Origin of the sequence: Paraburkholderia fungorum, from assembly GCF_046026025.1 — a bacterium.
GTDB lineage: Bacteria > Pseudomonadota > Gammaproteobacteria > Burkholderiales > Burkholderiaceae > Paraburkholderia > Paraburkholderia fungorum_E.
In genome coordinates, this window is sequence record NZ_JAQQFL010000016.1 from 56641 (window position 1) to 114311 (window position 57671).

At 61.9% G+C, this 57671-nt stretch carries 43 protein-coding genes and 1 pseudogene (1 of these 44 running past the window's edge); 26 read left to right on the top strand and 18 right to left on the bottom strand.

Annotation, left to right across the window (positions count from 1 at the left end; all coding sequences use genetic code 11):
- Both tssH and tssA read left to right on the top strand, forming a co-directional pair.
- Positions 1-1071, top strand: the end of a protein-coding gene (tssH, locus tag PQR67_RS18795; RefSeq protein ID WP_408462313.1) for a type VI secretion system ATPase TssH. It extends 1605 nt beyond the left edge of the window; the window shows 1071 of its 2676 coding nt (coding positions 1606-2676); its start codon lies off the left edge, out of view; its stop codon occupies positions 1069-1071.
- Between the two features lie 66 nt (positions 1072-1137).
- The gene (gene tssA / locus PQR67_RS18800; protein WP_408462316.1) at positions 1138-2250 is read left to right on the top strand and encodes a type VI secretion system protein TssA; all 1113 of its coding nucleotides are present in this window, start codon (positions 1138-1140) and stop codon (positions 2248-2250) included.
- 90 nt (positions 2251-2340) lie between these two features.
- On the opposite strand, the gene PQR67_RS18805 is transcribed toward tssA, so the two are convergent.
- The 4 genes from PQR67_RS18805 to PQR67_RS18820 all read right to left on the bottom strand — a co-directional run bounded on the left by PQR67_RS18805 (position 2341) and on the right by PQR67_RS18820 (position 9321).
- On the bottom strand, positions 2341-3282 hold the full coding sequence (locus PQR67_RS18805; RefSeq protein ID WP_408462319.1) for an OmpA family protein: 942 nt from the start codon (positions 3280-3282) through the stop codon (positions 2341-2343).
- 19 nt (positions 3283-3301) lie between these two features.
- Positions 3302-4294 (bottom strand): type VI secretion system-associated protein TagF, encoded by a 993-nt coding sequence (gene tagF / locus PQR67_RS18810; protein WP_408462322.1) that lies wholly within the window; start codon positions 4292-4294, stop codon positions 3302-3304.
- Positions 4291-8208, bottom strand: a complete 3918-nt coding sequence (gene tssM, locus PQR67_RS18815; protein WP_408462325.1) for a type VI secretion system membrane subunit TssM — start codon at positions 8206-8208, stop codon at positions 4291-4293. The genes tagF and tssM overlap by 4 nt, the downstream gene beginning before the upstream one ends.
- Before the next feature lie 267 nt (positions 8209-8475).
- Complete coding sequence (locus PQR67_RS18820; RefSeq protein WP_408462328.1) at positions 8476-9321, bottom strand: M15 family metallopeptidase; 846 nt, start codon at positions 9319-9321, stop codon at positions 8476-8478.
- Between the two features lie 125 nt (positions 9322-9446).
- Here PQR67_RS18820 and PQR67_RS18825 point away from each other — a divergent pair, with 125 nt between their 5' ends.
- The 9 genes from PQR67_RS18825 to narI all read left to right on the top strand — a co-directional run bounded on the left by PQR67_RS18825 (position 9447) and on the right by narI (position 22867).
- Positions 9447-10382, top strand: coding sequence for a hypothetical protein (locus PQR67_RS18825; RefSeq protein WP_408462331.1), 936 nt, complete (start codon positions 9447-9449; stop codon positions 10380-10382).
- Positions 10383-10494: 112 nt separating this feature from the next.
- Complete coding sequence (locus PQR67_RS18830) at positions 10495-12444, top strand: type IV pili methyl-accepting chemotaxis transducer N-terminal domain-containing protein (RefSeq protein WP_408462334.1); 1950 nt, start codon at positions 10495-10497, stop codon at positions 12442-12444.
- A 3-nt stretch (positions 12445-12447) separates the two neighbouring features.
- The gene (locus PQR67_RS18835; protein WP_408462337.1) at positions 12448-13173 is read left to right on the top strand and encodes a response regulator; all 726 of its coding nucleotides are present in this window, start codon (positions 12448-12450) and stop codon (positions 13171-13173) included.
- A gap of 142 nt (positions 13174-13315) precedes the next feature.
- On the top strand, positions 13316-14644 hold the full coding sequence (locus PQR67_RS18840) for an MFS transporter (RefSeq protein ID WP_408462340.1): 1329 nt from the start codon (positions 13316-13318) through the stop codon (positions 14642-14644).
- Complete coding sequence (locus tag PQR67_RS18845) at positions 14641-16074, top strand: NarK family nitrate/nitrite MFS transporter (RefSeq protein WP_408462343.1); 1434 nt, start codon at positions 14641-14643, stop codon at positions 16072-16074. Before PQR67_RS18840 ends, PQR67_RS18845 begins: the two co-directional genes overlap by 4 nt.
- Positions 16075-16111: 37 nt before the next feature.
- Positions 16112-19894 carry a nitrate reductase subunit alpha gene (locus PQR67_RS18850; protein ID WP_408462346.1) on the top strand — a complete coding sequence of 1261 codons (3783 nt, stop codon included), beginning with the start codon at positions 16112-16114 and terminating at the stop codon, positions 19892-19894.
- Positions 19891-21414, top strand: a complete 1524-nt coding sequence (gene narH, locus PQR67_RS18855) for a nitrate reductase subunit beta (RefSeq protein ID WP_408462349.1) — start codon at positions 19891-19893, stop codon at positions 21412-21414. The genes PQR67_RS18850 and narH overlap by 4 nt, the downstream gene beginning before the upstream one ends.
- Before the next feature lie 11 nt (positions 21415-21425).
- The gene (gene narJ, locus PQR67_RS18860) at positions 21426-22145 is read left to right on the top strand and encodes a nitrate reductase molybdenum cofactor assembly chaperone (RefSeq protein ID WP_408462352.1); all 720 of its coding nucleotides are present in this window, start codon (positions 21426-21428) and stop codon (positions 22143-22145) included.
- Entirely contained in the window at positions 22142-22867 is a 726-nt protein-coding gene (gene narI / locus PQR67_RS18865; RefSeq protein WP_408462355.1) for a respiratory nitrate reductase subunit gamma, read from the top strand. Before narJ ends, narI begins: the two co-directional genes overlap by 4 nt.
- A 32-nt stretch (positions 22868-22899) precedes the next feature.
- Here the strand turns inward: narI and PQR67_RS18870 are convergent, their stop codons facing one another.
- Together PQR67_RS18870 and PQR67_RS18875 are read right to left on the bottom strand one after the other, a co-directional pair.
- Entirely contained in the window at positions 22900-23856 is a 957-nt protein-coding gene (locus PQR67_RS18870; RefSeq protein WP_408462358.1) for a LysR family transcriptional regulator, read from the bottom strand.
- 1025 nt (positions 23857-24881) lie between these two features.
- Positions 24882-25934, bottom strand: coding sequence for an NAD(P)-dependent alcohol dehydrogenase (locus PQR67_RS18875; protein WP_408462361.1), 1053 nt, complete (start codon positions 25932-25934; stop codon positions 24882-24884).
- Positions 25935-26254: 320 nt separating this feature from the next.
- On the opposite strand from PQR67_RS18875, the gene PQR67_RS18880 reads away from it, so the two are divergent.
- On the top strand, positions 26255-27283 hold the full coding sequence (locus PQR67_RS18880; protein ID WP_408462364.1) for an AraC family transcriptional regulator: 1029 nt from the start codon (positions 26255-26257) through the stop codon (positions 27281-27283).
- A gap of 20 nt (positions 27284-27303) precedes the next feature.
- On the opposite strand, the gene PQR67_RS18885 is transcribed toward PQR67_RS18880, so the two are convergent.
- The 3 genes from PQR67_RS18885 to PQR67_RS18895 form a co-directional block, all read right to left on the bottom strand.
- On the bottom strand, positions 27304-28077 hold the full coding sequence (locus tag PQR67_RS18885) for a molybdopterin-dependent oxidoreductase (RefSeq protein ID WP_408462367.1): 774 nt from the start codon (positions 28075-28077) through the stop codon (positions 27304-27306).
- Entirely contained in the window at positions 28074-28706 is a 633-nt protein-coding gene (locus tag PQR67_RS18890) for a cytochrome b/b6 domain-containing protein (RefSeq protein WP_408462370.1), read from the bottom strand. Before PQR67_RS18890 ends, PQR67_RS18885 begins: the two co-directional genes overlap by 4 nt.
- Before the next feature lie 146 nt (positions 28707-28852).
- Positions 28853-29485: a hypothetical protein gene (locus PQR67_RS18895; RefSeq protein ID WP_408462372.1), complete on the bottom strand. Its 633-nt coding sequence runs from the start codon at positions 29483-29485 to the stop codon at positions 28853-28855.
- Positions 29486-29668: 183 nt separating this feature from the next.
- On the opposite strand from PQR67_RS18895, the gene PQR67_RS18900 reads away from it, so the two are divergent.
- Together PQR67_RS18900 and PQR67_RS18905 are read left to right on the top strand one after the other, a co-directional pair.
- Complete coding sequence (locus PQR67_RS18900) at positions 29669-30340, top strand: heavy metal response regulator transcription factor (protein WP_408462374.1); 672 nt, start codon at positions 29669-29671, stop codon at positions 30338-30340.
- Positions 30337-31737 carry a heavy metal sensor histidine kinase gene (locus PQR67_RS18905; RefSeq protein ID WP_408462377.1) on the top strand — a complete coding sequence of 467 codons (1401 nt, stop codon included), beginning with the start codon at positions 30337-30339 and terminating at the stop codon, positions 31735-31737. The genes PQR67_RS18900 and PQR67_RS18905 overlap by 4 nt, the downstream gene beginning before the upstream one ends.
- A gap of 34 nt (positions 31738-31771) precedes the next feature.
- Here the strand turns inward: PQR67_RS18905 and PQR67_RS18910 are convergent.
- Together PQR67_RS18910 and PQR67_RS18915 are read right to left on the bottom strand one after the other, a co-directional pair.
- Positions 31772-31864 (bottom strand): annotated as a pseudogene (locus tag PQR67_RS18910) (VOC family protein); the annotation flags it as partial.
- Between the two features lie 9 nt (positions 31865-31873).
- Positions 31874-32215 carry a zinc ribbon domain-containing protein YjdM gene (locus PQR67_RS18915; RefSeq protein ID WP_408462379.1) on the bottom strand — a complete coding sequence of 114 codons (342 nt, stop codon included), beginning with the start codon at positions 32213-32215 and terminating at the stop codon, positions 31874-31876.
- A 208-nt stretch (positions 32216-32423) separates the two neighbouring features.
- Here PQR67_RS18915 and PQR67_RS18920 point away from each other — a divergent pair, with 208 nt between their 5' ends.
- Positions 32424-32723, top strand: a complete 300-nt coding sequence (locus PQR67_RS18920) for a VOC family protein (protein ID WP_408462381.1) — start codon at positions 32424-32426, stop codon at positions 32721-32723.
- Positions 32724-32874: 151 nt separating this feature from the next.
- Here PQR67_RS18920 and PQR67_RS18925 read toward each other — a convergent pair whose 3' ends face one another.
- On the bottom strand, positions 32875-34407 hold the full coding sequence (locus tag PQR67_RS18925; RefSeq protein WP_408462383.1) for a sensor domain-containing diguanylate cyclase: 1533 nt from the start codon (positions 34405-34407) through the stop codon (positions 32875-32877).
- Between the two features lie 298 nt (positions 34408-34705).
- Here PQR67_RS18925 and PQR67_RS18930 point away from each other — a divergent pair, with 298 nt between their 5' ends.
- The 4 genes from PQR67_RS18930 to PQR67_RS18945 all read left to right on the top strand — a co-directional run bounded on the left by PQR67_RS18930 (position 34706) and on the right by PQR67_RS18945 (position 40571).
- The gene (locus PQR67_RS18930) at positions 34706-35638 is read left to right on the top strand and encodes a 2-hydroxyacid dehydrogenase (protein ID WP_408462386.1); all 933 of its coding nucleotides are present in this window, start codon (positions 34706-34708) and stop codon (positions 35636-35638) included.
- Between the two features lie 195 nt (positions 35639-35833).
- Complete coding sequence (locus PQR67_RS18935; RefSeq protein WP_408462388.1) at positions 35834-38755, top strand: molybdopterin-dependent oxidoreductase; 2922 nt, start codon at positions 35834-35836, stop codon at positions 38753-38755.
- 107 nt (positions 38756-38862) lie between these two features.
- Entirely contained in the window at positions 38863-39609 is a 747-nt protein-coding gene (locus PQR67_RS18940; RefSeq protein ID WP_408462391.1) for a 4Fe-4S dicluster domain-containing protein, read from the top strand.
- Between the two features lie 11 nt (positions 39610-39620).
- Complete coding sequence (locus PQR67_RS18945) at positions 39621-40571, top strand: dimethyl sulfoxide reductase anchor subunit family protein (RefSeq protein ID WP_408462394.1); 951 nt, start codon at positions 39621-39623, stop codon at positions 40569-40571.
- Positions 40572-40655: 84 nt separating this feature from the next.
- On the opposite strand, the gene PQR67_RS18950 is transcribed toward PQR67_RS18945, so the two are convergent.
- A complete protein-coding gene (locus PQR67_RS18950) occupies positions 40656-43220 on the bottom strand; it encodes an adenosylcobalamin-dependent ribonucleoside-diphosphate reductase (protein WP_408462397.1) in 2565 nt (854 codons plus the stop codon).
- 381 nt (positions 43221-43601) lie between these two features.
- Entirely contained in the window at positions 43602-43886 is a 285-nt protein-coding gene (locus PQR67_RS18955) for a DUF3331 domain-containing protein (RefSeq protein ID WP_028197253.1), read from the bottom strand.
- A gap of 345 nt (positions 43887-44231) precedes the next feature.
- On the opposite strand from PQR67_RS18955, the gene PQR67_RS18960 reads away from it, so the two are divergent.
- Positions 44232-45302 (top strand): AI-2E family transporter, encoded by a 1071-nt coding sequence (locus tag PQR67_RS18960; protein ID WP_408462400.1) that lies wholly within the window; start codon positions 44232-44234, stop codon positions 45300-45302.
- Positions 45303-45361: 59 nt separating this feature from the next.
- On the opposite strand, the gene PQR67_RS18965 is transcribed toward PQR67_RS18960, so the two are convergent.
- Entirely contained in the window at positions 45362-46222 is an 861-nt protein-coding gene (locus PQR67_RS18965; protein ID WP_408462403.1) for an alpha/beta hydrolase, read from the bottom strand.
- A gap of 205 nt (positions 46223-46427) precedes the next feature.
- Positions 46428-47537 (bottom strand): OpgC domain-containing protein, encoded by a 1110-nt coding sequence (locus tag PQR67_RS18970; protein ID WP_408462406.1) that lies wholly within the window; start codon positions 47535-47537, stop codon positions 46428-46430.
- Between the two features lie 527 nt (positions 47538-48064).
- Between PQR67_RS18970 and PQR67_RS18975 the strand changes: the two genes are divergently transcribed.
- The gene (locus tag PQR67_RS18975) at positions 48065-49237 is read left to right on the top strand and encodes a porin (RefSeq protein ID WP_408462409.1); all 1173 of its coding nucleotides are present in this window, start codon (positions 48065-48067) and stop codon (positions 49235-49237) included.
- Between the two features lie 46 nt (positions 49238-49283).
- On the opposite strand, the gene PQR67_RS18980 is transcribed toward PQR67_RS18975, so the two are convergent.
- The gene (locus tag PQR67_RS18980) at positions 49284-49583 is read right to left on the bottom strand and encodes a hypothetical protein (RefSeq protein ID WP_408462412.1); all 300 of its coding nucleotides are present in this window, start codon (positions 49581-49583) and stop codon (positions 49284-49286) included.
- A 374-nt stretch (positions 49584-49957) separates the two neighbouring features.
- Entirely contained in the window at positions 49958-50545 is a 588-nt protein-coding gene (locus PQR67_RS18985) for an NUDIX domain-containing protein (RefSeq protein WP_408462415.1), read from the bottom strand.
- A gap of 151 nt (positions 50546-50696) precedes the next feature.
- On the opposite strand from PQR67_RS18985, the gene PQR67_RS18990 reads away from it, so the two are divergent.
- From PQR67_RS18990 to PQR67_RS19010, 5 genes are all read left to right on the top strand, one after another.
- The gene (locus tag PQR67_RS18990) at positions 50697-51461 is read left to right on the top strand and encodes a DeoR/GlpR family DNA-binding transcription regulator (protein WP_408462417.1); all 765 of its coding nucleotides are present in this window, start codon (positions 50697-50699) and stop codon (positions 51459-51461) included.
- A 436-nt stretch (positions 51462-51897) separates the two neighbouring features.
- Positions 51898-54726, top strand: a complete 2829-nt coding sequence (locus PQR67_RS18995; protein WP_408462420.1) for a xanthine dehydrogenase family protein molybdopterin-binding subunit — start codon at positions 51898-51900, stop codon at positions 54724-54726.
- On the top strand, positions 54723-55430 hold the full coding sequence (locus PQR67_RS19000) for a (2Fe-2S)-binding protein (RefSeq protein ID WP_408462423.1): 708 nt from the start codon (positions 54723-54725) through the stop codon (positions 55428-55430). Before PQR67_RS18995 ends, PQR67_RS19000 begins: the two co-directional genes overlap by 4 nt.
- Entirely contained in the window at positions 55427-56689 is a 1263-nt protein-coding gene (locus tag PQR67_RS19005; RefSeq protein WP_408462426.1) for a c-type cytochrome, read from the top strand. Before PQR67_RS19000 ends, PQR67_RS19005 begins: the two co-directional genes overlap by 4 nt.
- Positions 56690-56980: 291 nt before the next feature.
- Positions 56981-57397, top strand: a complete 417-nt coding sequence (locus tag PQR67_RS19010; protein WP_408462428.1) for a hypothetical protein — start codon at positions 56981-56983, stop codon at positions 57395-57397.
- Positions 57398-57671 lie beyond the last annotated feature (274 nt).

The window sequence follows — 57671 nt, forward strand, 5'->3', positions numbered from 1 at the left end:
ACGCGTGTGGCGGAGTTGCACGCGCTACAGGGTGGCCAGCCGATGGTCCCATTGCAGGTCGATGGCCACGTGGTCGCCGAAATCGTCGCGTCATGGACCGGCATTCCACTCGGGCGCATGATCAAGGACGAAATCCAGACCGTGCTGAATCTGCAGCCGCTACTGGCGGCTCGCGTGATCGGCCAGGACCACGCACTCGATGCGATCGCGCAACGCGTACGCACCGCGAGTGCGAGTCTCGAAGATCCGAACAAACCGCGTGGCGTGTTCATGTTCGTCGGACCGTCGGGTGTCGGCAAGACCGAAACCGCGCTGGCGCTTGCCGACGTACTGTATGGCGGCGAACGCAAGATGGTCACGATCAACATGAGCGAGTACCAGGAAGCGCACAGCGTATCGGGCCTGAAGGGCTCGCCGCCGGGCTACGTCGGTTACGGCGAGGGCGGTGTGCTGACGGAAGCCGTGCGTCGCAATCCGTATTCGGTGGTGCTGCTCGACGAAGTAGAAAAGGCCCATCCCGACGTGCTGGAAATGTTCTTTCAGGTGTTCGACAAGGGCACGATGGACGACGCCGAAGGGCGCGAGATCGATTTCCGCAACACGCTGATCATTCTGACCTCGAACGTCGGCTCGCAGGCGGTCATGCAGGCATGCCTGAACAAGAGCGCCGAAGAACTGCCGGATGCGGACGAACTTGCTGAGACGCTGCGACCCCAACTGTACAAGGCGTTCAAACCGGCATTCCTTGGCCGCATGAAAGTGGTGCCGTACTACCCGATCACCGACGACGTGCTCGCGGAAATCATCGACTTGAAGCTGGAGCGGATTCGCCGTCGCATCGAATCGAATCACAAGGCGGTGTTCGAGTGGGACGAATCGCTTGTTGAGGCTGTGCTGGCGCGCTGCACCGAAGTGGATTCCGGTGCGCGCAATGTCGATCACATTCTGAACGGCACGCTATTGCCCGAAGTGGCGCAGCAGGTGCTCGAGCGTATTGCCAACGGCGCCGCGATCGAACGCATCGCGGTACGCGCGAGTGAAGCGGGCGAATTCGAATACACAGTTGTGTGAGCGGGCATGCCCCGCCTGCTTGCCAATCTGTTTTAATGCCGTACCGGAACCTTATTGCTTTCTGTCATGCCGACTAATCTGAACACGCTGCTGGCTCCGCTCAGCGAAACCTCCCCTTGCGGCGAAGACCTGCTGTTTTCAGCGGATTTCGACGCGATCCAGCATGCACGCCGTTTTGAAGACCCGTCGCTGGATCAGGGCGAATGGGTCACGGATATCAAGGAAGCGGACTGGCCGTTCGTAGTCGAACGCTCGGGCAGCCTGCTGCAAACGCAGACAAAGGACTTGCGCCTCGCGGTCTGGCTTACCGAAGCGCTTGCGATCGAAGAGGGCGTGACCGGTCTCACGCAAGGCTATGCGCTGCTCACGGGTCTGTGCGAAAAGTACTGGGATCACGTGCATCCGCTGCCGGAAGGCGACGATACCGAGTACCGCCTCGGCAACGTCGCCTGGCTGGTCGGCCGCACGGGCGATCTGCTGCGGGCGACGCCGCTCACGTCCTCGCAAGGCAACTCGTATAGCACGATCGATTGGGACGTGGCCACGCATGTCGCGCAGGCGGTCAAGCGCGATCCGGATCACGCCGACGATATCGCGCGCGGCAAGCCTTCCATCGAGCAGATCGAGGCGTCGAAACGCGCCACGCCGGTGGCGTTCTATGCAACGCTGCTGGCGGATCTGAAAGCATTCGAAGCCGCGATGCTCGCACTCGAACAGGAGCTGGACCGGCGTGCGGCCGATTCGGCGCCCAGTTTCCGTCAGGCGAAAGATGCCTATGAGAGCGTCTACCGGTTGGCGGAACGCTTCGCACGCGAACTGGGTGTCAGCGCTGACGCAGCACCGCCGAAAGCGCCGAAGCCGGAAGAGCACGAGCGCGCCGAGCCTACTTTCAAGACTTCACCGCAACGCGAGGAACCCGTGTTGACGACCAGCCCGACCATCCAGACCAGTTCGATCGCGGGCATCCAGAGCCGCGCGCAAGCCGTCGCGCAGTTGCGTGCCGTGGCGAAATTCTTTCGCAGCACTGAGCCGCACAATCCGGCTGCCTACCTCGCCGACAAGGCGGCGGAATGCGCGGATATGCCGTTGCATCAGTGGCTCTCCTCGGTGGTGAAAGACGATGGGTCGCTCGCGCATATTCGCGAGTTGCTGGGCGTGAAGCCCGAGGAAAACAGCTAGAACTTCGCTCGTACAAGTAGAAAAGCCTGGCATCGAAAATCGCTGCCAGGCTCTTTTTAACGACACGCTCGCGCTCAGGCAAACAACAACTCAAGACCCCGCGCGAAACTCAATGCGCCGGTTACGCGCGCGCCCGTCATTCGTATCGTTGGTCGCAATCGGCTGATCCGGACCGACCCCGGTGGTCGTCATCTGTTCGGGCGCGATGCCCTTAGCGACCAGATAACCTTTCACCGCGTCCGCGCGCGCCTGACTCAGTGCGATATTCGAGGTGCGATTGCCCGAGTTGTCGGTGTGTCCGATGATCGCCACCGTCTTTGTCTGCATCTTCGAGAGGACCGCCGCCATCTGATCGAGAATCGCGCGGCCTTGTGGCGTGAGCGTCGCGCTGCCTGTCTCGAACTCGATCGTGCGATTCGCCAAAGTCTGATCGAGCAAGCCTTGTTCCGATGCGCTCACACGCAGGCCGTTCCTGATCGTGTAGGTCGGATTCAGTGCATTCGCCATATCGCTGGCGAGCTGCTGGCGTTGCGATTCGTTGCGGACTTCGCCTTTCACGTCGATCTGCGTGCCGTCGATCTTCAGTTGGCCTTTGCTGATCTGTTTCAACTGCGGGCCGATCAGCTTTTGCACATTGGCTGACCAGTTCGGCGGAGTTGCCACGTCGGCGACTTCGATCTGATCGACCACGTTGGCCGCGCCGTAGGTGTCGCGCAGTCGCGCGAGCACCGCGGCCTTGGTGGCTTCATCGGGCACTTTGCCGCCTGCCACGACCTGGCCTGGCATGGCATTGGCGGGCGGCGGCGACGCGCTGATCGCGCCGGTGCCGGCACCGGTGGTGCCGCTGGCGAGTCCGGCCGTATTGACCGCCGGACCGGCGTTGCCCGGTTGTGCCGGCGCAGGCGCGGGCAAAATCGTTGTGTGAATCGCAATACCGCTGTTGTCGACCGGCGTGACGCGTGCCGGGCCGTCGTTGTCGGCATGGGCGAACGCGCTGATGAGAAGGCCCGCCAGAAGCGAGGCTATACGCATGGGTTGGCTCGACATCGCGTCACGCTCCCGTGAAGGCTTCGCGGAACGTGTCGATGCTGACACGCAACGACAGTTGCGGTTGGTCGAGATAGCTGACGAGCTTGCTGATGCCATGGTCGTTTTGTGCGTGTTCGTCGATCCACTCGGGATCGTCGATATCGATGTTATGTGCCGCGTACGCCTGCGGATCGACCACGCTATGCAGCGTTTTGGCCGAGGCGCCGTTGAAGCCGATGATGAGCCGTTCGCGCTCGGCAATCGTGCCGATAAAAATCGCCAGTTCAAAATCCGCCTGCGAGACGAACGGTGCGATCAGTTCGAGCCAGAACGCAGCGACGAGCGAGCGATAGAACGGATCGTTCGGCAGCGGCAGTGTCAGCCCGCGTTCGAGATGCGATGAACCGCTTTGCATGACCGGACGCAGCAGCGAACCCAGCGCCAGCATGGCGCCGCGCAGACGCACCGGATGGCCGCTCGCCAGCAGCATCTGTTCGAGACCGGAGAGTGTCTGATGCTCGACGAAGTCGTTGAAGGTGCCGTCGTGTGGATTGCCCGGACCACCGCTGATTTCGATCGGCACCTGCGTTTCGCCGAGCGCCTGCAGCGCACCGGCCGGCTCGCTCACGCCGAGCAGCGGCTTCATCTGCGAGGCGATGCGCGACCACAGCCGTGCAAAGGCCAGCGGACTGTGCGCCAGAAACGTCAGCGGTTTTTCAACTTCCAGCGCGGTGGCGGCAAGAAACGGAAAGCGCCGCGACGATTGATCCTGGCTTGCCACCATATGCCCGGCAATCGCCAGCTTGCTGCGCGAGCCGAGGAACGCGAAGTGCATCGGCTTGGCGTTTTCGTAGACGATTTTCCAGCGCGGATCGTCGGTGAGCAACTCCATGGCCTCGGCGATCCAGCGGTCGAGCGTGGCCAGCAGTTGCGGGTTATGCGCGCTTTTGACGAAGTCGCCGCGCGACGGAATCTTGCCGAAGTAGGCGATTTGCGCCTGCACGGTTTGCGTCATTGCGCACCCCCTGTGTTCGAAACCGCGGCGGCGGCCGTAGCCGGCCGTGTCGCGGGCGTTGCCGGCGCGACGCCAGGCGCTCCGGTGGTTCCTGTTGTTCCCATTGTTCCGGCCGGTGCTGGCCCGCCCGCGGCCGTCGCATTGATCGAATTCGCCGCCGCGCTCACGTCCGCCACCGAGGAAGGCAGCCGCAAACCGCGCAGGCTTTGCTGTTGCGGCGCGTCGCTGCTGGCGCTGCCCGACGCCTGCGACGTGCTGATGATGCGCATGCTGACCGCCACCGTGACATTGCCTTGCGTCCACGACAGATCGAAGGTGCCGTCCGGACGGCGCTTACGCTGCGCCGAGTTGATCAGCTTCTCCAGACCGTAGCGGCCCGGCTCGTTGACCAGTTGCAGCGTGCGGCCGTCGAAGGTCGTGGCATTCAGCGTCGCGCCAGGCGAGCCCGACGGATTCGGCCACACGAAGTTGGTCCACTGCGGCGGCGTATTGCGGTAACGCATCTGCTGGCCGTCGATTGCGAGCGTGTATTCGGTGGTTCCGCTGCTCGGCTGCGGCAGGATCTGGAACACGGTCTGCGGTTCGGCCGAGCTTTGACCCGACGAGGCCGCCGCACCGCCGGCAAGCGGCGCCACCCAGCGCGCGAAGCCGCTGGTGAAGTCGGGCGTCAGCGCGAGGCCCATATCGCCCCATGTGCGCGAGCTCAGCGTATCGCCGCGGCGCACCGCAAGTGGCCCGAGCGTGGTGCCGACGAACTTGGCGATCGCGCCGTCCGGCCCGAACACCTGGGCGATTTCACCGGCGCCGGCTTCGACCTTCGCATCGCCGGCAAACGGATACTTGTTCGCCAGCGATCCCTGGAAGGTCTGATAGACCTGGGCGTTCCACACCTTGTTGACTTCGACGCTGGCCGGCTGGATCACCACGGCATACGCCGCCATCAGTGGACGCACCAGCAGCGGACGCAGTGCCTTACGTTGCGAATCGGTGAGGCCCGTCAGCATCTGCTCGTCGACGTACTTCAACGAATCGGCCAACTCGGAGCCGCTGCCGTCGAGCGTCTGCTGCATCAACTGACGCGCGCCCGGTCCCGGATCGCCCTGGTTCTTGATCACGTTAAAGCGCGTACGGACCTTCGAGAGCGTGTCCATATAGCCCTTCAGCATCGAGCCGTTGTCGCCGGAGACGACGATGCGGCCCAGCGCCGAGAATTCCTGGCCGATCGGCCCCATCGGCACTTCGACCGGGTTGCCGTTGATGTCGATGTTGGCGTTCAACTGGCCGGTCGGCGCACGCGAGAACCAGTTCTTGAACCAGCTGGTCATGCCGGTTTGCGCGCGCTTCAGGTTCGCGTTGAAGAGCGACGGGTTGTCCCACGACGTCTGGTCGTAGGCGGTTTCGAGGACCTTGCGGATCGGCGAATCCTGCGGGTCGCCAAGACGGTTCATCGCATCCACGGCTTGACTGAAGCTGCCGAAGTTCTGCACGGCAATGCCTTGCATGAACTTCTGCCAGTGCATGGCGTACTCCGTTTTGTACATCGCCACGAGCGCTTTCTGGATCTGCTCGGGGCTGCCCTCCAGCGTCAGGTCGTCATGCGCGGACGTGTTGAGCACCCAGTCCTTGGCCTGCAATTCCTTCGTGGCGGCGTCGCGGATCGCGGGCTGCACGTACTGGAACCACGCTTCACGCGTGAAGGTGCCGGGGATCGCGTAGCTGCCCGCCACCAGCGCCGTGTTGTTTTCGCCGACAATGCGCGCGATTGTCATCGGCGCGAAACGGGTCGATGCACGGGCCTTGATTTCCTCGTAGACGCGCTGACGGGCCGGCATGCCGCGCACTACGCGGCGCAGGTTTTCACGGGTCTGATCGACGAGACCGAGGTTCTGGTCGATCATCGGCCAGTCGTTGTCGGATACGCGCGACAGATAGAAGGTGATCATGCGCTCGGCGCTGCGGATCATCTCGTCGCGGGGCATGTTGCCGCGATTCGTTTCGAGCCAGCCGCGCCAGAAGCGGGCGACCTGATCGGTCAGGTGGGCGGTTTCCACGTGACGCTTGTCGCTGAGCATCAGGTAGGTCTTGAGCGCGTTATACGCGTCTTCGACGTTGGTCGGCGACGCGTCGCTATACAGGCCGCCCTGGCTGTTCGCCGCCATCGCCGTATGCGCGGACACCGGAATCGCGGCCGCATCCGGCGTACGGTTCAGTGGCGCGAGCTGATCGGGGTGCGCGTTGACGTCCTTCAGGAACGAGGCGAGATTCTGCGAGACCGGGTCGAGCAGGATCTGGCGCACGCCGTTGTAGTACTCGGTCAGCAAGTGCTGCTCGAGGCGGTCGCCCTGATACAGCCCGAGCGACACCGCCAGCGGCTTGTCGCGGCGGAATTGCTCGAGCTGGTCGATGCGGTCTTCCAGAATATCCATGGCCTGCAAACGCGATTGCAGGTCGTTACGGTTCTGCTGCAGGCGCACCACGTTGTCGAGGTCGGCCTTGACGTTGTCGGCGAGCTGCTGATTGCCGATCGTCGACCACGTCCAGCCACCGAGCGCCAGCGCGAGCACCGCGACGAAGCCGAAGAACGTCGCATAGCGCATGCGCGTCTTGGCGGGGCTGGCAAACTGCCTGACGGTCTGCCGGTCGGCGAAGATCACCTTGGAGAACAGATCGCGCAGGAAGAAGCCGTTCTTCGAGAACGCGCTGTGCGGCTTGGGCAGGCTGTCCGCGGAGAGGCCGAAGCGGTTCGCGATGCGCGTGGCGGCGGCGCTGTTGGTTTCGCCTTCCTGCAACGCGCTCGTGAAGTAGAAGCCGCGGAAAATCGGCTTGTGCTGGAACGGGTTGGTTTCGAACAGCGTGGCGAGGAACGCGCGCAATGCGGGCTTGATCGTCGAGAATTCGAGCGGGAAGCTCAACTGACCCGGCGAAAGCTTGTTGCCGCGGTTGATCGACATCTGCGCCACGCTGATTTCTTTCAGGCCGTCGTAGAGCTCTTCGAAGTGTTCGTCGAAGAGGCCCACCACGTCGCGCTTTTCGTCCGGCTCGTAGGGCAGGGTGGCGCCCCACACGCGGTCGTATTCGTGACGGTCGCTGCCGCTGAAGAATTCGGTGAAGCCGGTGATCAGGTCGGCCTTGGTGAACATCACATACACCGGCGCGAACACTTCGAGCTTCTCGGTCAACTCCTGCACGCGCTGGCGCAGATTCTTCGCGAGATTGATCGCGAACTCCGGCTTGCTGCTGGTCAGTTCAGCGATGCTCGCCGTGACGATGATGCCGTTGATCGGCGCCTTCGGCCGGAAACGCTTGAGCAGGCCGAGAAAGCCGAGCCATTCGGTGCGGTCTTCTTCGTGCACGGAATAGCGGCCGGCGGTATCGAGCAGAATGCCTTCGGTCGTGAAGAACCAGTCGCAATTCCGCGTGCCGCCGATGCCGTGAATCACTGCGTTGTTCTTGTCGGCGAAAGGAAATTGCAGGCCGGAATTCAGCACGGCGCTACTTTTGCCCGCAGCCGGGTTGCCGATCACGATGTACCAGGGCATTTCATACAGCGCGGAGCCGCCAGACATCTGGCCGATCTTCGAGGTCTTGATCGTTTTGACTGCGTCCACGAGGCGCGTGCGCAACACGTCGAGTTCGGCCTGGCGAGCGGGCGTCGGCGCAGGGCCGGTTTCGGTCTGCTTCTCGGCCTGTTGCTCGAGCATTTCGCCGAGCTTGTTATTCGCGCGCCGCGCGCGCAGGCGACGCACCACCCAGACCAGCAGCCACAGCGCGATCACCGCGGCGAGCACGATGGCAGGCCACATCAGGTCGATCTGCAAGGTGTCGGCGCCGATGAATAAAACAGCAGCGAGCGCTAGCAAGCCGATGATCGAGAGCGTGCGTGTATGGGTCAACACGTTAAGAATGCGTCGCATAAGCCGTTCAGGTCTTGGTGATGTGTGTTGTGGCGCGTGTGTGGCAAACAACATGACGCGAGCGCGGACAAAGTCTGTCCACGTCGCGTTTGAAACAAAACGAAAGCATATTCAGACGAAGATGAATGCGGCCGGATTGTTAAATCCGCCATGGAGTGTTCCGCCGATGACACCTGGACGAATGCCGTTATGCATGCGGCATTGCCGATTTTTACCGGAAAAATTGATTGAATACCCCATTGCAACCTCTTTATTACCTGCTTCGCTTTAATGACCGCGCCCCAGGACGAAGCCGGGTTTGTGATATTCAACGTGCCCGAGATCCATCATTTTCCAGCGGCCACCCCACGTCAAGCCGACCTGTTCGGCCGTCTGTCCGTATAACTGATAGCCTCGCATGGCCCAAGGATCTTTTTCTGAAATGACGAGCTTGCCGTCACGCAAAAACGCGTTGTCCGCGGCAAGGCCGTATTGGTGATAGCTCTGAAATGCTGCGGCATTCGTGACGTTGCCCCCCATTTGCGCCAGGCGGTTTTGCCGCTCCGGGCTGCGATAACCTTCCAGCAATGCCATTTCGTACCCGTACTGCTCGTGCATGATTTTGTAAACGAGCAATAAACGCGTTCTGAAATCGGCGTCGAGCAAATTCCAGTCGCGGCTCGCGTCTTTCAGCGCAGGCCGAATCTGCTCCACTTCCTGCGTTGCAAATACCTCAGGCGGCAGCGGCGGCGGGGGCACAAGCTGTTCGCCATTCAATAACGCGGCAATTTTCTCATCCGGTACTCGTGCAGTGTCATCGAATTGGAATAATTGCCGGCCGCGTAAAGCCAATGCCACCAATGGCGGCGTCGCAAGAATACCCGTGGTGGTAAAAATCAGCAAGCGCCGCTTTGCCAGTAATTTTTGCATATCGACTGCAGTCGATTGCGAAATTTTTGCCGAACGCGCTAATTGAGTTCGAGCCCGCGATGCACCTTGCGATGCTCCGCGCATCATGCGGCCATGAATGGCGAGCGCAGCGCCTAATAAAGAGGCGCGTACCGCCGGCAATAGCAGCATTGCGGCGATCACAACGGCGATGGCGAAATAGGCGAGAAGTACTACGGCAATCAAAGTCGACCCCGGAAATTGGAAACAATTGTATTTTGTAATGCTTGCTCTTAGAATCAGGCCTGCTCGGAGAGGAGCCGGAACGGTATTATCACGGCGAAATAATCCAGGATTCAATGAGACAGTGAATGAGTGCGCCGGAAAATTCGAATTCCAAAGCCCCACCTAGCCTGTTATCCGATAAGGCTAAGGGCGCCGATGGCAATGGTTCGCGAATTCTTGCGAACCTGGAAGGCCGCGTCGCGCCGCCTACCGATAAACCACGCCGATCGAAAACGCCGCTCGTGCTGGTCGCGTTGCTGGTGATCGCGGCTGGTGGCTGGGGCGCGTGGCACATGCAGCAGCGTGTGAAGTCGGAGTCGTTGGCGTCGGTCACGCCCGCTAATGCTGAGAAAGCTGCCGTGCCGGCGTCCGCCGCCAGCGGTGCGCCGCAGGTCACGGCGAAAGCGGAAGCGGCGTCTTCGCAAGCGGCTACGATTGTCGCCGACGACAGCGACAGCAAGACGCCGGCGGCATCCGCGAGTGCGCCCGCAAGTGGTGATGAGAGCCGCTTGTCGCGTGCGCTCGCCGATGGTGCGGAGCCGAGCAATGCGTCTGCACCGCTTGCATCCGCAACCGCGGCGTCAGCGGTCGCGGTGCCGGTGGCGAAGCATGGCAAGAGCGCTACGGCCGTCGCCAGCAATGCGAAACACGACACGGCGGCCCACAGCAAGAAGGAAAGCACGAGCGCAAGCAATCATCACGCGAGCGCGCCCACCGCCGTCGCTCAAGCGAAGAAACCGCGTACTGCCGGCAATGCGTCGAAAGATGATTCGGATGCCGATCTATTGGCTGCACTCGTGGCGCGCACCAAGCCGGCCGATGCAAAAGCGTCCGACGATAAAACGGCTACCAAGGTCAGTGCATCGGCTACGCCTGGGAACGCCAAGCTGGCCGAGCGCGTGAAAGAATGCGGACAACGCGGCTTCTTCGAAGACCAGTTGTGCCGCTGGCGCGTGTGCGACGGACATTGGGGTAAAGACCCCGCTTGTCCGGGGGCCGCACCGCAGGCACGTCAGCCGTAAATCCACGCAATGTGCGTCCTGGTGACGCACTATCCCGTTAAACGCGACGCCGGGTTGATTTGAGTCAATTCGGCGTCGTGTCCTGTCTTGCGGTGGCGCATAGAATCTTTGAATGCGCTCCGTCTCCTCCTGGCCTCTCGCCACCAAACTCGCTGCTCTTGTCGCTACGTTGCTTACGCTGGCGTTGGCGTCGATTGGCCTGACACTCTGGATTACCTGGCAACTCGACGGCGGTGCAGCCGCGATCAACGAGGCTGGGCGCATGCGGATGCAAACCTACCGCGTCGCGCTGATGCTGCGCGACGCCCCGTCCCAGATCGGCACGCTCGCGAGCCAGTTCGATGAAAGTCTCACGTTGCTGGAGAAGGGTGATCCAGTACGTCCGCTGTTCGTTCCGTGGAATGGCGAGGCGCGCCAGCGCTTTGCTCAGGTGCAAGCGCAATGGCAGGCGTTGCGCCCGGTCTGGACCGGGGCAAATCCGCCTACCGCTGACGAGTTCGAACAGCAAGCCAGGCAATTTGTATTGCTGATCGATTCGTTCGACAGTTCAATCGAAGCACAGCTCGCGCGCTGGACGTCGATCCTCAATGCCGTGCAACTCGCACTGCTCGTGCTGGCGATCGGCAGTGCGCTGGCGTTGCTGTACGTCGGCCATTTGAGCGTGCTTGCTCCCGTTCTCAGGTTGACCGGCGGTCTCGCGCGAATCGAGCGCGGAGACTTCGACACGCGCGTCGAAGTTGCGACGCAGGATGAATTCGGTGAGCTGTCCACGGGCTTCAACCGGATGGCGCAGAACCTGCAACAGTTCTACGCCGGTCTGGAACAGAAAGTCAGCGATAAGACCGCCAGCCTCGAGACGGAGCGCGCGCGTCTTGCCGCGCTCTATGAAGTGAGTGCATTTCTTGCGAACGCCAACACGCTGGATGCGCTTGCGCAGGGTTTTGCGCAACGCATTCGTCGTATTGCCGCGGCGGACTCGGCGGCGATCCGCTGGTCGGGCGAGGCCAATGAACGCTACTTGCTGCTCGCGGGCGACCGTCTGCCGCGCTTCATGGCGGAAGACGAACAATGCCTCACGTCGCGCAGTTGCCTGTGCGGTCATCCGCAGAGCGTGCCTGGCGCACGGGTGATCCCGATCCTTGCCTCCGGTCCCGGCGCGGCGACGCTTGGTCACTGCGCGCGCGCAGGCTACGCGACGCTCGTGTCGGTGCCGGTGATTCTGCATCAGCGCACGCTCGGCGAGATCGACCTGTTTTTTAGCGAGGCGATTCAGTTGTCCACTCAGGATCGTGATCTGCTCGATACACTCGCGAGCCACCTGGCAGGCGCTATGGAGAATTTGCGCGTGAGTGCGCTGGAGCGGGAAACCGCGGTGTCCGATGAACGCGCCTTGCTTGCGAGCGAACTGCACGATTCGATTGCGCAGTCGCTGGCGTTTCTGAAAATACAGGTGCAGCTATTGCGTGATGCGCTGCCGGCTCCTGCTGATTCGGCTGTGGCGCGTATTGTCGAGGAGCTGGAGGCAGGCGTGCGCGAAAGCACCGGCGACGTGCGGGAATTGCTGATGCATTTCCGCACGCGCGGCAACACCGAGGATATTGAACCTGCGCTGCGCACCACGCTGCGCAAGTTCGAGCACCAGACCGGGCTGGCCACGAACATCCTCATCGAAGGCCATGGACTTCCGCTCGACGCGGATGTGCAGGTGCAGGTATTGCATGTATTGCAGGAGGCGTTGTCGAACGTTCGCAAACATGCGCGCGCGCGTGAGGTCTGGCTGGAAGTGCGGCAGAGTCCGGTGTGGAGTTTTGAAGTTCGCGACGACGGCGAGGGTTTCGATGCACAGCAACACGCGCCCGGCGAGACACACGTCGGAATGCGCATCATGCGCGAACGCGCGGCGCGTATCGGTGCGACGGTCGTGGTCGACTCCGTAGCCGGTGCGGGAACGTGTGTCACGTTGACGTTGGCGTCGACGCCCTCCCAGCGCGGTGCACCGGAAGCGGTTCAGGAACAACGGGCTGAGGCTGCCGCGGCATCGGCATCAGTTCAGAAGAGGTAGCACATGAAGATTCCAATTCGTTTGTTGGTGGTCGATGACCATACGTTGTTCCGGCGCGGGCTGATCGCGCTGCTGCGTGAAGACGCACGATTCCAGGTGGTTGGTGAAGCGGGCGATGCCGGCGAGGCGCAACGGCGTGCCGGTGAACTGCAGCCCGATCTGATCCTGCTGGACAACCATCTGCCCGGCGTAAGCGGGATCGACGCGCTCAAGGATTTGCATGAGGCCGCGCCACAGGCTCGGGTGTTGATGCTGACCGTGAGCGAGGACGAACGCGATCTGGGTACAGCGCTGCGCTGTGGCGCCCAGGGGTACCTGCTGAAGACCGTCGATGCGGACACGCTCGCCGAGTCGATCATGCGAACCATGCGCGACGAGGCGGTGGTGAGTCCCGAGATGACGGGCAAACTGGTGTCGGCCTACCGGGCTGCGGCCGCGAAAAACCTGTCGACGGGCATGAGAGTCGTGCCCGAGGTCATGGCGGTGCCGCCGGTCGTTGTCGATGCATCTCAGGCGCAGCTTGCGCCGGATGTCGCGCTATCGGCCCGGGAGCAGGAAATCCTTGCGCATATCGCTCGCGGCGCGAGCAACAAGGAGATCGCCCGTGCGCTGGCGATTGCGGAGACCACGGTCAAGATCCATGTGCAGCATATTTTGCGCAAGCTTAAGTTGGGGTCGAGGGTACAGGCCGCTGTTTATGCGACGGTGAATTCGATCACCATCAGTTAGCGATCGATTGGCAATACTCCGGAAGAACTACGTCTTGCAAGTCTTCCTACTTCTTCTGCACCCAACCGGACCTCCGTCAGAAGGATACCGACCCCGCGCCTGAAACGGCAAAGTCAGAGTCATGGAAAAAGGAGTAATTCCCATGACAAAGACTGCGGTCGGCAACAGCGCCGCAACCCCACCCAAGGCCTGGTCTGTCCTGATCGCGAGCACGTTCGCGTTCACCGTGTGCTTCATGGTGTGGATGATGTTCGGCGTGATCGGCATCCCGATCCGTCAATCCCTCCATCTGAACGAAACTGAGTTTGGCATGCTGGCCGCGTTGCCGGTCCTGACCGGCTCACTCGTGCGCGTGCCGCTCGGTATCTGGACCGATCGCTTTGGTGGCCGCGTTGTCATGGCCTCCCTGATGCTCGCCACGGTGCCGGCCATCTGGCTCATGAGCTACGCCACCACCTATTGGCAATTCCTCGTGATCGGCCTGTTCGTCGGTCTGGCTGGAGGATCGTTCTCGGTTGGCACGCCGTATGTCGCTCGCTGGTTTCCGCAGGAACGCCGCGGCTTTGCGATGGGCATCTTCGGCGCCGGCAATTCCGGCGCGGCTGTCAACAAGTTCGTCGCACCCGCCATCCTCGTCGCTTTTGGCTGGGGCATGGTTGCGAAGACTTATGCCGTTGCCATGCTTGCCGCGGTCGTGTTGTTCTGGCTTTTCTCCGCCAGCGATCCTTCGCATCGCGTGCCGAATAACCAGCGTTTCGTCGATCAGATCCGGGCACTCAAGGATCCGCGCGTCCTCAAGTATTGCCAGTACTACAGCATCGTGTTCGGCGGTTATGTCGGGCTTTCTTTGTGGATGGTGCAGTACTACGTCGGCGAATATGGGCTCGACATTCGCGTCGCGGCTCTGCTTGCCGCCTGCTTTTCGCTTCCTGGCGGCGTTCTGCGCGCCGTGGGCGGCTGGCTCTCGGACCGCTATGGCGCGCATCGCGTGACGTGGTGGGTGATGTGGGTGAGCTGGATCTGCCTGTTCCTGCTCAGCTATCCGCAAACCGTTTTTACGATCGCCACGGTCGACGGTCCCAAGGTCTTCCACGTCGGCCTCAACGTGGTGTGGTTCACCGTGCTGATGTTCGTGCTCGGCATCGCTTTCGCGTTCGGCAAGGCCAGTACCTTCAAGTACATCGGCGATGAATTCCCGAACAACATCGGAGCGATTTCCGGAATTGTCGGGCTCGCCGGCGGCCTGGGCGGTTTTGCGCTGCCGATTCTGTTCGGACTGCTGGTCGATCTTACGGGTATCCGTTCGAGCGCCTTCATGCTGCTTTACGGCGTCGTGTGGGTGTCGCTGATCTGGATGTATCTCACCGAAGTCCGCCGCACCGACGTGATGACGGCAGGTGCCATCGCCACCGGCGTCGCGCGCAATCAGCCTTCAACCCAGGCTTCTTCTCAAGCAGGAACCCCATCATGAATATCTCGACAACGCGCGCGCGAGCCGGCCGCACGCTGACTCTATGGACGCCGGAAGACAAGGCTTTCTGGAAGCTGGAGGGCGAATCCGTCGCCAAACTCAATCTATGGATCTCGGTGCCCGCGCTATTCCTGGCATTCGCGATCTGGCAGGTGTGGAGCGTCGTGGCGGTTACGTTGCCGTCACTCGGTTTTCGCTATTCGACCAATCAGCTGTTCTGGCTGGCGGCGGCGCCGGCACTCTCTGGCGCGACGCTGCGTATTTTCTACTCGTTCATGGTGCCGATCTTCGGCGGGCGTCGCTGGACGGCGCTCTCCACCGCGTCCTTGCTGATTCCCGCGATCGGCATCGGCTTTGCGGTGCAGGACAACACCACGAGCTATCCGACCATGCTGTTGCTCGCGCTGTTGTGTGGTTTCGGCGGTGGCAATTTCAGTTCCAGCATGGCCAACATCAGCTTCTTCTTTCCGAAGGAGCGTAAGGGTTCGGCGCTCGGCGTGAATGGCGGGTTCGGCAACCTCGGTGTATCAGCCGTGCAATTCTTGTCGCCACTGGTCATTACGGCCGGCGTCTTCGGCATTTTCGGCGGCGAGTCTCAACTGATGACGAAGGCCGGTAACGTGTCCCAGGTGTGGATGCAGAACGCCGCGTTTATCTGGGTGCCATGGATCGCCATCTCCGCACTCGCCGCATGGTTCGGCATGAACGATCTGGCCACCGCCAAGGCGTCTTTCGCCGCGCAAGCGAGCATCTTCCGTAGTCGCCACAACTGGCTGATGTGCACGCTGTATCTCGGCACGTTCGGCTCGTTTATCGGGTACTCCGCTGGTTTTCCGCTGCTCATCAAGAGCCAGTTTCCGGGCCTCAACCCTTTGACGTATGCATGGGTCGGGCCCTTCGTCGGCGCGGTGATCCGTCCGGTAGGCGGATGGCTTGCCGACAAACTCGGCGGTGCGCGTGTCACGTTCTGGAATTTTGTCGTGATGGTGCTCGCGGTTGTGGGTGTTCTGTACTTCCTGCCGAAGACCGGTAGCGCCGCGTTCCCGTGGGGTCCACAAGCAGGCGCGTTCGGCGGCTTCTTCGCGATGTTCATGCTGTTGTTCCTGACCACCGGTGTCGGCAACGGCTCCACGTTCCGCATGATTCCGGTGATCTTCCTGAACCTGCGACTACGCGGCGTGCGGCCCAACGACCAGGAAGCGCTTGCCCATGCAAATCGCGAAGGCAACACAGAGGGCGCGGCCGCGATTGGCTTTGCCGGGGCGATCGGCGCATACGGCGGTTTCTTCATTCCGAAAAGCTACGGCAGCTCGATTCTCGCCAGCGGCGGCCCTGAACTGGCGTTGTATGGGTTTATCGCCTTTTACGTGCTGTGCGTCGGACTGACCTGGTGGTTTTACGCGCGGCGCAATGCCGGGATGCCGTGTTGAGCGCGGCGCTGGAAAGCATTAGACAAGGATTGAAATCATGAGCCATTTTCTCGACAGACTGAAATACTTCGCGCAACCGCGCGAGCGTTTCGCCAAAGGCCACGGCGTGACCACGGGGGAAGACCGCACGTGGGAAGACGCATACCGTGCGCGCTGGCAGCACGACAAGATCGTACGTTCGACACATGGCGTGAATTGCACGGGCTCATGCTCGTGGAAGATCCACGTGAAGGGCGGCATTGTCACGTGGGAAACGCAGCAGACCGACTATCCGCGCACGCGCGCCGACTTGCCGAACCATGAGCCGCGTGGTTGCGCGCGCGGCGCGAGTTATAGCTGGTATCTGTATAGCGCCAACCGCGTCAAGTATCCACTGGTGCGCGCGCGCCTGCTCAAGCATTGGCGTGCTGCGCGCGCGGTGGCGACGAGTCCGGTCGACGCGTGGGCCAGCATCGTCGAGAACGACGCGCAGCGCCGCGACTATCAAAGCCAGCGCGGCTTGGGCGGTTTTGTGCGGGCGGACTGGAACGAAGTCAACGAGATCGTCGCGGCGGCCAATGTCTATACGATCAGGAAGCATGGCCCCGACCGTGTCGTCGGCTTCTCGCCGATTCCGGCGATGTCGATGGTTAGCTATGCGGCGGGGAGCCGCTATCTGAGCCTGATCGGCGGCGTCTGCATGAGTTTCTACGACTGGTACTGCGATTTGCCGCCGTCGAGCCCGCAAGTGTGGGGCGAGCAAACGGACGTGCCGGAATCGGCGGACTGGTACAACTCGAGCTACATCATTGCGTGGGGCTCGAATGTGCCGCAAACGCGCACACCCGACGCACATTTCTTTACCGAGGTGCGTTATCGCGGCACCAAAACAGTTGCGGTGACGCCGGACTATTCGGAAGTCGCCAAGCTCGCCGATCTGTGGATGCATCCGCGTCAGGGTACCGACGCGGCGCTGGCGATGGCGATGGGTCACGTGATCCTGCGCGAGTTCTACTTCAACAAACGCAGTGTGTATTTCGACGACTACGCACGCCGGTACACCGATCTGCCGCTGCTCGTGCAACTGAAGCAGCACACGCTGCCGGATGGCCGCGAGGTGCTGGTTCCGGACCGCTATGTCCGTGCCGACGACTTCAACGGCAAACTCGGGCAGGACAACAATCCCGACTGGAAAACGGTGGCCTTCGACGAGCACGGCAAGGTCGTTTTGCCGCAAGGCTCGATCGGCTTCCGTTGGGGGCCGGACGGCCGCGCCGATGCCGGCCGCTGGAATCTCGAGGCGAAAGAAGCACGCCACGGCGACGCCGTGAAGCTCAAACTTTCAGTGCTGGAAGACAGCGCGCAGCAGCATGAAGTCGTGACGGTCGGTTTTCCGTATTTCGGCGGCATCGACACCCCGCATTTCACCGCCAGCAAGCAGGGCGATGTAATGGCGCGCTCAGTGCCCGCGGTACGCATTCCGTTGGGCAAGGCAGGTGAGGAGCGCGAGGTGCTGGTGGCCACCGTATTCGATCTGCTGGCTGCGAACTATGGCGTGGATCGCGGCTTCGGCGGCGCCGTGGACTATAACGACGACGTGCCGTACACCCCCGCATGGCAGGAAAAGATCACGGGCGTCTCGCGCGACCAGGTCATCTCCGTTGCGCGTGAATTCGCGGAGAACGCGGATAAGACGCACGGTAAGTCGATGGTGATCATCGGCGCGGCAATGAACCATTGGTATCACGCCGATATGAACTACCGCGGCGTGATCAATATGCTCATGCTGTGTGGCTGCATCGGCCAAAGCGGCGGCGGCTGGGCGCACTACGTGGGGCAGGAAAAACTGCGGCCGCAAACCGGCTGGACGGCGCTTGCATTCGCGCTCGACTGGATCCGGCCGCCGCGGCAGATGAACTCCACCAGTTTCTTCTACGCACACACGGACCAATGGCGTTACGAAAAGCTGGGCGTGGAGGAAATTCTGTCGCCGCTCGCGAATAAACAGCAATACAGCGGTTCGCTGATCGACTACAACGTGCGTGCGGAGCGCATGGGGTGGCTGCCTTCAGCACCGCAACTGCAAACCAATCCCTTGCAGGTTGCCGCCGACGCACAAGCCGCCGGACTCGACGCGAAGGACTACGTGGCGCGCACGCTGAAAGACGGCTCCCTGAAAATGAGTTGCGAGGACCCCGATCATCCGGACAACTGGCCGCGCAACATGTTCGTGTGGCGTTCAAACCTGCTGGGATCATCGGGCAAGGGCCACGAGTACTTCCTTAAGCATCTGCTCGGCACCAGCCACGGTGTGCAAGGCCGCGACCTCGGCGACGACGATGCCAGGCCGGAAGAGGTCGTCTGGCATGACAAGGCGCCCGAGGGCAAACTCGATCTGCTGGTGACGCTCGACTTCCGCATGAGCACGACGTGTCTGTATTCCGACATCGTATTGCCGACCGCGACCTGGTACGAGAAGAACGACCTGAACACGAGCGATATGCACCCGTTTATCCATCCGCTGTCGAGCGCGGTCGATCCGGCATGGCAAGCGCGCAGCGATTGGGATATCTACAAGGGCTTCGCCCAGAAGTTCAGCGAGGTCTGCGTCGGTCATCTGGGCGTCGAGAAAGAAGTGGTGCTGACGCCGCTGATGCACGACACCGCCGCCGAACTGGCTCAACCCTACGACGTGCGCGACTGGAAGCGCGGCGAATGCGAACTGATTCCGGGCAAGACCGCACCGCAAGTCAACGTGGTCGAGCGTGACTATCCGAATGTGTATCGGCGCTTCACGGCGTTGGGACCGCTGATGGACAAGGTCGGCAATGGCGGCAAGGGTATTGCGTGGAACACCCGGACCGAAGTCGGGCAACTGGCCGAATTGAACGGCACGGTGCGCGACGCCGGCGCGACGCAGGGCATGGTGAAGATCGACAGCGACATTGACGCATGCGAAGTGCTGTTGATGCTAGCGCCTGAAACCAATGGCCACGTCGCGGTGAAAGCGTGGGAGGCCTTGTCGAAAATCACCGGCCGCGAGCATGCCCATCTGGCCATGCATCGCGAGGACGAGAAAATCCGCTATCGCGACGTCCAGGCACAGCCGCGCAAGATCATTTCATCGCCTACCTGGAGTGGTCTGGAAAGCGAAAAGGTGTCGTACAACGCCGGCTATACCAACGTGCACGAGCTGATTCCATGGCGCACGCTGACGGGACGTCAGCAGTTCTATCAGGACCATCCGTGGATGCGCGACTTCGGGGAAGGCTTCGTCAGCTATCGGCCACCGGTCGATCTGAAGGCGGCTTCGCCCATGTTCGGCCGCAAGCCGAATGGCCATAAGGAAATCGCGCTGAACTTCATTACGCCGCACCAGAAGTGGGGCATTCACAGCACGTACACCGATAATCTGATCATGCTCACGCTCAATCGTGGCGGTCCGGTGATCTGGCTGAGCGAAGACGACGCGAAAGAAGCGGGTATCGAAGACAACGACTGGGTGGAGCTCTTCAACATCAACGGTGCGATTGCCGCGCGGGCGGTGGTCAGTCAGCGGGTCAATCCGGGCATGGTCATGATGTATCACGCGCAGGAAAAGATCGTGAACGTGCCGGGTTCCGAAATCACCGGCACGCGCGGCGGCATTCATAACTCGGTGACGCGCATCGTGCTCAAACCCACGCATATGATCGGCGGCTATGCGCAGCTTAGCTACGGTTTTAACTACTACGGAACCATCGGCACCAACCGCGACGAGTTCGTCCTCGTGCGCAAGATGGCGAAGGTGGATTGGCTCGACGACGAACCGGTCCGGGCAGCAAATGGAGGTCGGCAATGAAAATTCGCGCACAGATCGGCATGGTGCTCAATCTGGACAAGTGCATTGGCTGTCACACCTGTTCGGTGACGTGCAAGAACGTCTGGACCAATCGCGAAGGCGTCGAGTACGCATGGTTCAACAACGTCGAGACCAAGCCCGGCATTGGCTATCCGAAGCAGTGGGAGAACCAGGACACATGGAACGGCGGCTGGAAGCGTAACGCGGACGGCTCGATCGAGCCACGCCAGGGCAGTAAGCTGAAGGTGCTCTCACGCATCTTCGCGAATCCGAATCTGCCGCAGATCGACGACTACTACGAACCGTTCACGTTCGACTACGAACATCTGCAAGCCGCGCCGGAAAGCAAGGCGCCGCCGGTTGCACGGCCGCGCAGCCTGCTGACCGGCAAGCGGATGGAGAAGATCGAGTGGGGCCCGAACTGGGAGGAGATTCTTGGCGGCGAGTTCGAAAAACGCAGCAAGGACAAGAATTTCGACGACGTGCAGAAGGACATCTACGGTCAGTTCGAAAACACCTTCATGATGTACTTGCCGCGGCTTTGCGAGCACTGCCTGAATCCGGCCTGTGTCGCGAGTTGTCCGTCGGGCTCGATCTACAAGCGCGAGGAAGACGGCATCGTGCTAATCGATCAGGACAAGTGCCGTGGCTGGCGCATGTGCGTGTCCGGCTGTCCGTACAAGAAGATTTACTACAACTGGCAGTCCGGCAAGGCGGAAAAGTGCATCTTCTGCTATCCGCGTATCGAAAGCGGTCAGCCGACCGTGTGTTCGGAAACCTGTGTGGGCCGGATTCGCTACCTCGGCGTGTTGCTGTACGACGCGGATCGTATCGAGGAGGCGGCGTCTGTCGAACGCGAAACCGATCTGTATCAGGCACAGCTCGACGTATTCCTCGACCCGAACGATCCGAAGGTAATCGAGCAGGCGCGTGCCGACGGTGTGCCGCAAGCATGGCTCGATGCGGCGAAGCAGAGTCCCGTCTACAAGATGGCGATGGAATGGCGCGTCGCGTTGCCCTTGCATCCGGAGTACCGCACGCTGCCGATGGTGTGGTACGTGCCGCCGCTTTCGCCGATCACCGCGGCGGCGAGCGAAGGGCACATGAGCCTGAACGGCGAGATTCCGGACGTCACGCAGTTGCGTATCCCCGTTAAGTATCTGGCGAATCTGCTGACCGCCGGTGACGAGGCGCCTGTGATCAATGCGCTCGAGCGGATGCTGGCGATGCGCACGTATCAGCGTGAGAAACATGTGGACGGCCGTGAAAACGCGGCGGTACTCGCGCAAGTCGGCTTGAGTCAGCAGGAAGTGGAGGACATGTACCGCGTGATGGCACTCGCAAACTACGAGGACCGTTTCGTGGTTCCGGGCACGCACCGCGAATATGCGGAGAACCTGTACGACCTGAAGGGTGGTTGCGGCTTCTCGTTTGGCAACGGTTGCTCGGATGGTGCGAGCGAGACGAGTCTGTTCGGCGGGAAGAAACGGCGCACGATTCCGATTAAAGCAAAGGTGTGAGAGGTGGAGTGATGAATAACGAGCCCATTTATGAACCCCACAGCATGGCGGCACGCGTGCTCGCCGCATTGCTGAGCTACCCGGATGCCCAGTTGCGTGCGTTACTGCCGGAGTTGGCCGTTTCCTTGCTACGCGACACGGTGCTGTCAGCCGAGCGTCGCGAGGCGGTCTTTGCGCTGACTGCCGACTTGCAGCATAGCGATCCGCTCGAAGTGGAAGCACGTTATGTCGACACGTTCGACCGTGGCCGCCGCACATCGCTCCATCTGTTCGAGCATGTGCATGGCGATTCGCGCGATCGTGGGCCGGCCATGATCGATCTTCAGCAAACCTACGAGCAGGAGGGGCTGCTGCTCGCCCCTGGCGAGCTGCCGGACTACTTGCCGGTGGTGCTGGAGTTCGCGTCGACGCAGCCTTACGACGTCGCGCGTGAATTCCTCGCGGAAATGGCACATCTGCTGCAATCGATTCATGCCACTCTGGCGCGTCAGGATAGCCCTTATGCGGCAGCCGTTGCCGCAGCGCTCGATCTCGCGGGCGAGCCGGTGCAGCCGCCCGAAACCGTGTCGGAGGCACCCGCCGAGGCTCCGCTCGACGAGCAATGGGCCGAGCCCGTTGTTTTCGACGGCTGCTCCGTGGCAGGGCAGAACACGACGTCACGTGTGCAGCCTGTTCAGATCGTTAGGCGCGACGCCGCGTCGCCACGCCGGCCCAAGGAGGCCACTGTATGAATTACCTCGACACGCTCTTATTCGGCATCTATCCGTATATTTGCCTGGTGGTGTTCCTGGTCGGCAGTCTGCTGCGTTACGACCGCGATCAGTACACCTGGAAAAGTGATTCGTCGCAGATGCTGCGCACCGGCACGCTCCGTTGGGGCAGCAATCTGTTTCACGTCGGCGTGCTGTTTTTGATGTTCGGCCACTTCTTCGGCATGCTGACGCCGCACGTGGTCTACGAATCGTTCATCAGCGCCGGCGCGAAGCAGATCGTGGCGATGGTGTCGGGTGGTATAGCGGGCACGCTGGCGTTTATCGGCGTGACCATGCTGCTGATTCGCCGCCTCGGCGATCCACGCATCCGTGCTCATTCGAAATCCAGCGATATCGTGTTGCTCGTGCTGTTGTGGGTGCAACTGGTGTTGGGTCTTGGCACGATCCCGATGTCAGCGCAGCATCTGGACGGCAGCATGATGATGAAACTCGCCGGCTGGGCACAGCACATCGTCACCTTCCAGGGCGGAGCCGCCGCACTCATCGCTGAAGCAAGCTGGGTGTTCAAGGCTCATATGTTCCTCGGTATGACGCTGTTTCTGGTGTTTCCGTTCACGCGCCTCGTGCATATCTGGAGCGGTTTTGCATCGCTCGCGTATTTATTGCGGCCGTGGCAGGTGGTGCGCGATCGGCGTTTGAACGTACCCGCGGGGCAGAATACGCCGCAGCGGCGTTCGTGAATGTGACGTTGCGTGCCTGCTAGGAACCCGCCTCAGGCGGGATGCAGGCCACGCAACAGTTGACGGACTCGCGACAGATCCTGATCGACGTGTTCGGTCCGTTCGAACAATTCCGCGAGCCAGTCCACGAAGGCTCGTACGCGGGGCGACACCCGGCGATTCTTCACGTAGGCGACCGAGACCGGCATCGGCACGGGCTTCCATTGCGGCAGCACTTCGCGCAACCGTCCCGAGTCGAGGTAGGGTTGGGCGGCGATTCGTGCGGGTTGGATCAGGCCCAGGCCTTGCAGTCCGCAGGTGAGGTAAGCCTGCTCGTCGCTGACTTTGACGAAGCCTTTGACCTTGACGTTTTGCGCTTCGCCGTCCACTTCGAAATCGAAGTCGACCTCGCGGCCGTTATGCGGCGACATGCAATTGACGGCTGCGTGTCCGCGCAGATCGTCGAGGTCGAAGGGCGTGCCGTGGCGGGCCAGGTAGGCCGGGCTTGCGCATGTCACGTGTTCGAGCGTGCCTAGTTGCCGTGCGATCAGATTTGAATCGGGCAATTCGCCTAGCTGGATACTGCAGTCGATGGCTTCCGAGATCAGATCGACAGCACGGTTGCTGATGCCGATAGCGAGATCGAGATTCGGGTAGCGGGCATGGAAATCGTCCAGTGCCGGCAGGACGATCGCGCTCGCTACCGCGCCGGGCATTTCGATGCGCAGGCGGCCGGTCAGGTTATCCGTCGAGTGACGCAGGCTGGCCTCCATTTCGTCGATGTCGGCGAGGATTTGCGCGCAGCGCTCGTAGTAGGCTGCGCCTTCAGGGGTGATGCTCAGGCGCCGTGTCGTGCGGGTTAGGAGGGCAGTGCCTAGCAGGGCTTCCAGGTTCTGGACAATCGTTGTCGCTGTCGCGCGGGGGATGTCGAGGGATTCCGCTGCGCGGGTGAAACTGTTTGTGTCCACGATTCGGATGAATGTCCGCATTGCAGTTATTCTGTCAATCACGATTCAGACTCCTGTTGGTGTTAAGGGGTGGTTCTTTTTTTGCCTGCGCGGCGCTTGGGGTTTGTTTGTCTGTGGTTGTGGTCTTTTCCTGGTCTGGGTTTTTTGGCCTTTCCTTGTTTTGTTAGTGGTCTATTCGCGTTGCCTCTGTGCTTGCTCTGGCTTCTTTGGCCTCTCCTTGCTTTGTTAGTGGTTTATTAGCGTCGCCCCTGTGCGGGGCAGGCACCTACTTTTCTTTGCCTGCCGCAAAGAAAAGTAGGCAAAAGAAAGCGGCTCAAACCGCTAACTCTTAAGTGGGTCCCCTGGCCTGGAAGGGGTAGTGGCGCATCTGGAATCCGTGTTCTCGCACATTCCGCTCTGGTGACAAGGGAGTCATACTTCCGGCGGCGCTGCGCGCGCCGAGGCGGTAGTTCACTGAATAACTCGGTGCCGTTTGTATGTTCAGCGGTACTTCGTAAAACTACTTGTCTCGCTTGAAATTTGCGTACTTCAAAAACGGTATGTCATGCTTGACACTGGTGGCACTTCGCAAGGTGGCTTGTGGTCTTCCGCACCCGGCAGTACCTGCATGTCGCTGGCAATGTTTAGCGCCGAGGGTGCCTTCAAAGCGCGAGGTCCGTTGGCATCTCGCCGAGGCGAAGCCGATGCCCCCGACCATGCCAACCGAAGCCGTGGGTTTGCATAGCGGACTCTTCCGGCGAGCACGTAGTGCGAGGCGGGAGGTATGACTGCTTTGTCACTAAGGCCGAATGTGCGGGGGCACCGATTCCAGATGCACCACTACCCCCTCCAAGCCAGGGGACCCGCTTAAGAGCTAGCGGTTTGAGCCGCTTTCTTTTGCCTACTTTTCTTTGCGGCAGGCAAAGAAAAGTAGGTGCTCCCCCGCACAGGGGGAACGCTAATAGACCACTAAAAATTCAAGGAAAGGCCAAAAAACCCAGCCCAGGAAAAACCAAAAAACCCAGACCAAAAAAGACCAGCCCGCACCGCAAACCAACAAAAAGCGCCGCAGGCAAAAAACCCAAAAATCACTTCCGTAAGGAATCCAGATCAACCACAAACCGATACTTAACATCACTCTTAAGCATCCGTTCATAAGCCTCATTAATCCCCTGCATAGGAATCACCTCAATATCCGAAGTAATCCCATGCTCGCCACAGAAATCGAGCATCTCCTGCGTCTCGGCAATCCCGCCAATCAGCGACCCAGCCAGACGGCGACGCTTGAAAATCAGATTGAACACCTGGGGCGACGGGTGATCGTGTTCCGGAGCCCCGACCAGCGTCATCGTTCCATCACGCTTGAGCAGATTCAAAAACGGATTCAAATCATGCTGCGCGGCAACGGTGTTCAAAATGAAATCGAAGCTATTGGCATGCGCTCCCATCTCTTCAGCATTCTTCGAGATCACAACCTCATGCGCACCAAGCCGCTTCGCATCTTCAATCTTCGACGGCGACGTCGTAAACAACACCACATGCGCGCCCATCGCACGGGCCAGTTTCACGCCCATGTGACCCAGACCGCCCAGACCGACTATCCCGACCTTCTTGCCCGGACCGGCGCCCCACGTGCGCAGCGGCGAATACGTCGTGATACCCGCGCACAACAACGGCGCCACACCCGCCGGGTCGAGATTGTCCGGCACCCGCAGCGTGAATGCCTCATCCACCACCAGTTGGGTCGAATAACCGCCGTAGGTGATCTGGCCATCAACCCGGTCCACACCGTTGTACGTGCCGACAAAACCGTTTTCGCAATACTGCTCGAGACCTTCATCGCAACTCGCACAGGTACGGCACGAATCGACCAGACATCCCACGCCCACCAGATCGCCCGCCTTGTACTGCGTCACGTCCGGACCCACCGCCGTTACGCGCCCGACAATTTCATGACCCGGCACCACCGGAAAAACCGTGTTCTTCCATTCGTTGCGTGCCTGATGCAAGTCGGAATGGCATACGCCGCAAAACAGGACCTCAATTTGCACGTCATGGGCGCGCAGTTCGCGGCGCTGGATTTCGAACGGGGCGAGCGGCGCGGTCGCGTCGGTCGCTGCATAGGCATAAGTCGTGCTCATGGGTAACTCCAGCAAAATGGGTGATGTCGCAAGGCGCCGGCGATAGGCGACGCGCGTCGCCGATGGGGCCAAACCTTGTTGTGAACCGGGATCACGGCGCAGGCGGTGGCCGATATATTCACCGAAACAGTGAACCGGCAACCAGGCCTCGCGCAGCGCGGAAATAGATGATCCGGCAGGGTTCCCATAGTAGAAGCCAGCAGCGAACCGGGGAATACCTGAATATCTTGAAGGTTTGCCTAAAACTCCTGGCGATGAGCGCAGTAGGTCGATTGGTGCTAAATTTCAAGCATTATTCTCTTGTGCGTCACTATATCGTCATGTCAACCCGTTCTGTTGAACCCGCCTCGGCCGAGCGCGCCCCGGCCGCAGGTGACTCCGCGGGTCGCGGCGCCGCCCTTGGTGGCCCCGCCGATCCCGCCCAGCAGCGTCTGGTCGAATTGTTCGACACGCTCGCACCCAATCCGGGCATCACGCGCTCGAGCCTGGAAGGGGTCAATCTGATGCGCGCCAACAGTCCGATGCCACGTATGCCCGTGATGTACGAACCGAGCATCGTGATCGTTTGCCAAGGCCGCAAGCGCGGTTATCTCGGCGATCAGGTGTTCCAGTACGACGCGCAACAGTATCTGGTGCTGTCGGTGCCGCTGCCATTCGAATGCGAGACCGAGGCGAGCCCGGATCAGCCGTTCCTCGGTATCTCGGTGCGCGTGGATCTGAGCATGGTGGCCGAGTTGTTGATGGCGCTGAATGAAACGCAGGGCACCGCGCAGAACGAGCCGCTCGGCATCTATTCGACGCCGCTAGATCCGGCTTTGAGCAATGCCGTGCACCGTTTGATGGACGCGTTGGCCTCGCCGCTCGATGCGCGCATTCTCGCTCCAGGCGTGGTCCGCGAAATCTGTTATCGCGTGCTGACGGGCGAGCAGGGGGATGCGATTCGTGCGGCGCTCACGCATCAGAATCATTTCGGCCGTATCGCCAAGGCGCTGCGGCGAATCCACGCCGACTACCACGGGCAGCTCGACGTCGATACGCTCGCGTCAGAAGCGGGCATGAGCCTTGCCGTTTTTCATGCGCAATTCAAGGCCGTGACGGCGACCTCGCCGATGCAATACGTGAAGACCACGCGTTTGCATCACGCGCGTCTGCTGATGGTGCAGGATGGCTTGAATGCAGGCGCGGCCGCGGCGCGCGTCGGTTACGAAAGCGCGTCGCAATTCAGCCGCGAGTTCAAGCGGCTGTTCGGCCTGAGCCCGGTGGATGAAGTCAAACGCATGCGCACCGTGTACGATGCGCCGCCACCACGCGTGGTCAAACCGGCCGCACGTTATGTGACCGCGGTATAGGCGTGCGTTTGCTGGAAGCGTTATAGCCCGCTGAACCAGTTGTACCCCTGGTCTTCCCAATAGCCACCCGGGTTCGTGTTGGTCACGAAGATCGCCGCGATGTGTTTTGGATTCTTGAAGCCTAGTTTGGTCGGTACGCGCAGCTTCAGCGGATAGCCGTACTTGGCCGGCAGCGGGGCTTCGCGGAAATCGAGCGTCAACTGGGTTTGCGGATGCAAGGCCGTCGCCATATCGAGGCTCGAGTAATAACGGTCCGCGCATTTGAAGCCGACATAGCGTGCGCTCAGATCGGCGCCGATGCGTTCGAGGAACGTGCGAAACGGCACGCCCCGCCATTGCCCGATCGCGCTCCATCCTTCAATGCAGATGTGCCGCGTAATCTGTGAAGCCTGCGGTAAGGCGCGCAGTTGATCGAGCGTCCACGTGCGCTTGTCCGATACCAGGCCCGATACTTCCAGTTGAAACGTCGAGCCGTCGATATCCGGCGCATCGAACTCCGGATAGAACGCGTTGAACGGGAACGGGTCGGTGATCTGGTTCGCCGAATAGGTGGGCGCGAGCTTGTTGCGATCGAACAGCCATCCCTGCACGCGGTCGTTCCAGCGCGACATGGCCCACAAGACCTTGTCGACGGAATCGCCGTCCTGCATGTTGCAGCCGGAGAGCATCGCCAGCGCGCCGATCGAAAGCGACGAGCGTAGGAACAGGCGCCGTTGCAGTCGGTCGATTTGCGGTTTATGGTCGGCGAGGACAATACGCGTGCCGCGCGAGTCCATGCGTTCTGATTCGCTCATGCGCCGCTCCCTTCGTGGCTGGTGATGCGGGCGCGGCCAGTCAGCATCGGCAGCAGCGTGCGCGGCACCAGCAGCACCAGCGCCAGATGCACGACGACAAAGCCGACCACGCCCGCCATCGCGACAAAATGCACGCGACGCGCGAAATCGAAGCCGCCGAATAGCGCGGTGAGCCATGAGAACTGCACGGGCTTCCAGATCGAGAGTCCCGACGCGACCAGCAGCACGCCAAGAAACAGTACGGAGAGATAGAGCGCACGCTGTACCGCGTTGTACTTGCCGGTATCGTGCGGCAGCTTGAACCGCATCGCGAGAGCGGCATCGTGCATGACATCGCGTGGATAGACGGGCAACAGCTTGCGCCGGAAATGCCCGCGTCCGATGCCATACGCCAGATACAGCAGGCCGTTCGCGCACAGCAGCCACATCGCCGCAAAATGCCAGGCGATCGAGCCGCCCAGCCAGCCACCGACGGTCGCCCACGCCGGAAATCTGAATGGAAAGAAGGGTGACGCGTTATAGATCGCCCAGCCGCTCATCACCATGCAGACCATGGCAAAGGCATTGATCCAGTGCGTGACTCGTACAACGAGCGGGTGGACGATAAAGCGCGCTTGCGGTTTAGGCATGGTGAGCGGTGGCGAAACAAACAAAAGTCTGATAGCCGCGCGATTGAGTCATGCGGCTATCCGAACTGGCGGGAAAGCGGGAAAGCCGGAAAAGCGAAAAGTCGAACCGTGCCGCGTTACAGCGGCCCGGATCGGCTTAAATCGGCTCACATCGGCGGCGTGACACCGTGCTCGCCCGCTGAGATGAAATTCGCCGCCATCGAGCCATCGGCTTCCTTATGGGCGAACAGCACGACCTTGGCGCCCGGCACCAGCAGCGAGCGGTCACCAGCTTCGAGCGCGACGATCGGCACGTCTTGTGGAATCACGATTTTCTTCTCACCGTCCTTGTACTTGACCGTGATCGTGCGGCCATTGCTGACCACGAGCGAGCCCACCGTACCGTTGGTCATCGTGCTGTTCGAGCCGAGGTCCCACGGGCGGTGACCTTCGCCGGAGCCTCGCATGCTGGCCGGGAAGACATGCACTTCGAGCGCTTTTAACGTGCCGTCGGGCTGCGGAATCGCGGCGGTGCCGACATAGCTGTCCGGCTTGATGTCGTTCACATTGGCGAGCGTGACGCCGCGAATCGGCGTGTCCTGGGCGAGCTTCACGTCGACGTCTTTACCGTCGCGCGTGTGAACCTTGAGCAGGTCGCCCGAGAGCGACGTCACCGTGCCGCGTACGCCCGTGGGCGTGGCGCTCTGGGCTTGTGCGACGGATCCTGCGGCAAACAGCGAGACAGCAACGAGCGCGGGGGCGACGATGGCGCGCATCGCATTGGTGGAAACAATCTTCATGAGTCGGCTCTGGGTGGGTGAGGGATAGCGGCAGGTTAGGCGCACGAGTGGCTCCGGCGGGTGACAGACGGATGACAAAAACGTCATGAACGGCGCGGCGCGGCCACGTAGAATGGCCACCATACCCACGTCCATATTCATGACCCGCGCCCACGGCGGCGCTCGGGGTCGGAACCAGGCACCATGAGCATCCTCGTCATCGAAGACGATCCGAAAACCGGCGACTACCTGAAGAAGGGGCTGCGTGAAAGCGGCTACGCGGTCGACCTCGCGCGCACCGGCACCGACGGCCTGCACATGGCGCTCGAACACGCGTACGACCTCGTGGTGCTGGACGTGATGCTGCCTGGTATCGACGGCTGGGAAATCATGCGCTCGCTGCGGGCGCGGCGCGATTTGCCCGTCATTTTCCTGACCGCGCGCGATCACGTCAGCGACCGCATTCGCGGCCTCGAACTCGGCGCCGACGATTACCTCGTCAAGCCGTTTTCCTTCACCGAACTGGTGTTGCGCATCCGCACGCTGTTGCGTCGCGGCGTAATCCGCGAGAGCGACGTGTTCGAAATTGCCGACCTCAAACTGGATGTCCTGCGCCGCAAGGTCACGCGCGAAGGGGTTGAGATTCCGCTGACCAACAAGGAATTCATGCTGCTGCATCTGCTGGTGCGCCGGCAGGGCGAAGCGTTATCGCGCTCGCAGATCGCCTCGGAAGTGTGGGATATGAACTTCGACAGCGACACCAATGTGGTTGACGTCGCCATCAAACGGCTGCGCGCGAAGGTCGATCATCCGTTCGAGAAGAAGCTGATTCATACGGTGCGCAGCATCGGCTATACCTTCGGCGACGGCTCATGAAATTGTGGACCGAACGTTCGTTGACGGCCCGTACCACGGTGTTGTTCGCCGCGATCGCATGCGTGGTGATCGGTACGCTGGGTGCGTATTTCTATCACTCCGCGCAGGTCTCGTTGGAGCGCCGCGCGGACGTGGTGCTTACCGCCCGTGTCGAGCATTTCAGCCGTATCGTGCGTGATCTTTATTCGGTAAGCGAATTAAAGAACCGGCCTGTGCTGTTCGAGACCATGCTCGGCGCGGAGCAGGATGTGCTGCTGTTTCGCCGCCCAGGTGAAGCGCCGTTTATCGACGTAAACCCCGCGAACATTGCGGTGCCCGCGCTGCAAGCCGGCGCGCAGAACCAGTTGCCGACGCTCCCGGATATTCACCAGACCCTGTTGCCTGACGGCGTGCCGGTTCATTGGGCGATCGCCACGGTCAAGGCGCGTGAGGACGGCAGCGAGGTCGAAGTGATCTCCGCGCATCCGATGACTCAGGAAATGCAAATGCTGGCCGCGTACCGCAATCGCATCGTGCTGGCCACACTGATCGGCATGCTGGCCGCGACGCTGCTCGCCTACTACGTGCTGCGCCGCACGTTCCGGCCGGTGCGCGAGATCGCCTCGCGGGCGGCGCAGATCAGTCCGGCAAGCTTGTCGGTACGGCTCGACAGCGAGGCCGCCCCGGTCGAACTCCGCCAGCTCACACACGCTTTCAATGCGATGCTCGACCGTCTTGCCGATGGCTATCAGCGCCTCTCGCAGTTCTCCGCGGACCTGGCGCATGAAATTCGCACGCCCGTGGGCGCGCTGATCGGCCAGACCCAGGTGACGCTCGCCAAATCGCGCGACGTCGAAGAATATCAGCACGTGCTCGAATCGAATCTCGAGGAACTGAGCCGGTTGAGCCACATCGCGGAAAACATTCTGTTTCTGGCGCACGCGGACCATGCTGCGTTGTCCATCGATCGTGAGCCGGTCGATCTGCGCAACGAACTCGTCAGGATCGCAGATTATTTCGAAGGCCCCGCCGACGAGCGCGGCATGCGCTTTACCGTCGAGGCGCAGGGCATGGCGTCGGTCAATCCGATGCTATGCCGGCGGGCGATCAACAATCTCGTCGTCAACGCGGTGCGATACGGTGCGAACGATACGGTAGTGCGTTTGAGCGGCACGCAGGACGAACGGGGCGCGACGGTGGTGGTGGAAAACGACGGTGCGCCGATTCCGGACGAGCAACTGGACCGCCTGTTCGATCGTTTCTACCGCGCGGACGCGGCGCGCAGCGCGTTCACCGAATCGAGCGGACTGGGGCTCGCGATCGTCAGGGCGATCATGCATCTGCACGGCGGCACGGCGCGCGTGGTGTGTCCGGTGCCGGGCGTGGTGCGCTTCGAACTGCGCTTTCCAGGCCTGTAGTCTGGCGGGTTGCCTGCGTGGTCGTGCCCGGTTCCGGCTCATGACAACACACGCAAAGCTTGTTGCCATCGGGATCGCGAACGTACGCGCCGTAATAGTCCGCATGATAATGCGGACCCAGGCCGGGCCAGACGATTCAAACTTTCTTCAGATACTCGGCCTTCAGCATGAAGTTGCCGGCGTCCATCTTGCAGTCCACTTCGTGATCGCCGCCGACAAGGCGAATGCTCTTTACCTTGGTGCCCATTTTCAGCGTGATCGACGAGCCTTTCACTTTCAGGTCCTTGATCAGCACCACCGCGTCGCCGTCGGCCAGCGGGTTGCCGTTGGCGTCCTTGATAACGCGCTCGTCGGCTTCTTCAGCGCTTGTGGCGGCGGCCATTGGCCACTCGTGCGCGCAGTCCGGGCAAACGTAGTTCTCGCCGTCCGGGTAAGTGTTTTCCATTGCGCATTGCGGGCAGGCGGGAATCGTCGACATGATTTTCTTTCCAGAGCGCGGCGAACCGCGGATAAATTCGGGGCTGCCGAGTATAGCGGACGTCAACTGAGCCGCCTTCATCGCGCGCGCCGGAAGCTGTCCTGGCGCAAACCGGTAATGGCGATACCGGGATGATTGCGCAACTGGTTGCGGCAGCGTTTCGCCGATACGATGAAAACACCTCATCCACCCTGTCAGGACAGTCGCTATGAAACGCTTCCATATCGCCTTGGCCGTTGCGAGCCTCGATGCGTCCATTGAAGATTACACCCGCCGCCTCGATCAGCCGCCCACTGCGGTTGTACCTGGCCGCTATGCGATGTGGCGTACCGATCTGCTCAATTTTTCGATCAACGAAATGCCGGATAAAGCCGGGCAGCTTCGGCACGTTGGCTTCGAGGACGATGCGGTGGAAGGGTACGCGAGCAGCAAGGATGTGAATGGGCTCGAATGGGAGCTGTTTTCGGCCGAAGAGCAGGATCGGCGGATCGTCAGCACTTACGGCTAGGCGGTGCGGACCGACCAGGGCTGAGCCAGGCCGATTGAGCGTGCAACCAGGCGGCGTGCAACCAGGAGTCTGGCATAGCGCGGAAACCGCCGGCGCAGCGCGGCCTTCCGCGATCGAAAAAACGCCGCGCCAACGCGCGGCGTGCCTAATATCAATCGCCTGGGTTATCCGCAGCCGGGCGGTTAGCGTAGTGCGCGCGCTTTTCCTCATACATCAGCAGATCGGCGCGTTGCACGCCGGCTTCGAGCCGGTCGCCGCGCTGGCACGTTGCCGCGCCCATCGAAAAACTCAGCAGTGAGCCCGGATAAAACTGGTTGTTCAGATCGACCAATTGGCGGATCGAGTCGACCATGGTGGCGCCGCTGCGCTCGTCGGTGTCCGGCAACAGGATCGCGAATTCGTCTCCGCCGATGCGCGCCGCGTGAAAAGGCGCGTCTATCGCTTTGGCAAGGACTTCGCCGGCGCGCCGTAACAATGCATCGCCGGCGGCATGGCCAAGCTGGTCGTTCACGCGTTTGAGGCCGTTCAGATCGGCCATGATGATCGTCACCGGCCACGGACCCTTGCGCTCGAGCCGGTTCAACTCGTCCACATAGAACGAGCGATTACGCAGCTTGGTCAGCACGTCATGTTTGCCCAGGAACTCCAGGTACGCTTCGGCCTTCTTGCGCGCCGTGATGTCGGTGAGGGCCACCAGCACGAGATCCCAATTGTGTTCATGGCCCGGCAGTACCGAGAATTGCAGGTGCACGTGCACCTCGTTGCCGTCGAGCGCATAGTTGAGCACTTCGCGCTGCTGAAACAGCTTGCCGTCCCACAGATCGAGCAACTGCTCGCGGAAATGCGGTCGCATGTCGTCGCGGAAAACGTCCGGCAAGTGCGCCAGCAGCGTCTTTTTGTCTTTCGCGGCGAACATGTCGAGCGTGTGCTGGTTCACGTCGAGCACGTGAATCTCCTGCATGCAGCGTTCGACAAACTCGGGATGCACGTCGGTGAACACCCGGAAATCGCTGATGCCGGCCGAGCGCGCCCCGTCGAGCAGCCGCTTGACCGCGCTGAAATCTTCCACCCACAGCGAGACGGGCGAATATTCGAACAGGCCGCGCACGTACTGTTCCGCAAGCGTCACACGGTGCCGCGCGCCTTCGAGTTCGGTAATGTCTTCGACGGAAACGAGCACGCGGTCCCAGCGGTCTTCATGGCCGGGCAGCACGGCGCCCTTGAGCAGCACATCCAGGCGCCGGCCGCCGAGCGTGTAGTTGACCGTCTGGCTCGTGAACTGGGGTTGACCGGCCCACAATTGACAGAGCTCCTCAAGATGCGTCTTGAGCATGTCGTCGCGGAATACGGAGGCGAGATTGCTGTTGAGCGCGTCGAAATCGGCGGCCTCGAATTGCGTCAGCGTTTTCTGGTTGACCTTGATGACGCGAATGCTGTGCGCGCATTCGGCGACAAGTGCCGGAGATTCGGCGAAATGGGCGCGCAGGTCGGTCACGCCTTCTGTGCGCCATCTGTCGAATAGCGTGCGCACGCCGCTGAAGTCTTCGAGCCAAAGCGACACAGGCGCGAGTTCGAACATTTCGGAATCGTCCTTCGATCCGCCAAGGGGACTTCCTTCGGGGCGGGGGACTTCCTGTGGGGCGTCATTGGCGGGCGCTGGGCCGCGCGGGGGGGTGTCCAGCATGAGGTTTCCGTGGTCGGCGTTCAGCTATTTTAAAGCGCTTGGCTTCGGCTCAAAAGAAAGACGTAGGGTGCATAGTACTTGCGCCGGTCCATTCACAAAGATAACGGCGTGGCTTGGGTGGACTTTAGGCCTTGCGGCGGCAGGTTCGCAACAGGACTTTCCGCTTGCGGCGGCTTTCCGGCGGTTTGCAAAGGCGCGCAGGGGCGCTTGCGATCGTTCGCCAGCGTGGCTGAGCGCGGCTTGTTACACTCACTCGCCACGCCCCCGTCCGCCATCGACTGAAGAAAAAACGTCCGTCATGAAGCCATCCCTGCTGGTTTTGATCCCCTTGAAAGATGCAAGCCGCGCCAGTGTCGAGGCCGCCTTCGACGTCGTCCATGCACCCGATGCCACCCGGCGGGCCGCCGCGATCGGTGCGCATGGCGAGACGCTGCGCGCCGTGCTGACCAATGGCACCACCGGGCTCACAGCCGCTGAAATCGACCGGATGCCGCAACTCGAGTTTGTCAGCGTGCTGGGCGCGGGCTATGAAAACCTCGCCGTCGACCACGCCCGTTCGCGCGGCATCGTGCTCGCCAGCGGCGCGGGCACCAACGATCATTGCGTGGCCGATCACGCGTTCGCCTTATTGCTCGCGGTGGTGCGCGACGTGCCGCAACTCGATCAGGCCACCCGCAAGGGTGCCTGGCGCGACACGCTGCCGATGCGCCCGAATGTGTCCGGCAAGCGGCTCGGCATCGTCGGGCTCGGCCATATCGGCGAGAAGATCGCGCGGCGTGGCGCGGGGTTCGATATGGAAATCGGGTATCACAACCGCAAACCGCGCGAAGCTTCTTCGCTGCGCTATTTCGACAGCGTGCAGGGCCTCGCGCAGTGGTGCGATTTCCTGATGGTGGCGACGCCCGGCGGCGCCGCTACGCGTCATCTGATCGGCAAGGCCGTGCTGGATGCACTCGGTCCGGACGGTTTCGTGGTCAATGTTTCTCGCGGCAGCGTGGTGGATACCGCTGCTTTAGCGGATGCACTTGCCACCGGCGGGATCGCCGGGGCGGCGCTGGATGTCTACGAGGGCGAGCCGCATCCGCCCGAAGCCTTGCTGGCACTGCGCAACGTGGTCCTGACGCCGCATGTGGGCGGGCGCTCGCCGGAGGCGATCACGGCGTCGGTCGACAATTTCCTGGCCAACGCCACGCGCCATTTTGCCGGCGAGGCGGTCTTGACGCCGATCTGACATCTGAAGGCTGCGAAAGACGGTGAAAGACCGTGAAAGACGGTAGAAGGCAGCAGAAAGCAAATTGAAACCATCGGTGCAGCGGATAGTTTCTGTCGTAAATCGTGATTTCCCTTGTGGGCCGGCGGCGAATAGGATGGTCGGTATCGAACCCACATCGCTTCGACATCGCCGGAGCCGCGACGGAGATCACGCATGGAACACCACGCCCGCACGCAGGACGAACGGCTCGAGATCAAGACGACCACCTGCTACATGTGCGCCTGTCGTTGCGGCATTCGCGTGCATCTGCGTGAAGGCGAGGTGCGCTATATCGACGGCAACCCAGAGCATCCGCTGAATCAGGGGGTGATCTGCGCCAAGGGCGCGTCGGGCATCATGAAGCAGTACTCGCCCGCGCGTCTGACCCAGCCATTGATGCGCAAGGCGGGCGCGGAGCGGGGTAGTGCGCAGTTCGAGCCGGTGTCGTGGGAGGTCGCGTTCGACGTGCTCGAAAAGCGCCTTGCCACGATTCGCGCCACGGATCCGAAGAAATTCGCGCTGTTTACCGGCCGCGACCAGATGCAGGCGCTCACCGGCCTGTTCGCCAAACAGTTCGGCACGCCTAATTACGCGGCCCATGGTGGTTTCTGCTCGGCGAACATGGCGGCCGGCATGATCTATACGATTGGCGGCTCGTTCTGGGAGTTCGGCGGCCCCGATCTCGACAGCGCCAAACTCTTCTTCATGATCGGCACCGCGGAAGATCATCATTCGAATCCGCTCAAGATCGCTCTTTCGAAGTTCAAGCGCGCGGGTGGACGCTTCATCGCGATCAATCCGATTCGCACCGGCTATGCGGCGATTGCCGACGAGTGGGTGCCCATCAAGCCCGGCACGGATGGCGCGCTGTTCATGGCGTTTCTGCACGAACTGATTGCCGCCGACGCCTGGGACCACGAGTTCGTGCAGCGCTATACGAACGCGGCGGAGCTGGTGGATCTCGACGAAGCCAGCGAAAACTTCGGCCTGTTTGTGCGCGACCCGGATCAGCCGGCAGGCAATCCGCTGTTTCCGCAGAATCACCTCTGGTGGGACGCCGCCGCCGCGCGCGCCGTGCCGCACCATGCGCCTGGCGTGACCCCCGCACTCGACGGCCGCTATACGCTCGGCGACGGCACGCCGGTCACGCCGTCGTTCGCTTTGCTGCGCGAGCGCGTAGCCGACTGCACGCCCGAGTGGGCCGCTGAGATCACCGGCATCGCAGCGGAAACGATTCGCCGCCTCGCCGCCGAAATGATCCAGACGAGCCGCGACCACCGGATCACGCTGCCGATCCGCTGGACCGACGCATGGGGCGAGACGCACGAGAGCGTCACCGGCAACCCGGTCGCCTTTCACGCGATGCGCGGGCTGGCCGCGCATTCCAACGGCTTCCAGTCGATCCGCGCCCTCGCGGTGCTGATGTCGTTGCTCGGCACGATCGACCGCCCGGGCGGCTTTCGCCACAAGTCGCCGTTTCCGCGCGCGGTGCCGCCGTCGGCCAAACCGCCGAACAGCCCGGACGCGGTCAAGCCGAACACGCCGCTCGCCACCGGGCCGCTTGGCTGGCCCGCCGCGCCCGAGGATCTGTTCATCGACGAAAACGGCGGCCCGGTGCGGATCGACAAGGCGTTTTCCTGGGAATATCCGCTCGCCGTTCACGGCGTGATGCATAGCGTGATCACCAACGCCTGGCGCGGCGATCCGTATCCGATCGATACCTTGCTGATTTTCATGGCCAACATGGCCTGGAATTCGTCGATGAATACGGTGAAGGTGCGCGAGATGCTCGCCGACAAGCACGCGAACGGCGAGTACAAGATTCCGTTTCTCGTGGTGTGCGATGCGTTCCAGTCGGAGATGACGGCGTTCGCCGATCTGATCCTGCCGGACACCACCTATCTCGAGCGGCACGACGCGATGTCGATGCTCGACCGGCCGATCTCCGAGTTCGACGGTCCGGTGGATTCCGTGCGCGTGCCGGTCGTGCCGCCGACGGGCGAGTGCAAGCCGTTCCAGGAAGTGCTGATCGAACTCGCTTCGCGTCTGAAGTTTCCGGCCTTTACGACGGCCGAGGGCACGCGGCGCTTTCGCGACTATCCGGATTTCATCATCAACCACACGACGACGCCCGATTCCGGCGTGGGCTTTCTGATCGGCTGGCGCGGCAAGGACGGCGACAAGGCGCTGGTGGGCGAACCGAATCCGCAGCAGTGGGAACAGTACGCAAAGAACAACTGCGTATTCCATTACCGCTTGCCGGAGACGCTCCAATACATGCGCAACTGTAACGGGCCGTATCTCGACTGGGCGGTGAAAAACGGCTTCCGCAAATTCAGGGAACCGATCCTGATCCAGTTGTACTCCGACGTCATGCAGAAGTTCAGGCTCGCAGCGCAAGGCCGCACGAGCGGCAGGCAACCGCCGGATCACTTGCGCGCGCGGGTGGAGAAGTACTTCGACCCGCTGCCGTTCTGGTATGCGCCGCTCGAAAGCGATTCCACCGATCTCGCGCGTTTTCCGCTCGCTGCCGTGACGCAACGGCCGATGGCCATGTATCACTCGTGGGATTCGCAGAACGCGTGGCTGCGGCAGATTCATGGCGAGAACTATCTCTACATGAATCCGCTCATGGCGGCCGAAAACGGCATTACCGACGGCAGCTGGATCTATGCCGAATCGCAATGGGGCCGCGTGCGCTGCATGGCGCGCTTTAGCGAGACCGTCGAGCCGGGTACGGTATGGACCTGGAATGCGATTGGCAAAGCCTCGGGCGCGTGGAGCCTCGGCGCCGGCGCAAACGAATCGCAGCGTGGCTTCCTGCTCAATCACCTCATCACCGACGAGTTGCCCGGCCGCGACGAAGCGGCTGCGCGCCTCTCGAACTCGGACCCGGTGACGGGCCAGGCCGCGTGGTACGACGTGCGGGTGCGCCTCTATCCGGCGGAAGCGAACGCCAGCCATACCTTGCCGCAGTTCGACGCGATGCCCGCGTTACCGGGATCGAACGGCGTGATTTCGCGAATCGTGCAGACCTACTTCGCGGGGCGCGGCGAATTCGCGGCGCGGCTGCGCGGCGCGACAGGACGCAAGTGACGCGCGATCCTCACTGGAGCAAAAAAGCATGGCCAAGGCGCACCCAAAGTGCACCCTGAGCGCAACGAAGCACCCGAACAACGCAATAAAGCAGTAAGGAGCCTTTGATGACCCAGATGGCATTGGTAATCGACCTGAACGTGTGCGTGGGGTGCCAGGCTTGCGTGACGAGTTGCAAGGAGTGGAACACGTCGGGCGAGTCGGGCAGTCTCGCCGATCTGAATCCCTACGACGCGGATCCGTCCGGCACATTCTTCAACCGGGTCCAGAGCTTCGAGGCAGGCAGCTTCCCGAACGCCGACACGATCCACTTTCCGAAGTCATGCCTGCATTGCGAGGACCCGCCGTGCGTGCCGGTGTGTCCGACCGGCGCGAGTTACAAGCGCAAGGAAGACGGCCTCGTGCTGGTCGATTTCGACAAATGCATCGGCTGCAAATACTGCGCGTGGGCTTGCCCGTACGGCGCGCGCGAACTCGACGAAGCGCGCAAGGAGATGACGAAATGCACGTTGTGCGTCGACCGCATTCATGACGAGAATCTCTCCGAGCGCGACCGCCAGCCGGCATGCGTGCTCGCGTGCCCGACCTCCGCGCGGCTGTTCGGCGATATCCACGATCCGGAATCGGTGGTGTCGAAGGCGATCGAGGAGCGCGGTGGTTATCAACTGATGCCCGAGTGGAATACACGGCCGGCGAACCATTATCTGCCGCGCGTCAAAACGTCGGCAGCGGGTTGCGGCAGCGGCGCCTGCTCGTGCAAGGACCCGGGTACGGCCATGGACGCGCCCGAATCGCTCGATGCGCGGCTCGAGCGCGGCGAACTGCATCTTGCGTCGATGGCGACGCGCATCTAAAGGACCTCGCGATGAATCCGGCTTTTTCGGTAGTTTTTCTCACGACCTTGAGCGGCGCGGCGCAGGGCCTGCTGATCGCGCTCGTTGGCGTGGAGACGGCAGCGTTTCTGGGACTCGTCGCGGCGCCCGCGAATGCGTTCTATGTCATCGGCGCGGGCCTGGCGGTCGTGCTGGGCCTGCTTGGGCTGATCGCTTCGTTTTTCCACCTTGGGCATCCGGAGCGCGCATGGCGTGCGATCGCGATGTGGCGGACTTCCTGGTTGTCGCGTGAATGTCTGTGCCTGCCGGCGTTTCTCGCCTGCGTGTTTTTCTATGGCGTCGCGCACGTGTTTGGCTCACCGTGGTCGCTCGCGATAGGGTGGCTCGGCGTGTTGGCCAGCGCTACGCTGTTTGTCTGCACGGCGATGATCTACGCCTGCCTGCGTTTTCTGCAGGAGTGGGCCACGCCGCTCACGCTGGTCAACTTCGCCCTGCTAGGCTGCGCGTCCGGCTTCACGCTGGCGACGGCGCTGACCGCGTGGTTCGCGCCGGGGCTGACAGTGGGGCTGGCGCTCTGTGCCTGCGGGCTGACGCTCGCCGGCTGCGCGAGCCGCTCGGCATCGCTCGTGCGTAATGCGCGATTGCGGCCGAAGTCCACCGTGCAGAGCGCGACCGGCATCGATAATCCGAAGCTCGTGCAGGTCTCGCGCGGCTTTACCGCCGGGGCGTTCAACCTGCGCGAGTTCTTTCACGGCAAATCGGCGGGGACGCTGCGCGGCGTTAAATGGGGATTTCTCGTGACCGCGTTTGCCATGCCGGTTGGTTTGATCGCGTTGGGAGCGGGCTTGCATCCGATCGGCGCGTCGCTCGGTCTGCTGGCGGCCGCTTGTCTCGTGCAGTACGCGGGACTCGTCGCGGAACGCTGGTTCTTCTTCGCCGAAGCGAAGCATCCGCAGAATCTGTATTACGCGAGAGTCGGCTGAGGGGGGGGCTATGTAGTGGGTAGATCGTGCGACTCGGCACGATCTACCGGAACGCGGCCGCTCCCGGTGGCCGTTGCTAGCCGCTCACCCGCACGCGCCGACTTCGCCGCACGCGGTACAGAAGTCGCACCCATCCTTGCGAATCACCGCGTTCGCACCGCAAGAGCCGCATTTGCTTCCGAGCATGGTATGCAAGCCTTGCGTGCCACCCGCTTGCGTCAACGCTGTTTCGTCAGCCTCGCCCGGATGCGGACGAATACCGAAATCCGCCGGCAAGGCGCTCTCGGCTTTCATCTGCCCGCGCGGCAAACGCGCCAGCATGCGCGACGGCACCTGATTGCCTTCGGCATCGAGAAAGCCGCGCCGATGCAGAATCTGCTGGATTGCAAAGGCGAGCGCCGCCACTTCGGAGTCGTGCCAACGTGGTGTGCGATGACCGTCGAGACGCTGCACCTCGCCGAGCCGCACTTGCCCGCGATCCCACGACACCTTGCGCATATCCTGCAAGTTACGCGCGACGAAACCACCGCGTGCCGCAAGCGACAGCGAGCGCATGGTCGCCGTGATCCATTGCTGCGACTCGTCGCGCTGACCGGTCGGAATGAAGAATTCGATGGGCCGCTCGATCGAGACCTCTTCGCCGCCGAGCCGCCCCGTCACTTCGATGAACGAGACCGCCACATAAAGCGATTTCTTGCCGGCTTGCGTCAGGTACTCGACTTTTTCGATGATCGCCGGCAACTCACCCTTGGGCCGATGATCGATCGCGATCCGCAACGGATCCTGATCGGTCTCGGCCAGCGTATCGTCCGCCTGCGGTGGCGGGCTGACGCTCAACACCGCGCCCAGTGTTTCATTCGGACGATAGGTGGCGAGACCCTTGAGACCATTTTTCCACGCGTCGAAGTAGAGGCTTTCGAACGCCTCGAACGGGTAGTCCGCCGGCACGTTCACCGTCTTCGAGATCGACGTGTCCACATACGGCTGCACGGCGGCCATCATGTCGAGGTGATCGCGCGCCGACATCTCGAGTGCGCTGACGAAGTAGTCCGGCAAGTTGCTCACATCGCCACCGAGTTCGCGATAGAGGCGGTATGCGTAGTCTTCGACATCGAACGATTCGCGGCCGCCGTCGGCCATGACCTTCATGCGGGTATAGGTCCACGAGAAGGCTGGCTCGATGCCGTTCGACGCGTTGTCGGCGAACGCGAGGCTGACCGTGCCGGTTGGCGCGATGGACAGCAAATGACTGTTGCGGATGCCGTCGCGGCGGATCGCCTCCTTGATGTCGTCGGGCAGGCGCGAAGCGAACGTGCCCGTTTCCAGATAACGCCCGGCGTCGAACAACTCGAACGCACCGCGCTCGCGCGCCAGTTCCACCGAGGCCCGGTAGGCTTCGTCGCGCATCAGCCGCGCGATGCGCACGGCGAAGTCGCGGCCTTCCTGCGAGTTGTAGCGCAGGCCGAGCATCACCAGCGTATCGCCGAGGCCGGTGAAGCCGACGCCGATGCGCCGCTTGGCACGCGATTCGTCATATTGCTGCGGCAGCGGCCATAGCGTGACGTCGAGCACGTCGTCGAGAAAACGCACCTGGGTGCGGGTGCGTTTGGCAAGACCGTCCCAGTCGAACGACGCTTTGCCGCCTTTCATCTGCGCGAACGGATCGAGCACGAAACGCGTGAGGTTCAACGGTCCGAGATTGCAGCAGCCGTAGGCCGGCAGCGGTTGCTCGCCGCACGGATTGGTGGCGCGGATGGTTTCGACGGCGCGTAGATTGTTGTCCTCGTTCATGCGGGAAATGAACACGATGCCGGGCTCGGCGACGTCGTAGGTGGAGCGCATGATGCGCTCCCAGATCTCGCGTGCGGGCCTTTCGCTGTAGACCCACAGGCCGTCTTCGCGTTGCCGCACGTCGCCTGCCGCGCGCAGCGCCGGCGACGGCTCGGCGCGGTGCACGAGCGGCCAGGGCTGATCGCCTTCGACTGCGCGCATGAATTCGTCGGTGACGCCCACCGACACGTTGAAGTTGTTCCAGCGGCCCTTCGAATGTTTCGCCTCGATGAATTCGATCAGATCGGGGTGATTGCAGTCGAGCACGGCCATTTGCGCGCCGCGCCGCGAGCCGGCGCTTTCCACGGTTCGGCATGAGGCGTCGAATACGTCCATATAGCTGCACGGTCCGGACGCCGCCGAACTGGTGGTATGGACGCGCGCGCCCTTGGGCCGGATCGCGGAGAAGTTATAGCCGACACCGCCGCCGCGGCGCATCGTTTCGGCGGCCTGCAGTAACGCCACATAGATGCCGGGCAGGCCTTCTTCGTCGACGCCCTGGATCGCATCGCCGACCGGCTGCACAAAACAATTGATCAGCGTGGCCGCGATGCCCGTGCCCGCCGCGCTCATGATGCGCCCGGCGCCGAGCGCGCCGTGCCGCAGATTATCGGCGAAGAGCGCTTCCACCGACTCGCGCAGGGCTTCCGGCTCCGCCTGTGCGACACCGCGAGCGACGCGTTTGAACACGTCGTCGGCCGATTGTTCGCTGCCTTTCGCGTACTTCTCGAGCAGAACGTCCAGAGAGAATTGTTGCGGTGCAACGAGTTGGCTAGGGGGAGCTGCGGCGGCGCGGGTGTCCGGGGTGTCTTCTGCCATGGTGTTGCCTCTCGTTTGCCGCCAGACGGGCTGCGGCGGGTTCGAATGGGATTGAGGGCATTCATTTAAGCGTGCGCGTTTGGCAGGTGCGGTGACCTGACGCAACGGGGATCACATTAGCGCACGTGGCGAAGGGCCGCAATCACGGTTTTGCGGCCGGGCCGTCCATTGACGGCAGCCGCCGCAGCGGCTTTCTTGAAGTGGCCTGCATCAGGCAGAGAGATGACGAGCGGCGCTGGGCGTGTGTGCGTGCGGTTGGGGAAGGGGGTGAGCGCAGCACGCCGGAGCAAACACATTGCGAAGGGAGGTGACGGCGAACCTTCCAGGCCTGCCCATGCCTACCCAGGCGTAGGTCTGGAAAGTGCCGTCCAGGCAAAAACTTTAGGCCTCAACCAGTTCGCCGAGCACCTCGGCACAGATCATCGCGGAAGCATTCGAAGGCGCCGGCCGTTCAGCCGGCTTGAAGACCGCATCGCCGCGGCGGATCTTGCGACGCGTTACCGCGCACGTGCCGGACGTATGCGCCGAGCGCCGCCGCCACCGTTGCTCGCCATAATGACAGCGCCCCGGTTCGACCCAGCGGATCACCAGCGTCGTGTCGGAGCGCTCGAGAATTTCGATGCGTACGCCATTGGTTCCGTCAAGGGGGATGGACTCTAAGGTCATCATCGTCGGCTCCGTATTGTGGTGTGCCGAATGTAGTCCCGTGAGCGCCGGATAGCCATTGTGCCGCCGTTGAAACACTGTTCTCCAAATAGCAACAATGAAACTTGACATTCATGCTCGTTTGAAACGACGGGGCTTTGCGGGCGATATGCGCAGTGAATTTGCGATAGCGTGGATTTTTGCAACGCAGTGTTGTACGCAGTGAGACAAGCATGCCGCCTGCGAAGGGCGCCGGTGCTTCCTTTAAGATGTCGTCATTGATGAGCGACCGTGCCGCGCAAGTGTAGCGGGTTTGCATTTTTCTGGACGGCTCGCGCGCATATCCACAAGATCCTAAGAGCCTTCATGATTTCACGCCCACCCGATTCGCCTGAACCGCCTGATTGCCTGAAAAAACAGAAAGCGGCATCACTCGTCCTGTACATCGCACTCGTGCTGCTGGCGCTGTGGGTCGTACGCGATTTCATTGCGGCGATGGCCTGGGCCGGCGTCGTGGCGATCGCCCTGTGGCCGCTTCTGCAAAAGGTGGAGGGCAGCCGCTGGTTTACTGGCCGCACCACGCTGATCGCCGCGGCGCTGACCTTCGCGATCGCATTGCTGGTGGTGCTGCCGTTCGGCATCGGCATTTCGCAGGCGCTGCGCGAAGCCCATGACATGAACGAGTGGTTCAAGGCCGTGCAGGAAAACGGCATTCCGATGCCGGACATCATTGAGCGGTTGCCGTTCGGTGTGCAACAGATATCAGCCTGGTGGCAGGCCAATCTCGCTCAGCCGCTGCGCGATTCGGCGGCCATGAAGGGACTGCACAGCACCACCGTGATGACGCTCGGCCGCCACTTCGGCGCGCGCGCGGCGCACGGCGTGATGGTGTTCGCTTTCATGCTGGTCACGCTGTTCGTGATCTTTCAGGCGGGGCCGCGTTTGTCGGGCTCGCTGATGAAAGGCGTGCGGCGCGGCTTCGGCAACGACGGCGCGCAGTTGCTCGAGCGCATGGCCACGGCCGTGCGGGGCACGGTGTCGGGGCTGGTAGTAGTCGGACTCGGCGAGGGCGTGTTGATGGGCGTGGCCTATTTCGTGACCGGCTTGCCGCATGTCGCTCTGCTCGCATTCATCACGGCGATCGCCGCGATGCTGCCGTTCTGCGCCCCGCTCACATTCGGCCTCGCCGCCTTGTGGCTGTTCTCGCAAGGCTCGGTGGCCGGGGCCATCGGGCTTGCGGTGTTCGGTTCAATCGTGGTGTTCGTCGCTGAACATTTCGTGCGGCCGGTGCTGATCGGCAACTCAACGCGATTGCCTTTCCTGCTGGTGCTATTCGGCATTCTCGGCGGCGCGGAGACGTTCGGATTGCTCGGCCTCTTCATCGGGCCCGCGCTCATGACCGTGCTGGTCGTGTTGTGGACTGACCTCGTGCAATAGTTGCACGCAATGTGCCGGCGCAATCAGGACTGCTGATTCGCCGGCTCGCTTGTTCTGATTTACTTGTCCTGATCGCGCGCCGGCTGTCTGACGCAGCCCAGCGTATATTTCAGCGCGGCGGGCAGCAGCGCGCTCCAGACGTCCCAGGTGTGGCCGCCGTCGATGATGCGCAGCGCCGCCGGATTTCCCGCCAGCCGAAGATGCGTGTAGAGCGAAGACGCATCGGCCTGGATCGCGAGGTCGTCGTCGCCGGCGGCGATGAACATCGGCAGGCGATACGGCCGGCTCATGTACCGCTCCCATTGCGCCGGATAGTTGAGCGTATGCCAGACGTGCAGATCGAACTGCCGGTCGCCGAATACGCCGACCCGGCGAGCCGCCGAACCGGGCGGGGGCTCGTTCGCATAGATCGCGGGACTCAACAGGAGCGCGCCGCAAAAAAGTTCGGGTTGCGTCATGGCGTAGCGCAGTGCACCGAAACCACCCATCGAAACGCCGCCGATCATCCGGCCGCCGCGCTGCGTGGCGACCGCGTAGTGCGTTTCGATCTCCGGCAGCAGATCGGTGAAGAACGCGGTCTCCATCTTTTCCTTGCGATCGACATACCAGTCCGTGCCGCCTTGCGGCATCACGATCGCGACCGGCGGTATCTCCTTGTGTTCGATCAGCGTATCGGCGGTGGCTTGCAGATGACCCTGCGTGAGCCAGTCATTGGCGTCGCCGTTGTTGCCGTGCAGAAGGTAGAGCACGGGAATGCGCGGGGCGTCGTGACGATAGCCGGTGGGCAGATAGATCGTGTAGGACCAGTCTCGGCCGAGCGCTTCGGAATGGAAGCTGCGGCTGACGACGGTGCTGGCGCTTGCCGTCGCGCCGACAGCAGCGCACAGCGCGAGGAGTGCGGAATGTAGGAATAGACGCATGTCAGAGTAAGAGGCCGCCGCGCAGGTCGCGCGCGGTCGTCATGCTATCAGGATCAGCCGTGGAATTTGGTAAGGGGCAAGCGGCAAGCGGGCAAGTGACAACGTGGGAACTTCGCAGTAACGCCGTAACCCCGTCAGGCACACAAATAGCGCACGATAAGCGGCAACACTGCAAAAGCGCGGCATGTGACCGCGCGCTGCCGCCTCAGGGCGAGGTTCTGAGGCGCAAGCTCCAGAGGCGCGTGGTGACGCGCTTGATCGGCTCAGAGGCTCTCGCGACAGCGAACAGTGCGCCGACGGCGCAGGCATCCGCCACCAACCCGAGGGGATAGTTCAGGTAACCGTCGGTCGCGGCGTACAGCACCGAATCGACGACCAGCGAAATCACCGCGCCCGCGATAAAACACAGCAATCCCTTACGGCCAATCATGCCGACCCACGGCAACCATTGCGCGAGCTTTTTTGCCCAGCCGAGCTGGATCAGGTTCGCGACGAGCCAGGCAATCGCCAGAAAATTGACCGCGCGCAGGTAGGAGAGGTTTTGCTTGAGGCTGCCATCGAGCGGCTCGCGTTCAATAAAGAGCTTGTAGTAGGCGGCAGCGGCGACCACGGCGAACGCCAGTACGCTGACCAGCCAGCCGAGACGATGGGTGCTGATGCGCTGATATACCGGCTGGCAACGTGCCAGCACGCCGAGCACGAACAGCAACTGCCAGGCAAACGGGTTGAAATCCCAGTGCATGTCGGGCGCGGCGGGCAGGTAGGCGTTAATAGCCGGTGCGCCCGCCCACAGTGCGACGCTGCCAGCCAGCAGCAGCCACGGCTTGCTGCGCGCGAGCGGCAGGATCATGGGCACCAGCAGCGCGAAGAGCGTGTACATGGGCAGCACGGACGCGAGATACGGCTGACGGCGGAATAACAGAATGTCGCGCAGGGCCGCCACGGGGGTGGCCATCAGATCGTCGAGATCGGTGGTGGCGAGATTCGGGCCGTCGATACTGAACGCGCTGAGCACCGCGCTGACCAGCAGCATCAAGCCGGCGGTGATGAGGAAGGCCCGATAGATTTCGAGCGAGCGACGCAGGAAGCGGCTGCGCGCGGTCGCCTCGTTACGACGTTCGGCGAGCGCCGCGTAGGCCGTTGCGGTGGCGAAGCCGCCGAGAAACACGAAGACCTCAGCCGCGTCGCACAGCGCATACGCATGCAGCGTGACGCGCGAGAGAATGCTGCCGCCGATGTGATCGACGACAATGACCAGGAGGACCAGCCCACGAAAAAAATCTAGCTCAATCAAGCGGGATTGCGACTTTTGCATTGTGTTGCGCCAAAAGCAGCCCCGTGTGACGGCGCGCTAGTCCAGCGCGGCGGCGTCTCACAAAGCTTTTGAAATTGGATTGGTTGCAAAGGCGGACGGCCGCCCCGCGGGTAGCCGTGTTGCAGCTTGAACCAGCCATGCGAGGCTCGGTTGTAGAGGCCAGTAAAAATGACCCGTTTGACGGCGCGGAGTTCCGCTGCGCCGCCGCAAAAGCTTTCGATTATATTTCGTTTCATGACAAAGCCGCCACGAGACGTGCAGGGCCGGTGCCGCCAATGCGACAGCCGGCTTGGGTCCGGGCGGTACGGCACCGTTTACCTGAATCAGCGTTGCGAAAAAAGGGGTTGCCCCGCGCAGTGGAGATTTCGCAACGTTTTGAGATATGGGCGTGACACCTTATGGACGGCGACGTAACGGCGTGTGAGGATTTCCTCAAAGCGCGTCGGGGTCGATAAACGCCACGAGAAGCGTCAAAAAGAAAGCGGTCGGATCGAGTTGTCCTATTACTCGAGCTCAGGGAGATCTTCATGAACAAGCAAGTGTTCGCGCTGGCTGTCTCCACTGTTTTGTCCGCGATTTCGTTAGCCATTTTCTCCCCGCCTGCTTCTGCCCAGACGAGCGTGACGCTGTACGGCGTACTCGATGAAGGCATCAACTACACCAACAATGTCGGCCGTGGCCATGTCTATGAACTCGCGAGCGGCGATGCCCAGGGCAGCCGCTGGGGCCTGAAAGGCGACGAGGATCTCGGCGGTGGCCTGAAGGCGATCTTCCAGCTCGAAAACGGTTTCGACGTCAGCTCCGGACGGCTTAACCAGGGCGGCCGGATGTTCGGCCGCCAGGCGTTCGTCGGCTTGAGTTCGGAGCCATACGGCACGTTGACGTTCGGCCGCCAATACGATTCGGTGGTCGACTATCTGGCGCAGACGACGGCCAACGGCAACTGGGCCGGTGCGCTGTTCTCGCATCCCTACGATAACGACAACACCGACAACTCATTCCGTCTCGACAACAGCGTCAAGTACACCAGTCCGTCGATCTCGGGCTTCCAGTTTGGCGCCGTCTACAGCTTCAGCAACGATACGAGTTTCGCCAACAATCGTGCGTACAGTTTCGGCGGCCAGTACGCCTACGGCGGACTGCTGGTGGCCGCGGCGTATCTGCAGGCCGACAATCCCGGCAACGGCTCGAACGGTGCGATTACCGCGAACGACGCCAGCTTTATCGCCGCCCGCATGCGCGTGTTCGGTGGCGGCATTACCTACACCTTCGGGCCGGCCACGGCGGGTTTCGTGTACACCAATTCGAACTACCTGGACCCGACCGGCAACGGCTATCTCGGCGTGACGCCGCTCGTGCCGCCAGGCATGTTATTGAATTCGCTGAAGTATCAGAACTTCGAGGTGAACGGCAAGTATCAGATTTCGCCGATGTTTTTCGTCGGCGCGCAGTACGTGTACACGATGGAAACCTACGACGCCTCGAGCGGCGGTGTGAAGCCGAAAATTCATTCGTTCGGCTTGATGGCGGACTACAACCTGTCTAAACGCACCGATGTGTACATTCAGGGCGAATATCAGCAAGTGACCGGTGATTCAACCTTTACGATTCTGGACTATGCCTTCACGCCCGGCACCCAGTCGCCGTCGTCGACGTCGAAGCAGGTCGTGGTGCGCGCGGCGATACGGCATAAGTTCTAGGGCGCAGGGTGAGATGGCCGCGGCGTTCTTGCGGAGCACGGCAGATTCAGTTCATCACATAGTTCTGAATCAGTATGCCGGCTATCACGCCGGCCGGAATACCGAAAGTTCTGCCGCGAAGGGTCGCGGTCAGATCTTCATCGAGTACGAAGCTGCAGCGCCGTTCACGCCAGACGGTTTTGTAGGCCAATGGCTTCGCATCGACAATAACGAGGGAAATGAGCGCGGTCAGGATGACCTGCTCGAATGCATGCAGCTTCGCAATAAACGGCGAAAATTCACCGGCATTGCACAGCAACACCATGACGACTGCAGCGACCAGGGCGCCGAAAAATAAACCACCCATGAATCTGTTCGCTGAATTAAGAGAATCCACTGAAACCTCAAATAGTCCGCCGGCTTTATCCAGCTGGCGGAGTAAAAAATATGCTTACGGAAATGGCCTTCCTGTTTAAAGACCTGCCTTGCTTTGAATGCAACGCGGACGGTCTTCAAAAGGACCCGTAAGGATATTTTTTTGATCTTCTTCAACCTATCGTCCTTTTCCTAATCTTGCGCGGGATCAGTCAGAAATGGCTGACGCGCGGCGAGGCCGCTGACAGAGCGGCAGTAGCAGTAGCAGTAGCAGTAGCAGTAGCAGCGGCAGGGCGCTTGCCGCATTTCGCGTGAGCGCCCAGACCAGCCACCGTCGATCCTGCCGAACGTCCTGCGCGTGGCCGCTTACGCGTTGAACAGATTCAACTTTGCGTACTGCAACAGCATGATCGTCTTTCCGTCGACGATCTCGCCGCGCCCGATCATCTCCAGCGCTTCGTCCACCGGCAGTTCCAACACCTCGATATCTTCGCCTTCGTCGGCGATCCCGCCGCCCGCGCCGACTTTTGCCAGCGCATCGTATTCGGCGACGAAAAAATGCAGCTTTTCCGTCACTGAACCCGGGCTCATGAAAGCTTCGAATACCTTGCGCACTTCATGCACGCGGTAGCCGGTTTCCTCTTCGACTTCGGCGCGGATGCGTTCCTCGGGCGAGGCCGCCTCCAGCAGACCGGCCGGCGCCTCGATCAGCATGCCGTGATGACCGTTGACGAACGCCGGCAAGCGGAATTGCCGTGTCAACACGACCGTGCGGCGGCGCGGGTCGACCAGCAGCAGCGTCGCGCCGTTGCCGCGATCGTAGGTTTCGCGGCTCTGGCGTTGCCAACTGCCGTCCGCGCGTTGGTAGTCGAAGGTGGTTTTCTTCAGCACGTACCAGTCGTCCGATAGCACTTTCACGTCGACGATCCGCACCCGCCCGTCGATTTCGTTCATGACTCGCATCCTGTCCTCGCATCTGGTTCTGTTGGAAAAGCAAAACGCGGTCTGCTCCGCGTGCAATTCATGGTATCGTGCAGTATCGTGCAAAAACAAGAAATTTCGTGCAATCGATCAAACTAACCGACATACAGACAGGATCGCCGTCGTGCTGACATCGCAAAGAAAACAGCTGATTCTCGACACGCTCGAGCGTGACGGGCAGGTGATTGCCAAGACCTTGAGCATGGCGTTCGACGTGTCGGAAGACACCATCCGGCGCGATTTGCGCGAGCTTGCCGCGGAGGGGCAGCTTCAGCGCGTGCATGGCGGCGCCTTGCCGGCGTCGCCGGCGTCGCCGGCGGCGGCGGATTTTGCCGGACGCGAGCAAATCGAATCGGCATCGAAGGCGGCGATCGGCCGGGCGGCGGCCGCCCTGATCGGGCGCGGCCAGATTGCGTTTATCGACGGCGGCACGACTGCCGTGCAACTGGCGCGTCACCTTCCGCGCGATTTGCGGGCGACGATCGTCACGCACAGTCCGAGCATCGCCGTCGAACTGGCGGAGCACACGGAGCTCGAGGTCATCATGATCGGCGGTCGCCTGTTCCGGCATTCAATGGTCAACGTGGGCGCGGCCGCGATTGAAGCCCTCAGCCACATTCGCGCCGACTTCTATTTCATGGGCGTGACCGGGGTGCATCCGCAAGCGGGCCTGAGCACCGGCGATATGGAGGAGGCCTACGTGAAGCGCGCGCTCGTGGAGCATGCGGCGGAAACGGTGGTGCTGGCGTCGGCGGAAAAACTCAATGCGGCCTCGGCGTACAGGATTGCGGACGTGTCGGCGGCCAGTACGATCGTCGTCGAGAGGAACACGCCCGAAGCGCTCACCGCGCCGTTCGAAGCCTTGGGCATCACGATCTTGCGTGCCTGATAAATCGTTATGAACCTGCTGTTATAACGATGCATGCGCGATGCATGCGCGATCCATGCGCGATCCATGCGCGATCCATTCGTGACCCATACGCGATCCGTTATTTCCGAGATAGAGAACAAAAATTGACGCACCCTATTGCGATTCAGCGCGATAATCCCGGCCTTTGCCCTCTGGAGGGCAAGAAAATAGGCAACTCACGGTAGTTCAAGGTCAATCAGATCGACTGCGGCATAGCCGAAGTGATGGCTGCTGCACGTCGCCGGTACGCCCGAGCGCAGGTAAGCGCCCGCGGTTCGAACACCTCCCTCGTGGTTTACAGCCGTTTCGCGCAGGTCCGCCACGTATAAGCTGATATGCAGGCGTGCCGCGACGGTCTGTGTTCCGCGTTCGTCCTGCCATGGGGTTGCCGCCGTGTTCATTAAAGGAGAAGTCCATGGGGAAACTCGACCTTTCGCGTCGTAGTTTTCTGAAGGCCAGCGTATTGGCGGGTGTGTCGGTGTATATCGCGCCGATGGGCAGCCGCGCATTCGCTGCGTTGTTCGAAGAAAAGATTCTGACGCCGGTTCAGTGGGACGCCGCTAACGGCCAGGCGAAATTCCGTATCGACGGGATTGCCAAAGTGACCGGTTCGAAAGTGTTCGCGCGCGACATCCGCGCCGCCGACATGCCGCACTGGCCGCAGCAGCAATCGCACGCCTTCATCCTGCGCACGACGCAAGCCGACCGCAGCTACGAAGGCTTCGACCTGACGCTGCTCGGCGACGAACTGAAGCCGGACCGCGTGGTCACGGCGGCCGATCTGACGCGCGACGGCCTGATCTTCCCGGCTTTCTACGGCGACGACATGTTGTTGCCGCCGGGCAAGACGCCCGCGTATCTCGGCCAGGCGGTCGCGATCCTGATCTATCACGACTTCGCGCGCTTCCGCTTCGCGAAAGACAAACTGAAGTTCCAGGATCAGATCATCCGTTACGGCACGCAGACCGGGCCGCTCGAACGCGATCCGTGGGGCACGTTCCGCTTCGTGCGCGTCGGCGGCAAGACGCCGTATGACGACGACCTCTTCTCCAGTCTGAAAGACGCGCCGGTGTTCCCGAGCATGATGCGCAAGCACCAGCCGGTGTGGCCGGACGGCGTCGAACACGGCAAGCTCGACGAGCAGGGCATGTTCCATGCCGGACAGATCCAGCAGGAGCTGGATCACCCGTCGGCGGACTGGCTCGTGCTGGAGCGCGAATACAACACGCAGTCGATCGACACGGCTGCGCTCGAACCCGACAACGCGAACTGCTGGTACGACGCGGCGACCCAATCGCTGCATATGGTCGTGCCGACCCAGGCGCCGTCGGAAGTCGCCGACAGTGCCGCCGGCATGGTCGCGAAGTGCGCGTTCCCGGTGAAGAACCTGTTCATCCACCCGTGCTACACGGTGGGCTACGGTTCGAAGGACCACTTCAACGTGCCGTTCTACGGCCTTGTCTGCGCGATGTATGCGGACGGCCGTCCGGTGCGTCTTGCCAACGATCGTTACGAGCAGTTCCAGACTTCCTTGAAACGCCATGCGTTCAAGATGAACTATCGGATCGCGGTCGACAAGAACACCGGTCTGATGCAATCGTTCAAGGCCGAAATGGAAGCGAACGGCGGCGGGCGTTGCAACTTTTCGCCGTCGGTGGCGATGGTCGGCGCAACGGCCGCTCAATCGATCTATTACTTCCCGAAGAACGATCTCTCGTCGGTGGCGATCGCCTCGCGCGCCATCGACGCCGGTTCGGCGCGCGGCTACGGCACGCTGCAAAGCATGGCCGCGACCGAGATGATGGTCGATGAAATCGCCGCGCAACTGAATCTCGATCCGATCGACTTCCGCCTGAAAAACGCGCTGCGCTCGGGCATGAAGAACACGCAGGGCGCGGTCCCCGCCGGCGCGATTCGTGTCGACGACGTGCTGCAGAAGGCGAAGCTTCATCCGCTGTGGGTGAATCGGGCGAAGCGCAAGGCCGAGTTCGAAGCCGCGCATCCGGGCACGCGTTATGGCGTCGGTTTTGCGTGCGTGCAGAAGGACTTCGGCACGGGCGCGGAAACCTCGTTCGCGAAGGTCGAGTTCAGCGCCGACGGCAAGATCGGCCTGCAACACACGGCCGCCGAAATCGGCACCGGCATGTCGACCTCGCAGGCGATCGCGGTCGCGAAGTGGCTCGGCAAACCGGCCACCGACGTGCATGTGGCGATCACCGATTGGCCGGATCTGCCGGTCGTCACGAGCGGCGATCCTTACATGATGTCGCAGGCGGACCAGGACAAGCTGGCCGCGAATCCGCGCTGGTCGCCGGGTTATGCGTCGCCGTCGAGCGCGACCAATTCGGCGTTCTACTTTACGCACAGCACGCGTGAAGCGGCACGCGTCGTCTTCGCGCACGGTTTGTGGCCGGCAGCGATGGCGATCTGGAGCCAGGGGCTGGGCGGCGGTCAGGCCGCGCCGCTGGTGGTGCGCATGGAAGACGCGCGCTGGGTCGACGGCAAGCTGTCCGCGGCGGGGCTCGAAGCGCTGCCGTTCGAACAGCTCGCGAAGAAGGCGCACGAGTTGGGTCTCGTCACCGGCGCGACCGTGCACGTGTTCAATCGCTGGCAATGGACCGAGTCGGACTTCGAGATCGATGGCAGCGTCGAGCGTCTGCCGCTCGACGGCCTCGCGCTGCGCTACGGCGATAACGCTTCGGCCGATAAGAAGAAACTGCAAACCACGCCGAATCAATACCGCGTGCTCGACCGTCAGCGCGTGTTCATTCCGCCGGTTCAGCGCAATAACGCGGCCGTGACGTACTACAGCGCGGTCGGCACGCTGGTCGAGCTGTCGGTGCATGAAGCGAGCGGCAAGGTGAATCTGCTCGCGCATCACTCGATCATGGAGTGCGGCAATCAGCTTTCGCCGCAACTCGTGTCGGGCCAGTTGCAAGGCGGTCTCGCCATGGGCATCGGCCATGCGTTGCACGAGTATTTGCCGCTCTATGAAGACGGCCCGGGCAACGGCACGTGGAACTTCAATCGCTACCACTTGCCGCGCGCGGCGGATGTCGCCGTCTGGACCCAGACCGGCGACGTGCTGCCGCCGCTGACCGAGACCGACCCGCCGAAGGGCATCGCCGAAGTCGTGATGATTCCGGTGGTCGGCGCCATCGTGAACGGTATCGCGCACGCGATCGGCCATCGCTTTACCGACCTGCCGGTCACCCCGCAACTTATTCAGAAGGTGCTCGCATGACGGCCCCCACTCAAACTTCCGCCAATGCCGCTAGCGGCGCCGGCGCGGCCAGCGCGGCTGCTGTTTCTGGCGCTGCCGCCGCCAACCCGGCTTCCGGCGCCTCGGGCGTTGCTGCCGGCGCGCCGGCGGCAACGGTGGTCGAGCGTCCGTTGACGCATTTCCGCACGCTGCCGGTGTCGGTCAAGGTGAACGGCGAGATCGTCGGCCCGACCGACGTGCCCGCCGGTCTGATGATGATCGATTTCCTGCACGAGTACCTGCATCTGACCGGCTCGCGCCTCGGTTGCGGCCAGGGCATCTGCCACGCGTGCGTCGTGATCGTCGACAAGCCGGACGGCACCAGCGAAGAAGTGCGCACCTGCATCACGGGCGCGAATTTCTTCAACGGCAAAACCATCCGCACGATTGAAGGGCACGCGAAGCGCAACGAAGCAGGCGAGGTCGTCGAGCTGTCGCCGATCCAGCAGAAGTTTCTCGAGCACTTCAGTTTTCAGTGCGGCTACTGTACGCCCGGCTTCGTCAACGCGGCGACGGTGCTGATCGAACGCCTGAAGCGCCAGCCGGTTGCGAAGAGTCAGGTCGAGCAAACCATCACCGAGGCGTTGAACGACCATATTTGCCGCTGCACGGGCTACGTGCGCTACTACGAAGCCGTGAAGGAGGTCGTGATGACCACGCCCGGCCTCGTAAAGGATGCCGCATGATGAGCGCCTCCATGAACGTGCGCCGCGCGCTGCTGTTGCTCGGTACCGCGGCTTTGCTCAGCGCTTGCGGCAAGCACGACGACTCCGCCGCTGCGATGCAGGCCGCGGCCGCATTGGGCCCGCAATCCACTGCCGCCGATCCGCTCGCGCGCGGCCGTTACCTCGTCAAAGCCGCCGACTGCGCCGCCTGCCATACCACGTCGGACGGTGCGCCGTTCGCCGGCGGCGTCAAGCTGGCTTCGCCGTTCGGCACCTTCTACGGCACCAACATCACGCCGGACAAGGACCACGGTATCGGCAACTGGAGCGCGGACGATCTCTACAAGGCGCTGCACGACGGCGTCACGCCGACCAAGCAGTTGTATCCGGCCATGCCGTACACGTCGTACCGTCAGTTGTCGCGCGCGGATAGCGACGCGATCTACGCATATCTGATGGCGCAGAAACCGGCGGCCGTGGCGAACCACGAACCGGAGTTGTCGTTTCCGTTCAACGTGCGATTTGGCGTGCGCTTCTGGGACTGGATGTTCCTGAAGGACACGTTGCCCGACGCATCGAAGGGGGCGTCCGCGGACTGGAATCGCGGACGCTATCTGGCGAGCGCGCTTGGCCATTGCGCCGAATGCCATACGCCGCGCGGCACGTTCGGCCAGCTCGATGGAGCGAAGCCGCTGACGGGCGCGGCGCTCGGCCGGATCGCCGCACCGGACATCACGCCGCATGGTCTGGCGGCGCGTGGCTGGACGGCAGCGGACTTGCAGACGTTCTTCGCTACCGGTATCGCGCCGCAAGGCTCGGCCTTCGGCGAGATGTATCCGGTTGTGCATCTGAGCAGCCAGTACATGACGCATGACGATCTGCGCGCCATGTCGACCTATCTGCTCGGCGACCAGGCGCCGGCGCCGCAACCCCTGCAAACGGTCTCGGCCGATGCCGCGCAACTTGAGGCGGGGCGCAATGTGTATCTGGCGGTGTGCGCCGGTTGTCACGGCCTGGGCGGTGAGGGCAAGCCGCACGTCGCCGTGCCGATGCACGCCAACTCGACCGTGCGTCAAGGCGATGCGCATAACCTGATCGTGGCGATGCTCGACGGCATTGGCGCGCAGGATTTTCCTGGCCTCGAACGGATGCAGGAGATGCCGGGCTTCGCCACGCAACTCAGCGACGTGGAACTGGCTCAGCTCGCGAATTATCTGCGCGCGACGTATGGCGGTCAGCCTGCCGACGTGACCGCCGATGCGGTGAAAGCGTTGCGATGAAACATGCCATGCGTCAGGGTGTTGCGAGTCTGGCGCCAGGCGTGATGGGGGGAAGGTAAGGAAGAGCCGGTGCCGTCAAAGGCACCGGCTCTTTTTTGTGCGCGCAGTACGTGTGTGGGGGGCGCGAGACGCAGTATCACCACGCTGCCGCTTGCATCAAGTAGCGTGAATGGAATGGCGAGCAATGAACTCACGCGCGATGGTTGGCTCAAATGGTATCGCGCCGTCGCCCCCCGGCGGCGCGCGCTACGTTTGGCCGTAGATCGATCTGATTCCCTTCACGGAGACTTCATGAGTAATCGCGCGACGCAAACCGTTCCCAACCCGTCTTCCGTCCAATCGCAGAGTGCGCCGCTGCTTTGCGTGCAAGGCACGATCAGCAAGGTGTTCCTGAACCCGGAGTTCCACAACAACGCCAATCACCAGCACTTTGTCATCAGGATCGACAAGGTGCTGAAATTCGACGGCGGTACTCAGAACCTGACGGGTACCGAGGTATTCGTCGCCGTGCGCTTCGGCGACAGCGAAGGGTTGGCGCATGAAATCCCCGGATTGCAAGCGGGCCAGCCCATCGAGGCTCAAGGCGAATATATTTCCGATGCCACCGCTTATCCGACCCAGGACAACTCCAACCCCGTTCTGCCGGTACTGCACTTCACGCATCATCCAGTCGGTTACGTGAAGTATCAAGGCCAGACCTACAGCTAGTCACCTTGCGTCTTATCGGGACCGCACGGGCATGACGCCCGTCGGTTCGCGCACACTTTTCTCCCTCTAGGCTAACCGTCCCGGCGAGCGCTCATTCAAGTTTTGGCTCCGTTTTGCCGTTAAAGAAAACGTTACCAGTCGATCGTCCGGCGGCGTAGCCGTTTACAGATCTTCGCGACCATGCGTGCAGCGGGCTCAGGCCAGCACCACCCATGAGGCGCGGATCGGGCTTGCGCGCCGGAGATGGTTGCACACGCAACCGTGTCTGATCACC

Bases quoted from the DNA above. Each gene is read 5' to 3' on its own strand.
- PQR67_RS18895 (WP_408462372.1), bottom strand. From the start codon at position 29,485: ATGAAGATTGTTTCCACCAATGCGATGCGCGCCATCGTCGCCCCCGCG.
- PQR67_RS18915 (WP_408462379.1), bottom strand. From the start codon at position 32,215: ATGTCGACGATTCCCGCCTGCCCGCAATGCGCAATGGAAAACACTTAC.
- PQR67_RS18965 (WP_408462403.1), bottom strand. From the start codon at position 46,222: ATGCGTCTATTCCTACATTCCGCACTCCTCGCGCTGTGCGCTGCTGTC.
- PQR67_RS18930 (WP_408462386.1), top strand. From the start codon at position 34,706: ATGAAGCCATCCCTGCTGGTTTTGATCCCCTTGAAAGATGCAAGCCGC.
- PQR67_RS19010 (WP_408462428.1), top strand. From the start codon at position 56,981: ATGAGTAATCGCGCGACGCAAACCGTTCCCAACCCGTCTTCCGTCCAA.
- PQR67_RS18805 (WP_408462319.1), bottom strand. From the start codon at position 3,282: ATGCGTATAGCCTCGCTTCTGGCGGGCCTTCTCATCAGCGCGTTCGCC.
- PQR67_RS18835 (WP_408462337.1), top strand. From the start codon at position 12,448: ATGAAGATTCCAATTCGTTTGTTGGTGGTCGATGACCATACGTTGTTC.
- tssM (WP_408462325.1), bottom strand. From the start codon at position 8,208: ATGCGACGCATTCTTAACGTGTTGACCCATACACGCACGCTCTCGATC.
- PQR67_RS18825 (WP_408462331.1), top strand. From the start codon at position 9,447: ATGAGTGCGCCGGAAAATTCGAATTCCAAAGCCCCACCTAGCCTGTTA.
- PQR67_RS18995 (WP_408462420.1), top strand. From the start codon at position 51,898: ATGGGGAAACTCGACCTTTCGCGTCGTAGTTTTCTGAAGGCCAGCGTA.
- tagF (WP_408462322.1), bottom strand. From the start codon at position 4,294: ATGACGCAAACCGTGCAGGCGCAAATCGCCTACTTCGGCAAGATTCCG.
- PQR67_RS18890 (WP_408462370.1), bottom strand. From the start codon at position 28,706: ATGCCTAAACCGCAAGCGCGCTTTATCGTCCACCCGCTCGTTGTACGA.
- PQR67_RS18980 (WP_408462412.1), bottom strand. From the start codon at position 49,583: ATGGGTGGTTTATTTTTCGGCGCCCTGGTCGCTGCAGTCGTCATGGTG.
- PQR67_RS18845 (WP_408462343.1), top strand. From the start codon at position 14,641: ATGAATATCTCGACAACGCGCGCGCGAGCCGGCCGCACGCTGACTCTA.
- PQR67_RS18830 (WP_408462334.1), top strand. From the start codon at position 10,495: ATGCGCTCCGTCTCCTCCTGGCCTCTCGCCACCAAACTCGCTGCTCTT.
- PQR67_RS18945 (WP_408462394.1), top strand. From the start codon at position 39,621: ATGAATCCGGCTTTTTCGGTAGTTTTTCTCACGACCTTGAGCGGCGCG.
- PQR67_RS18955 (WP_028197253.1), bottom strand. From the start codon at position 43,886: ATGACCTTAGAGTCCATCCCCCTTGACGGAACCAATGGCGTACGCATC.
- PQR67_RS18985 (WP_408462415.1), bottom strand. From the start codon at position 50,545: ATGAACGAAATCGACGGGCGGGTGCGGATCGTCGACGTGAAAGTGCTA.
- tssA (WP_408462316.1), top strand. From the start codon at position 1,138: ATGCCGACTAATCTGAACACGCTGCTGGCTCCGCTCAGCGAAACCTCC.
- PQR67_RS18950 (WP_408462397.1), bottom strand. From the start codon at position 43,220: ATGGCAGAAGACACCCCGGACACCCGCGCCGCCGCAGCTCCCCCTAGC.
- PQR67_RS18925 (WP_408462383.1), bottom strand. From the start codon at position 34,407: ATGCTGGACACCCCCCCGCGCGGCCCAGCGCCCGCCAATGACGCCCCA.
- PQR67_RS18970 (WP_408462406.1), bottom strand. From the start codon at position 47,537: ATGCAAAAGTCGCAATCCCGCTTGATTGAGCTAGATTTTTTTCGTGGG.
- PQR67_RS18905 (WP_408462377.1), top strand. From the start codon at position 30,337: ATGAAATTGTGGACCGAACGTTCGTTGACGGCCCGTACCACGGTGTTG.
- PQR67_RS18900 (WP_408462374.1), top strand. From the start codon at position 29,669: ATGAGCATCCTCGTCATCGAAGACGATCCGAAAACCGGCGACTACCTG.
- PQR67_RS18885 (WP_408462367.1), bottom strand. From the start codon at position 28,077: ATGAGCGAATCAGAACGCATGGACTCGCGCGGCACGCGTATTGTCCTC.
- PQR67_RS18940 (WP_408462391.1), top strand. From the start codon at position 38,863: ATGACCCAGATGGCATTGGTAATCGACCTGAACGTGTGCGTGGGGTGC.
- narH (WP_408462349.1), top strand. From the start codon at position 19,891: ATGAAAATTCGCGCACAGATCGGCATGGTGCTCAATCTGGACAAGTGC.
- PQR67_RS18850 (WP_408462346.1), top strand. From the start codon at position 16,112: ATGAGCCATTTTCTCGACAGACTGAAATACTTCGCGCAACCGCGCGAG.
- PQR67_RS18920 (WP_408462381.1), top strand. From the start codon at position 32,424: ATGAAACGCTTCCATATCGCCTTGGCCGTTGCGAGCCTCGATGCGTCC.
- PQR67_RS18880 (WP_408462364.1), top strand. From the start codon at position 26,255: ATGTCAACCCGTTCTGTTGAACCCGCCTCGGCCGAGCGCGCCCCGGCC.
- PQR67_RS19000 (WP_408462423.1), top strand. From the start codon at position 54,723: ATGACGGCCCCCACTCAAACTTCCGCCAATGCCGCTAGCGGCGCCGGC.
- PQR67_RS18960 (WP_408462400.1), top strand. From the start codon at position 44,232: ATGATTTCACGCCCACCCGATTCGCCTGAACCGCCTGATTGCCTGAAA.
- narJ (WP_408462352.1), top strand. From the start codon at position 21,426: ATGAATAACGAGCCCATTTATGAACCCCACAGCATGGCGGCACGCGTG.
- PQR67_RS18840 (WP_408462340.1), top strand. From the start codon at position 13,316: ATGACAAAGACTGCGGTCGGCAACAGCGCCGCAACCCCACCCAAGGCC.
- PQR67_RS19005 (WP_408462426.1), top strand. From the start codon at position 55,427: ATGATGAGCGCCTCCATGAACGTGCGCCGCGCGCTGCTGTTGCTCGGT.
- PQR67_RS18975 (WP_408462409.1), top strand. From the start codon at position 48,065: ATGAACAAGCAAGTGTTCGCGCTGGCTGTCTCCACTGTTTTGTCCGCG.
- PQR67_RS18935 (WP_408462388.1), top strand. From the start codon at position 35,834: ATGGAACACCACGCCCGCACGCAGGACGAACGGCTCGAGATCAAGACG.
- narI (WP_408462355.1), top strand. From the start codon at position 22,142: ATGAATTACCTCGACACGCTCTTATTCGGCATCTATCCGTATATTTGC.
- PQR67_RS18875 (WP_408462361.1), bottom strand. From the start codon at position 25,934: ATGAGCACGACTTATGCCTATGCAGCGACCGACGCGACCGCGCCGCTC.